We start from the raw sequence: 45,690 nt of genomic DNA on the forward strand, positions 1-45,690 counted from the left end.
ACACGCACCAACGGACCGGACCCGGCTGCCCCGCGCAGCCCACCGGCACCAGGACGTGACGACGATCAGCCCACCCACCACCGGCCACCGGCCACCGGCCACGCGGAGCAGCACTCGGCGCGGGATTCCACCTCCACGCCCATGCCTCCCCACCACGGTGGGAAACGATCCCAGACACCACGTCTGATACAAGATCGCTTAGCTGATCAGAGACGCTAGCGGGCCGTGAACTCGGCCGAGCCGTAGCGGTCGTACGACGGGGCCGCGTCCATGCGTGCCCGCAGCCAGGCCGTCATGTCGTCGGCGGGCATCGGCTCGGCGAACCGCCAGCCCTGGGCGGCGTCGCACCCCATCTCCCGCAGGATACGCGCGACCTCCTCCGACTCCACACCCTCGGCCACCGATCGCAGCCCGAGCGAGCGCACCAGGTCGACGATCGAACGGACGATGCGCTCGTCGTCCACGGACTTGCCGAGTCGCTGCACGAACGAGCCGTCGATCTTCACCTCGGACACCTGGAGGCGCTGAAGCCGGACCAGCGAGGAGTAGCCGGTGCCGAAGTCGTCCAGGGACAGCGGGATCCCGAGCTGGACCAGCGCGTGCACCGAGTCGGAGGTGTAGGCCTGGTCGGTCATCAGGATGCGCTCGGTGACCTCCAGCTGGATCGCGCGCGGCGGAAGCCCGAGACGGTCGAGCCCGGCCTCCAACGTCTCCGGCAGCGCCGAGTCCAGCAGGTCGCGGGCCGAGACGTTGATCGAGATCGGCACCTCCAGCCCGGAGTGCCACCATTCGGCCGCCTGCTCCAGCGCCGCGTCGATCACGTGCGCGGTGATCTGGTGCATCAGGTAGGACTGCTCGGCCAGCGGGATGAAGTCGGCCGGCGAGATCCGGCCGCGCTCGGGGTGCCACCACCGCAGCAAGGCCTCGGCCCCCTCGACCGTACCTGTGGCCAGGCTCACCTTCGGCTGGTAGTGCAGCCGAAGATCGCTGCCGCCGATGGCCCGGCGCAGGTCGCCGAGGAGGTTCAGCCGCTCGGGCGAGTTGCGGTCCCGCTCGGCCACGTACACCTCGACGCCGCTGCGGCCCTCCTTGGCGAAGTACATCGCGACGTCCGACCGCTGCAGGAGCAGCTCGAAGTCCGGCGCGTGGTCGGGGTACAGCGCGATGCCCACCGACGCGTCCATGTCGAAGGTCATCCCCTCCAGCCGCACGGGCTGGGTCAGGGCGGCCCGCAGCCGCGCCGCCACCTCGCGGGCGGCGGCCGCGTCCCGCACCGTCGGCAGGAGCACGGCGAACTCGTCGCCGCCGAGCCGCGCCACCACGTCGCCGGGCCGCACGCTGTGGGTCAGGCGGTGGGCGACGATCTGCAGCAGCCGGTCCCCCACGGGGTGCCCGAGGGTGTCGTTGACCTCCTTGAACCGGTCGAGGTCCAGCAGGAGCAGGCCGACCCGCGCGTCGCCGCGGGACTCCGACAGCGCCTCCTCCGTCCGGAGGATCAGCAGCTTGCGGTTGGGCAGGGACGTCAGGCCGTCGTGCATGGCCTGGTGGTCGCGGCGCACCGACATGGAGGCGGTGAAGTACATGGTGGCCAGCGGGGCCACGAACAGGGGGACCAGCGCGGGCGAGCGGCTCATCACGACCACGACCAGCGGCGCGAGGCCGAGGAGCGCGGCGTAGACGACGCTCTGGTGGCCGATCGTCGTCCGCAGCACGCGCGTCAGCGACCGGCGCTCGTGCAGCGCGACGGCCCCGCACACGAGCAGGCCCCGCATGACGAAGTAGGCCAGCGCCGCCAGCCCGACCGCGATCATGTCGGTGCCCTCCGGCACCCAGGGGAAGGCCGGGCGCGGGTGGTGCCCGAACAGGCCGAGGACGACCGCGGCGGCCGTCGAGGCCAGCGTGACCTGCGCGACGTTGAACGCCACGCGGTGCCAGGCCCTGCGGTAGGACAGCCCGCTGACCACCAGTGCCAGCCCGTGGATCAGCACGGCCACCGACAGGCCGTGGTAGAGCAGTATCGCGAAGGTGAACAGCGTCGAGGTCGCGGTCCCTCCCGCCAGGCGCGAGATGGACACCACGATCGGCCGGAGCTCTCCGAGCACGACCAGCACCACCAGCACCCAGAACAGCGAGGTGCGCCCCAGCTCGGACAGCTCCTCGAGGCCGAGCCGGACTTCGGCGACGACCAGCGCCGCGAAACCGGTGGTCACGACCCCGGCCAGGTACGTCCAGAGCGGGGAGAACGGCCGCGGTGCGGTGTCGCGCGTGTCGGATGGGTCCGTCATAGGCAAGTAAACCCCCAAGAGGTCACTATGGGAGGGTACGGCCTCTGGGCCACTTCGCGAAACCGCTTGCGCACGTTCCGTCACCGGAGATTTCCGCCGCCCCCTTTCCCGCCCCGCAACACCGCCCAAATCCCCTCAAACCCCCACCGTCCGCACCCCCCGAGAGGGGGAAGCCCTCGCAGAACAGCCCCCGCCTTCACCGGCACCCGTGTTCACCGACACGACCGCGGAACGGAAGCCTTAAGGGATGCGGGTCAATCGCCGCGGGGGGTGTTGTGGCGGAGGGCGTCCATGAGGAGGTCGAGCATGCGGCCCGCCTGCTCGCGCTGGGCGGGATCGCCTGCGACGAGGGAGACGCCGCTCAGGCTGGCCAGCACGTCCCCGGGAAGGACGTCGGCGCGCATGACGCCCGCCTCGGCCCCCGCCCGGAGCAGCGCGGTCATCGCGGCGACCAGGCGCCGGCGGCTCTCGGAGAACGGGTCGCCGCCGGAGGCGATCACGGCGCGCAGCGCGTTCGTCATGCCCCGCTTGGTGGTCATGTAGTCGACGAAGTGGTCCATCCAGGCGCGCGCGGCCCGGTCGGGGGGCAGGGTCTCCAGCAGTCCGGGGACGGCGTCGCACAGCCGGGCGAGCTCGTTGCGGTATGCGGCCTCGACCAACGCCTCACGGGTGGGGAAGTGGCGGTACAGCGTGCCGATGCCGACGCCCGCTTCCTTCGCGATCGCGTCGAGCGTCACGTCCGGGCCGTCCTGCGAGAACGCGCGCACGGCGACCTCCAGGAGGCGGTCGCGGTTGCGCCGGGCGTCGGCGCGCAGTGGTCGGGCGCCGCTGGGCTGCACGGTGGTCCTCCTGGGTATTGCGTGAGGCAAATCGTAGTCGCCGATGCCGGCGACGGGCCGGACTCCCTGGCCCGCGCACGATTTGCTAACCGGAGGAAGCTCCGCATAGAGTCGAAGCGTAGTGGAGGTTCCTCCGATTAAATGGTACCGGGACCTCCTTTACCCATCGAGAGGTAGACGGGACAACCATGGCCGCGACCGCACGCATCACCACACCGTTCAACGCCGAGTCCACCGCCGCCGAGGTCGTCGAGGGCATCGACCTCACCGGCCGCCGCGTCATCGTGACCGGCGGGGCGTCCGGCATCGGCGTCGAGACCGCCCGCGCGCTCGCCGGGGCCGGCGCCGAGGTCACCCTGGCCGTACGGGACACCGCCGCCGGCGAGCGCACCGCCGAGGACATCGTCGCGACCACCGGCAACAAGCAGGTGCTCGTCGCGCGCCTCGACCTCGCCGACCAGGCGTCCGTCGCGGCGTTCGCCTCCGGCTGGGAAGGCCCGCTGCACATCCTCGTCAACAACGCCGGCGTCATGGCCGCGCCCGAGACCCGCACACCCGAGGGCTGGGAACTCCAGTTCGCGACCAACCACTACGGCCACTTCGCGCTGGCCAACGGCCTGCACCGGGCGCTCGCGGCGGCCGGGGGCGCCCGCGTCGTCTCGGTCAGTTCCAGCGCACACCTGCGCTCGCCCGTCGTCTTTGAGGACATCCACTTCCGCGAGCGCGCCTACGAACCGTGGAGCGCGTACGGGCAGTCCAAGACGGCGAACGTCCTGTTCGCGGTCGAGGGCACCAAGCGGTGGGCGGACGACGGCATCACCGTCAACGCGCTGATGCCCGGCGGCATCCGCACCCGCCTGCAGCGCCACGTCTCCGAGGAGGATCTGGAGCGCCTGCTCGCCGCGGCCGCGGCGACCGGGGAACAGATGTCCTGGAAGACCCCCGAGCAGGGCGCGGCCACGTCCGTGCTGGTGGCGACGTCGCCGCTGCTGGAAGGCATCGGCGGCCGTTACTTCGAGGACTGCGCGGAGGCCGAGGTCAGGGAACCGGGCGGCCTCAGCCGCAGGGGCGTCGCGGCGTACGCCCTGGACCCCGAGGCCGCCGCCCGCCTGTGGCAGGTGACCATCGAGGCCCTCGCCGCCTGAACCCCGACGCCCGCCGGACACCGGGGCTTCCGATACGACGCCCCTCAGGGTTACGCGGGAGCCTCGGCTCCGGCGGGCACGTCGTCCCCGGTCTTACCGGAGTCCGGCGTTTCCCTGGGGTCCGCGGTCATCTCAGAATCCGCGGTCTTCCCGGAAACAGCGGTGTCCGGGGCGTCCGTGGCCTCGGCGGCGTTCACCGGTACGACGGCGTCGGGGCCGTGGTCCAGCAGAGTGCGGAAGCCCTCCTCGTCCAGGATGGGGACATTGAGCTTGAGCGCCTTGTCGTACTTCGACCCCGCGTTCTCGCCCGCGACCAGGAAGCTGGTCTTCTTGGACACCGAGCCGGTCACCTTGCCGCCCCGGCCCTGGATCGCCTCGCCGGCCTCGTCGCGGGTGAAGCCCTCCAGGGTGCCGGTGACCACAAGGGTCAGGCCCGCCAGGACCTGGGGGCCCACGCCGGTCGGGGGCTCGTCCTCCATGCGGACGCCCGCCGCGCGCCACCGCTCGACGATCTCGCGGTGCCAGTCCTCGGCGTACCACTCGCGGATGGACGCGGCGATCGTCGGGCCGACACCCTCGACGACGGCCAGCTCTTCCTCCGAGGCGCCGAAGATGCGGTCCAAGGACAGGAACGCCGACGCCAGTGCCTGGGCCGCCGTCGGCCCGACGTGGCGGATCGACAGCGCGACGAGCACCCGCCACAACGGCTGCGACTTCTTCTCTTCGAGCTGCGCCATCATGTGCTCGGCGTTCTTGCTGGGCTCGCCGTTCAGGTTGGCGAAGAACGAGACGACCTTCGGCTCGCCGGTCTCCGGGTCGGTCTTCGGCAGGCCGGTGTCCGGGTCGCGGACCACGGATCTGATCGGCAGCAGCCGCTCGATGGTCAGGTCGAACAGGTCCGCCTCGGTGCGCACCGGCGGCTCCTCGGGCGGCAGCGGAGCCGTCAGCGCGGTCGCGGCGACATAGCCGAGGCCCTCGACGTCGAAGGCCCCCCGCCCGGCCGCGAAGAAGATGCGCTCACGAAGCTGCGCGGGGCACGATCGGGCGTTGGGGCAGCGGATGTCGACGTCCGCCTCCTTCATCCGCCGCAGCTCCGTGCCGCACTCGGGGCACGTGGTGGGCATGACGAACTCGCGCTCGCTCCCGTCGCGCAGCGCGGCCACCGGCCCGACGATCTCGGGGATGACGTCGCCCGCCTTGCGCAGCACCACGGTGTCGCCGATGAGGACGCCCTTCCGCTCGACCTCGGAGGCGTTGTGCAGGGTGGCCCGCTCGACCGTGGACCCGGCGACGACGACGGGCTTCATCACGCCGTACGGCGTCACGCGCCCGGTGCGGCCGACGCCGACGTGGATGTCGAGGAGCTTGGTGTTGACCTCCTCCGGCGGGTACTTGAAGGCGATGGCCCACCGGGGCGCGCGAGAGGTCGAGCCGAGCTGCCGCTGGAGCTCGATGCGGTCGAGCTTGACGACGACGCCGTCGATCTCGTACTCGGTGTCGTGGCGGTGCCGGCGGTAGTTCTCGATGAACTCGCCGATCTCCGTCAGGCTGCCGACGACCCGGAACAGGTCGCTGACGGGCAGGCCGAACGCGCGCAGCCGCTCGTAGACGCCCGACTGGGTGGCGGGCGGCGGGGTGCCGCCCTCCCACAGGCCGACGCCGTGGCAGATCATCTTCAGGTCACGCTGGGCGGTGATCCGCGGGTCCTTCTGGCGCAGCGACCCGGCGGCGGAGTTGCGAGGGTTGGCGAACGGCGGCTTGCCGGCCGCGACAAGCTGCTCGTTCAGCTTCACGAAACCGTCGACGGTCAGGTAGATCTCGCCGCGCACCTCGAGAACGTCGGGGACGTCGTCGCCCTCCAGCTTGTGGGGGATGTTGGCGATCGTGCGGACGTTGGCGGTGACGTCGTCGCCGACGCGCCCGTCGCCGCGCGTGGCGCCCCTGACCAGCTTGCCCTTCTCGTACACCAGGGCGATGGCCAGGCCGTCGATCTTCAGCTCGCACAGGTAGGGCGCGGGGTCGCGTTCGAGCAGCCGCTCGGCCCTGGCCTGCCAGGCGGCGAGGTCGGCGTCGTTGAACGCGTTGTCGAGGCTCTCCAGCCTTCGGAGGTGCTGGACGGGGGTGAAGTCGGTGGAGATCGGGGCGCCGACCTTCTGCGTCGGCGAGTCGGGCGTCTTGAGGCTGGGGTGCGCCTCCTCGAGCGCGCGCAGCTCCCGCATCCAGGTGTCGTACTCGGCGTCGCTCACGGTGGGCGCGTCGAGCACGTAGTAACGCCAGTTGGCCTCCTCGGCCAGCTCGGCCAGCTCGGCGTGGCGCTCCAGCGCGGCCACCGGGACGCCTTCCACCTCGGCAGTCATGCCGTCTCCCCTCGTTCATCCGACCCAAGGAGAACGCTACGGGCAACATGCCCCCGCATCGGCGCTCTACCTGGGGAATCGTTACCCCCACCATGCCATTCGGCACCGACATTTCCGCACGGGAGGCATCGGGACGGCAACAGGCGATCCGGGGTTCAGGGGACCCTGGATCGCCTTGACAGCCGTCATCACCGGTAAAGCCCGTCTAATCTGACTTTTGCCGATATTTCGGGTCGGTCAGCCGCCCTGCGACCAGACGCCCTCCCACTGTGAGCACTTGCCGGTGATCCGGGTGGAGGTGCCCCGGCATACCTTGGACGAGGAGGTCAGCATGTAGCCGGCGTTCACCCGGAACGCGCGCGGCGTCGACTGCGAGCAGTTCTTGAACGTCACCGTGTGCCACTTGCCCCGGTCCGACAGCCACTTGATCTTCAGCCAGGAGCACGTACGGGCGCCGCCCCCGTCGTACAGGTTGCCGGTGATCCGCAGTCCCGAGTCGGACGACGTGATCTTGCCGCTCGCCCAGCCCTTGGAGTCCGTGGACCGGGTCGGGCCCCAGTACCAGGTCTCGAAGGGCGCTATCGCGGCCGCTCCAGCGGAACCCGTGGCGCCCGTGGACCCTGTGGACGCTGTGAACGCTGTGGACGCTGCCGAGGCGGCGGCGGGCAGGGCGGCGAGCCCGAGGGTGGCGGCGGCGGCGAGCCCGAGCAGTACACGAAGACCGCTACGCATGACTTTCTCTCCCGATCTGGTGCGTCTTTCAACACACCAAGAGATAGCCCCCAGCGCTTGCAGCGGACTTTGCGCGGGCTTGCAGTGCTCATGGCCGCGCCTCCGGCACGGCGGTTCGGGGCGCTCCTTTAGGCGGCGTTCTTCCGTCGTCACTCGGAAGGGCTCGTCCCTCACCCTTCCTCCCTCCTCCTCCAGAACACCGCCGCGCCCCGAACAGTGCCTATGGCCGCGCCTTCGGTACGGCGGTTCGGGGCGCGTGCCTCTTACTCTTCTTCGGGGTCCTCGCGTAGCACGCGGGCCGCCTCGCGGCACTTGGCCAGCGCGTTCCTGGCGTACGCGGGCGAGGCCCCCGCCAGCCCGCACGACGGAGTGAGCACGACCTGCTCGGCCAGCCGCGACGGCGCGAAGCTCAGCCGGTTCCACAGGTCGACGGCGGGCTTGGCGACGACGCCGATGTCCTGGAGCCGGGCGTCCGTGCCCGGCACGACGCCGAGGAACAGAGCGGTCCCCCGCTCGATCGCCTCGCCGATCGCGTCCTCGTCGCGGCGCCGCAGCAGGCCCGCGTCCAGCGAGACACCGCCCACGCCGGCCTCCCGCAGCACGCCGAAGGGCACGTCCGGCGCGCAGCAGTGCACGAGCGTGAAGGCGTCGGACGGCACGACGGCGCGGAGCCGTTCGGCGGCGACCGGGGCCTCGACGGCGGCGAGCCGTCCGAAGCCGGACGCCGTCGGCACGGTGCCCGCGAGCGCGCCGGGCAGGCCGGGCTCGTCGAGCTGCACGAGCACCTGGGCGCCGGGCACGCGGGTCCGCACGGCGGCGACGTGGGCGGCCAGGCCCTCGGCCAGCGAGTCGGCCAGGTCGCGCACGGCGCCCGGGTCGGCGAGCGTGCGGTCGCCGTGGCGCAGCTCGATCGTGGCGGCGAGCGTCCACGGCCCGCACACCTGGATCTTGAGCGGCCCTTCGTACCCCTGCGCGACCTCCTCCAGCCCGTCCAGGTCGCGGGCGAGATGCTCACGGGCGCGGCGCAGGTCGCGTCCCGGCCGGTCGGTGAAGCGCCAGCCGGACGGCCGCACCTCCACCGGCAGCTCCACGAGCAGCGACGCGGTCCTGCCGATCATGTCGGCGCCGACGCCCCGGGCGGGCAGCTCCGGCAGGTACGGCAGGTCGGGCACCTCGCCGAACACCACCCGCAGCGTCTCCAGATGGTCGGTGCCCGGGTGGGAGCCCACCCCGGTCGCGCTCGCCGTGGTCCACGGAAACTCGCTCACAGGCCGCAAGCTTAGGGACTTCCACCGGCCCGCCGCGCGCCGGGCGGCGCTCGCGGGACGGCGGAATCCCACGCGCGCGATGATGGGAACATGAAGCTCACCAAACACGGCCACGCGTGCGTGCGCCTGGAGAAGGACGGCGCCACCCTGGTCATCGACCCGGGCGGCCTCACCGAGGAGTCCGCCCTCGAAGGGGCCGACGCCATCCTCATCACGCATGAGCATTTCGACCACCTGGAGGTCAAGCGCCTCGGCGGCCTGGGCTCCGGGGTTCAGATCTGGACCTGCGCGGCGGTCGCGGCCCAGTTGGAAGGCCTGAGCGCGAAGGTCAACATCGTCGGCGAGGGCGACTCGTTCACCGCGGCCGGCTTCGAGATCGGCGTGGCCGGCCAGCAGCACGCCAAGGTCTGGCCGGAGATGCCGCCGGTGCAGAACATCGGGTTCCTGATCGACGGGGAGGTCTTCCACCCCGGCGACTCGTTCACCGTGCCCGGCGCCCCGGTGGGCACCCTGCTCACCCCGACGGGAGGGCCGTGGATGAAGGCCGCCGAGATGCTCGACTACCTCAAGGCGGTGAACCCCCGGCGGGCCTTCTCGATCCACGACGGCCTGTACAACGACGTGGGGCTCGGGCTGGTGGACGGGCTGCTCGGCCTCAGCGCCAAGCAGCAGGGCGGCGACTTCCGCCGTCTGAAGCCCGGCGAGAGCTTCGTCATCGAGGGCTGACCACCTGGCGACAGGACCTCAGGAGGACCTCAGGAGGACCTCAGGAGGACGCGGTGATGGTGGCGGAGCCGAGGACGACGTCCCCGCTGTAGAGGACGGCCGCCTGGCCCGCCGCCACCCCCGTCGCGGGCGTGTCGAGCGCGATGTGCAGCACGCCGCCGGAGAGCTGGACGCGGCAGCCGTACACCTCGCCGTGCGCGCGCAACTGGACCTGGCAGGTCAGCGGCTCGTGCGGCTCGGTGATGGGGCCGTTGAAGACGGGGCGCTCGGCGACGATCGAGCTCACCGCCAGCGACTCGCGCGGGCCCACCGTCACCGTGTTGGACACCGGCTCGATCGACAGAACGTACCTCGGGCGGCCGTCGGAGGTCGGGCGGTCGAGGTGGAGGCCCTTGCGCTGGCCGACGGTGTATCCGTACGCCCCGGCGTGGGTGCCGAGGACGGCGCCGGACTCGTCGACGATCGGGCCGCGCTCGGAGCCGAGCCGCTCGGCGAGGAACCCGCGCGTGTCGCCGTCGGCGATGAAGCAGATGTCGTGGCTGTCGGGCTTGTCGGCCACGGCGAGGCCCCGGGCGGCGGCCTCCTCGCGGACCTCGGCCTTGGTGGAGCCGCCCAGCGGGAAGATCGCGTGGGAGAGCTGCTCGCGCGTGAGCACGCCGAGGACGTACGACTGGTCCTTGCCGGCGTCGACGCTCCTGCGCAGCACACCGTCCTCAAGGCGGGCGTGGTGGCCGGTGGCGACGGCGTCGAAGCCGAGGGCCAGCGCACGGTCGAGCACGGCCTCGAACTTGATCTTCTCGTTGCAGCGCAGGCAGGGGTTCGGGGTGCGGCCGGCGGCGTACTCGCTGACGAAGTCCTCGACGACGTCGCGGTGGAAGCGCTCGGCCATGTCCCAGACGTAGAACGGGATGCCGATCACGTCGGCGGCGCGGCGCGCGTCGCGGGAGTCCTCCAGCGTGCAGCAGCCCCGGGCGCCGGTGCGGTAGGACTGCGGATTGGACGACAGCGCGAGGTGCACGCCCGTGACGTCATGGCCGGCCTCGGCGATGCGGGCGGCCGCCACCGCGGAGTCGACGCCGCCCGACATGGCGGCAAGCACACGAAGACTCATAACACTCCCGAGATTACCCCCCCGGCGACCCCCTTGGGGTATCCCCGGCGGGTGACGAGATCACCTACCGCGTTGGCGTTCGGCGGCGGCACCTGGGAGGATCCAGGGCCATGCGAGAGTTCGGGCGGACGGACGAGCCGCAGGACGCGATCCTCGGCTTCTGGGAATGGTGGGCGCGGGCCCGCCCCGAGGTCGACGCCCGCGCGGACGCGGGAGACCTCGACGGGGCCGCCGAGCTGGTCGCCGTGGCGGCCGCCGCCGTGCACCCGGAGCTGGTCGTGGAGGTCACGCCGGGCAGGTCGGCGCGCCGGTCCCTGGTGGTGTCCTCGGCGGGCGACCCCGAGCTGCGGCCGCTCGCCCACCGCTGGGCGCTGGCCGCGCCGCCCTCCGACGGGACATGGGAGTTCCACCCGTCCCGACAGGCCGTCGCGGATCCCGAGGGCCACGTGACGAAGGTGAACGGGCGGGAGTTCGGGCTGGACAAGCTGGTGCTGGGGCTGCGCGTGCCGCAGGGGACTCCCCGCATCGACATCTCCGCCTATCACCCGATTTTTCCTGACCTGGATGACGACACCCGCACCGACGCCACCCTCCTCGCCCTCGACCGGCTGATCGGCGAGGACGAGGTCGCCCGCTGGGTCGGCGACATCACCGCCGCGACCTTCCAGCCCATCGACGCCGTGGCCGCCGTCCACCTGCCCGCCGTCGTCGCCGACGTCGCCTCCGAGTACGCGGTGGAGCAGTGGGTGCTCCTTACAGGAGAGACTGCCGACGGGACGCGCCTGATCGCCGCCGCGCGCCACCCCCTGCGCTCGGTCGACCACCCGCTCTTCGACCTGCGCGTCGGCATCACGCTGCCGTACGCGAACGCGGACGAAGAGGGCCTGCCCGCCGGGGACTCCCCCGAGGCGCTGCGCGCATTCGAGGAACGGCTGGTCGCGCGGCTCGGCGACTCGGCGGTGCTGGCCGTCCACATGAGCAGCGACGGCGCCCGGGTGCTGCACGTCTACGCCGACCCGGATGGGGACGCCGTGGCCGTGGCCGAGGAGCTCACCGCGCAGTGGACCGAGGGCGCGGGGTCGGTCGACATCGCCCGCGACCCCGGCTGGCTCGTGATCTCCCCGTTCCTGAGCTGACCGCGCAGATCCGCGATCTGGCCGCTCTACCCACGTGGCAACCTCGGCGTCGACGGTGCCGCCATGTTGAGCGGGGGCGACCTCCTGACCGGGATCGCCGCCCATGCGCCAACCATCGTGGTAACCGCTTCTGCGCGAGTTTTGTTGGTTACGAGACTTGCTGGATTCGCTCAAATATGTCGGCATCGGTTTGCTTCTGCCACTCTGGAAGGTCGTCCCAGTCGGCCACGTAGGACGGCTTGGGATTATCGATGTGCTTGTAGATCTGCGCAATCCAGCAAGTAGCGACGAAGCGGCCCTTCTGCTCGCGGCTCAGCTTGGCACTACTGCCGGCGCTGATTTCGACAAAGGCCCGAACCTGACTGTAGACCGCTGCCGCAGCCTGGCGCTCCCATTCGGGAGTGTCCTCCCATGGAGTGATGTAGCCGGCCTTGGGCTCGCCTGGGTAATACTTCTTAACTCCCGAGATCCAGGCTTCGCGGAAGATGCGGCCTTGCTCGTCGGTCGCGGTCTGCATAGTGGTCCTTTCGGTCTTATTTATGTGACGATTGGAAGTTGAGCGATCCGGTCGTTCAGCTGAGCCACCCGACTTTCGGTCAACAGGGGCTCGAGCCGATTCTGGAGAGATCGAAGTTTTCGTCCGACGTAGCCGTATGACTGCGTCTTCTCCGCGAGCTCGACGGCGTCTCCTGCGTATCGCAGAAGCTGATCCAGGTCCCGCCGTTGGACGCCAAGCATCGCCAGGTCGGTCAGGAGGCTGCCGCGGCGCCGCAGTGAGACCGTTCCGTCGAGTGCTTCGGTCAGCGAGCTTTCCGCCAGGTCGGCTTTGCCGAGGACGAGATAGCAGCCACCACGTTCTTCGGCAAGGCGGGAGCCATCGAAGCGGAGCCAGCCGCCGGGGTTCACCGGTCCAGTGAGGTCGAGAACGCGATCAGCGGCGTCGAGGGCTCGGTTGCATGTATCCAGCTCGCCAAGTCCCGCAAATGCCTGGGCCTGCACGGCAGCGACCCACTGCCGAGTGGACAGCTGGCTGTCGCCGTTCTGGGCTACCCGCGCGGCGACGGAGAGGATCGAGCTTGCCTGGGTGTACTGCTTGTCGTACATGTTGACGAACGCTTGGCGCGTGAGGGCACATGCCCATTGATCGTGGGAGCCCGCTTCACGGCCCGCACTCGCCGCGAGTGTGTAGCAATAGGCGGCGTCGGTGTACCGATTGCTGTCGAAAAAGATCTCCCCGGCGAGTTGGAACAGCTCACAGGCGAGAACGCAGAGCTGGCGCCGAACTTCGGGAGAGTTAGCCCGATCCATCTGGCTTACCAGCAGCCCAAGCTGGTCGTGGACGAGCGGGTAGACCAGGCGCTTGGACTTGGACAGTGAGAAGACCTGCCACAGGTGGGCATTGAGCAGTGTGTATTGCTGGAGATCCAGGGCCTGCTCTGCCTGGACGATCCAGTGTTGTTCCGGGGCGTCCGCCTCTTGAGGAAGAACCGCGAGCGCGCCCGCGACGCTCAGTAGGCGGAGCATTTCACGGCGGTACATATCGTCAGACTCACCCGTCGGGTCATGCACGGACACGACACGACCGACGATAGCCGGTGCCGGTTGGAGGGCGGGAGTGGGTGCCTCATGTCCGGCGTCGGTTGCGAGCAGAGTTTCCAGCTCGTCAGACGTGACCTGCAGGACCTCGCAGAGTTTCGGGCGCATGAACGGATAGGGATCAGTCTCTCCTCGTTCCCAGCGGCCTACCGTCGTGCGATCGATTCCGAGCTGATCAGCCAGGAATTCCTGACTGTAGCCCATTGCCCTTCTACGTTCTGCAAGGCGTCGCCGTCTTGCCGCCAAGGGGGCACCTCCGCCCATATGTCTCCACCAAGGTCAGCCTACGGGGCGCCTTGGCCCGTAGGCATGATCCGGCATTGATGCCTCACAGATGCATCATGGCCGCCGTGGTCGGGCGGTGGAGGGTCAGGTTGGGTTGGAGACGTCTACAGGAACCCGATGAAGGAGATCAGCAGATCGCCTCATACCTCCGAAATCAAATCGGACGTTGACCACAGAAACCGGAGTAATAGGTGCCGCAGGAAATAAATCGAAATTCTCGGCAGATAACGCCAGACTCACGGATGGGATCCGACGTGGATCTTCTGCTCGGCGGATTCCGGCTGCGGCTCGTGAGTGAGCACTCCAAGCTTCGAGAGCATGTGGCCTCGGTGATGGTGCCGCCCTGCGCGACAAAGCCACACCGCCCGGGTGCGGACTGGACAGTGCTGATGGAGATGGCCGAACCTCCGACGCCGGACGAGGTCGAGGCCGTGTTCTCCGACCGGCCGGTGCTCGCTTTCCCTCGAAGTGGACCCCGGCTTGCCGTCGTAGACGACGGAGGCGGGCGACTGCGAGTGATGGTCAAGTATCGGCCTGGCTTGGCCGCCTGCGTCATGGAGGTCGACGCGGCGGGCCGCACCACCCGTGTCATCCTGCCCGCCGGTGATGAGGTCAGTGTTCGATGCGCGGACTGGCTGGTACGCGTGTTCTTCGCTTCTCGGATGCTGGCGTCTGGCTGGCACATGCTCCACGCTTCGGCTGTTGCCGTGAACGGCTCGGCCGTGTTGTTCCTGGCGGGACAGGGCGGCGGGAAGTCGACGCTCGCCCACAGAGCTTGCGCCGAAATCGGTGCCGCCTTCCTCGCTGACGACCTGATTCTGATCGGCCCCGATCAGACGGTGGTGGGCTGGCCGACTCGTGTGGCATTGCCCGCCGCACTGGTCAGCGGGTCGGGCGAAGGATGTCCCAACAGGCCAAGAGTCATACTCAGCCCATCTCAGCACCGCGTTCTACTGAACCGGGAGCGTTCGTCGCCCGTTCCGCTCGGCGCAGTTGTGAGCATCGTTCCTACCGCAGGCAGCGAGCCTCTGCTGGTGGAGCAGTTGCACTGCCTGCGGTCGGTACAGTCAGCCGCCCTGGACATCCCTGCCCAGCGCCTCCACACGAGCGATGTTCTCGGCCTGACAGGCGGTCCGCGTCCCGCAGGGCGGAACGTTCCCGCTGCGATAGATCGTGTCCTACTCAGCGGGGTGCCTGCCGCCAGCCTGCGGATCGGTGATTTGCGGACGCTGCACCAGGCCCCGGTCTGGGACCTACTGTCCGACCTGCTCCCACTGCCGAAGGCGTCGTGATCGCCTTGCTTCGCCGGGAAGTATTCACCGTGACCAGCGCGGAACGAACTCTTCGCGTGGCCGCCGACAAGACACTGGCAGGGGCCTGGCCGCGTCTCGCCCCTCACGTCCCCGGTACTCGCGCCAATGTGCCGCTCAGGCCAGTGAATGAACAGGCCGATGTCACGCTTCCATATAGCCTGGACGCAGGTGACAGCCGACGATTTATCAACGCACACCTGCACGTGCTCCATCTCGACAACGGGACGCTCTGCCTCCACGCAGTGGCGCTTTACCGAGACGATCACGGTGCGGTACTCCTGCTCGGCGGGCATGGCGCGGGCAAGACTCTCGTCGCAGTCGCGATGCTCATGCGGGGATGGCAGCTGTTGGCCGGCGACATCGCATTGCTTGACGTCGAGGACGTCGCTTTGCGTGGAGGTACATCTGCCTTCGTGGTAAGGCTAGGCCCGGCCCACCGGTGGTTCCCTCACCTTGGCCTCCCGCAGGTAGTCCCCGAAGAGGTCGATCTGGGACATCGGTGGCCTGCCCTGCGAATGGCACCGGTGCAACTGATTGCTGCGGTTTCCGTTCATGTCGCTGAGACCGGCATACCGCCTCGAAAGATCGACTCGCACACCGCTCAGACACTGTGGCTTCGTGCCAGCGGGCATCTCCTCGATCGAATCCTCGACGACCCGGACATCGTCTTGCGGCTCCTGGAGAACGGCTCGGCCGCACGTCGGCGGGTCGCGCTCATCCGAACGCTGGCGGCGCGGCTGGTGATCCACGCGGCGGTGGGTCCTCCGGCGCAGATCGCTGAGCAGGTCGAGAGACTTGTGATGAGGACAGGAGCGCAGTCATGACGGGGCTGCGGGCGCTGGCTCTCGACTTCGGCGGCACTCTGGCCCGCCCCGGCCCAAGCACAGATGGTCGTACTGTCGCGAAAGCCCTCCGAGAGCTTCCAGGCGCCGTCGTCCCGGAGCGCTTCGCTGAGACCTTCGACGCCGTGGCTCGTCGGATGCGCCGAGCCGATCGGGAAGGAAGCCGACAGACGCCGTTCCCGAGGCAACTGGGCCAGACCGCAGACGAATGCCATGCGATCCTGCCTGACCTGGTTCGTGCATGGGAGGCGGTGTTCACAGCTGTTCCGGATGCGGACATCGATCTGGACGCAGCGCGAACGCTCCGTGAGTTGCACGAATCCGGCTGGGTGTGCGTTCTGGCCTGCGATACCCAGCGCCCGGAGATCGTACGTCGCCGCACTCTGCAAGCGGCGGGAATCCTCGACTGCTTCGAGGCACTGGTGCTGTCGAGCGTGGTCGGCGTCCGCAAGCCTCATCCCGCCTTCTTCGCGGCGGTGGCCGAAGCGGCCGGGTGCCTGCCCGGGGAGATCCTTTTCGTCGGGGACACCCGTGCCAAGGACGTCGTCGCGCCGATCGAGTACGGCATGCGGGCGGTGCTCGTCGCCGCCGACCGTCCCACGAACCTCGACCCGTCGATCCTCGTGATCCGACACCTCGCGGAGCTTCCCAGTCAGTTGGAGGCGCTTGATGATCGATGACGGAGCACGAGTCCGGCTGGTGGCGGGCAAGGCCCGTCTGCTTCCCGCAACGCAAACCCCGGACGGCCTCATCCCCGCGAAGTTCAGCGTGCTCAGTCCAGGAACCGAACAGCGCCGTCTTGCTGCCACAGTGAGTGGTCCCGCCAAGACCAGCGGCTATATGACGATCGGCGGAGAGCAGGCTCGAGGTTGGCTCGTGGCTCCGGTGCCACACGGCGCGCCGATCGACCCGCAGCTCAAGGGAACGGTCGTCGCACCTCCAGGCACATCAGTGCACGTCGCCGCGTTGGCCCGGTTCCAGCTGATGGCGGCCTTGGGACTGACCCGTCTATCCCCTGACCGGGACCTGATGAGCGACGCGGTCGTGGTCGGCTCCGGGCCGGTGGCGCTGGGATGTGTGCTGGAACTTCGGCGGCGAGGAGCCCTGCGCGTTCGAGTTCTGACGTCCCGGCGGGATGCGGCGATCGGTCGAGTACCTGGAGTGCAATGCGTCAATGAGGTGGAGATCTTCGCCGCGAGACTCGTCATCGATGCGGTGGGCGCGCCCGAGTCGACTTCCAGACTGCTCGCTCATGGAGGCGTCTTGGGGCTGCTCGGCACCCCTGACGAGAACAGCATGCTGTCGGCGCTGCGCACTCATCGCGGCGGCTGGACGGTGATCGGCATGCACGAACTGGCGGCCTTCGACGTCGGTCGCTACCAGGCCGGCTATGCCGAGGTGGCCGCCTGGCTCAACGTCAAGGTCGATCCAGCTCTGGTGACCTCGTGGTGCCGGACGGTGCCTGCTGATCTGGTACCGCAGGTGTTCGAGTCACTGGGACAGCGCGGAAAAGCGGACGAGCCGATCACCCTGTTCTCATGGGAGGCATGACATGACGAATGTCGGTCTCTACAGCATCTCAGTGCGCGGATTCGACGTTCCGGGCCTGCTCGGCTGGGCTGCAGCCGAGGGCATCCCGTTCATCCACCTGCGTGGAGGTTCTCGCGGGTACCACCTGCGCGCGTGCGCGCCTTCGACCTTGCAGCGCTGGCGTCGGATCGCTGCAGAAACGGTTCCCATCACCGGAGTCACCGCGGACACCGACTTGGCAGATCTTCTTGCCGACGATCCAGTGGTCCGAGCTAGGGCGACGGAGGACGTGGTGCGACTCGCCGAAGCCGCCGCGGAGCTGGGTGCCGCGTGGCTGCGCGTGCTCTCTCGAACTCCTCCGGAGCCTGGATGGGCCTATCACCGTCTACCCACCACAGCGCTACCCCTTCTGGTCGAACCGCATCACCCGGGCTGGCTGTCTTCGGGAGCTTTCCCGTGGCTGCCCGAGATGAGGTTGTTGGCGGATACCAAGCAGCTCGCGGCCCCATCACCCGTCCTCGCCGAAGTGATCAAGAGGACCCGGGTACTGCATCTGTCCGATGACGGGCTGGGGGGCGACGGCTTTGGCGAGGCCGCCGACCTTGCCGCGAGCCGTATTGCAGCCGGACAACGGATCGAAGTCGCAGTGGAGTGGACCGGGGCCGACCGTAGTCCGCCGACATGCCTGACTCGCTACCGGACGGCCGTCACATGGTGGGCCAGCAGAAAGGGAGAGCGTTGAAAGCCGACTCGTGGGTCGTGATCACGGACTATCCGGCTTGGCCCAGCCCGTACTTCGCCGAACTCGAACGGCATGCGCCTGCCTGCCTTCGCCTGGAATTCGCCCCCAGCCTGGAGGGCCTCGATCGGTCGACCCCGGGCGTTGTCAACCTGCACCGGCTAAAGCGCCTCTACCGAGAACAGGATGGCACCCGAACCATCGAAGCAGCCGATGCGATGCTTGCCCGGCTCGCCACTCTCCGCGGGGCCGGATGGCGAGTGGTTTGGACGGTGCACAACCTGCTGCCTATAGACGGCGGCCGGCCGAGCGAGGCGGACCGCCGGGCGGCATACGGCGTGCTCGGTATGGCGGACGGCATCATCACGCACACCTGCGCCGATGCGCGGCACTTGGCCGGGCTGACCCGCGCGCCGATCACAGTCGCCGGATGGGGAGGGCTGACGGCGGGAACCGCTGCGGTGCCTCAGCAGGTTGAAGACCTGGCTCTCCGGCTCTCGGAAGCTCCGACGTCGGTGCTGATCTTGGGCAATCTCACCACCTACAAGGACCTGCCCACAGTCGTGCCCACCTTCCTCTCGCATACCCGGAAGGCTCACCTGTTCATCGTCGGACCTCCTCGCGACGGTGAAATGATCGACCCGGGCGGGACCGGTCGAGTGCATCTTCACCTAGCCCGGATATCTCCCGAACACGTTCATGTGCTGTACAGAGCGGCAGACGTCGCGCTGTGCCCGTACCGGGTGGATGGGCCGTGGGAGTTCTTCTCGCGGGTACTGCATCCCAGTTCGGTAGGAACGGCGGTCTCCTTCGGCACACCCGTGGTGGCCCCAGACCTACCTGCCGTGGCGGAGATGACCACCGGCCACCCTCGATGGCTTTATCCGCCCCGGATAGGCCCTGGGCCGTCACTGGCCAAAGCGGAGACCGCCCAAGTGCCGCATCGTGCGATGGACGGTACACACCGTTGGGAAGCCGTCCTCGCAGCCTACGAACGGCAGGCACAGGAACTGCTCGCTAATGTGGCAAGTCGATCATCGATGGCGACCGTCCCGCCATATCGCATCAGCAGCCGTTCCGACTGACCAAGGAGACCCGTCAGGTGTCCGAAAGCGCCACCGACCGCATTGCCGCCATTCTGACCGACCGGTACGGCTTGGCCGTAAAGGAATTGGTCCAGCTACCCATCGGGCAGGGTACCGTCAACTACCGGGCCACCTGCGCCGACCGGGACGTCTTCATCAAGAACTACCCGCCCGGCACCGACCTTCTTGGCGAAGAGAAGGCAGTGCAGCTGTCCGAGCTGGCCCACAGCCACGGAATCCCTGCTGCGACGGCGCTACGCAACCGCGACGGACAAGTCATCGACGCCACCACATCTGTCGCCCTGTCGGTGTGGGAGTGGATGCCCGGGCAAGTCGTCACCGAGCTGAACAAGGCCCAGTACCAGCAAACCGGACACGTGCTGGGTCGAATCCACGCGGCATTCGCCGACCTGCCCGCCAGCTCCGAACCTTCAACGGAGGCCGAGAGGTGGCGCGACGTCAACGTTGAAGAACTGACTTCGACCGTCGACAAACTCCTGGAGATTATCGCGCAACGCGCTGCGGATGGTGTCGCCGACGCTTTCGACGTCGAGGCGGAACGGACCCTCACCGAGCGCCGCGCGATGCTTTTCAGGATCCCGGAATTGGTAGCCGAGCTGCCACGGGAATTGACTGTGCAGGTGCTGCACGGCGACTACAGCCCGGTGAACCTGCTGTTCACGGGAAATGCGCTGTCGGCCGTTCTGGACTTCCGCCCGCCGGAGCCGTTCCTGCTCGCTTACGACCTGGGCAGAGTTGCCTTCTACCCGAACACGGTGACCGGTGACCCGAACTGGCAGGAGGCCGCCCGAACCCTGATCGTGGCCTACCGCGCCGCCAGTCCGACTGTTCCCGACCACGACATCCGGGCGTGCGGCCGAGTCGCCCTCTTGCAATTGCTCGGCAGCCTCTATGGCGTCAAGCAGCACTACCTCAAGCCCGGTCTGTTTCAGGACGACCTCGACGAGTTCTGGCTGATGCGTCATCGAGCCGTCGACATCATGATGCGCCACCTATCTGAGACGGATCTGCTCCTCAACGACCTGACCACCCGCCCGCCAGACGGGCTCGACCACCAAGGGGAACCATGACCACGGAGATGATTGGGCACCAACGATCGGGCATCGGATGGCAGGTGCTCCGAGGCCCGATCGAACCTGCCGACCTGCGAGCCGAGGTCGCCCTGTTCGCTGCTTCACGACGCCTGGCTTTGGCCGCCTCCGAATCGAACGCTCTGATCCTGACCTCTCCCGATGACGACCGCCTTCTCGTCACCCTCCGCTGGCGCCACTCGGCCTTGGAACGTCCCGACACGCTCAGCCACGTCACTCCGACCGAGCCGTACGTGGAGATCCTTCTCGATCACCAGGAGGAAGGGGCGGACGCCGCGCAGCAGCTCATCACCCGGCTGACCGAGAGGCTCCGTTGTTTCAGTGAAAAGGAGCTGGACAGCATCGTGGCGACCATGCCACTGCTGGACCGATACGCTGCCCCCTCCCCGTCCCTGGCGGGGTGGGCGGTGATCTTCCGTGATCACTATGTCGAGAACACCCTCGGCTTCCTCATCGCACTTGAGCGAACCGGCGTGCCAGCCAAGTGGATCTACGCGCTGGCGAAGGGCGACCGCACTCACAACCGTGACCGGGTCCACGCGACTCTCATGGCTCGCGGTTATGCCAGTGGGCTGCTGGACAACACCGTCATCAACGCGCCGGACACTCACCTCGCCGAGCTGGCCGACGCCATGACCAAGGTCGACGCCTTCATCGACGCCGCCCACGCCGAGGGTCGCCGGGTACTGGTGATCGACGACGGTGGCCTCCTCGCGCAGGGGTACGGCCGTGCTGACGCACCTCGGCGAATCGACGCCGCGTTGGAGCTGACCGTCTCCGGCCTCAAACGGATCGCCACCTCAGAGCTCGGCATTCCAGTGTTCAATCTGGCCCGCTCCGAACTGAAAACCAATCTCGGCTACCCGGAAATCGCCGACTCCTGCCTCCGCCGGCTTCGGGCGCTCCTACCAGCTATCAAGGTCACAGGACGGCCGGTGCTCGTGATCGGCTATGGCACGCTGGGAAGCCGCTTGGCCCAGGCGTTGCGAGGGCAGGGCTGCCAGATCCACGTCGTGGATCCCAACCCGCTCGCGCTCATCGCCGCCGCCGAGATCGGTCATCGCACCTACCGAACCACCGCCGAAGCTCTCAATGCCGTCAGTCCTCTGCTCGTAGTCGGCACAACTGGGGAGGAGGCCCTCAGCGCCGATGAGCTGGGGCTACTACCCGACGGCGTCTTTCTTGCCCCCTTCGCCACCCGAGATTTCAGCCTCCTCGCAGGCCCTGAACATCGGTTCGAGGAGATCCCTGGCATAGGTCGCCGCTACCGGTTGGACTCGAGTAGACAGGTGACCGTCCTCGGAGACGGCAGATCCCTCAACCTTTTCGAGGCCGACGCCATCCCCAACCAGGGGTATGACGCCTACCGGGCCGGGACGCTGATCGCCGCCATGGCGCTCTGCGAGCAGGCAGACCGGTTGCCGGCAGGGGTCCACACCGACCTCGTAGACACGATCGTTCGCAAGGCCGGGCTGTACGACGCCTACTACGACACCTATCTGGCCGCCCCAGTGGAACGCTCCGCCGAAGGCCAGAAGCTCTCAGGAGTCTCGGCCTGCGTCGTCGGGTACGGCGCCGCTGGGCGACTCCACGCGGAGATCCTCGCAGCGGAGGGCGCCGCTCTGACCGTTCTCGACCCCAAGCACCAGGACCTGCCGAAGGCGTATCGAAGCTTCCGGCACGGCGTCACCGAATTGCCGTATGCCGTTGCCACCGATATCGGCCTGTGGTCGATATGCTGCCCCACCGCCGATCACCTTCCGGTCCTGCGCTCGATCCTGCGCCGGGCCCCCGACGCCCGAGTACTGCTCGAGAAGCCGGCCTGCCAAGGCCACGAGATAGACAGCCTCACGGCTCTGCTTTCCAGCCATCGCAACGCCAGGGTCGTGGTCACCGACCAGTACCAGCATGCCTACGTCCTGGACGTGCTGACGGACCTGATCGCGCGCTTCGAGCCGGACGCCGCAGTCGATCACATCGCCGTCGTCTTCAGCAAGGATCGCACTGCCGATATCGCCGACGGGCGATTCGTGGACCGCTCCTATGGCGTCCTCGGCTACGAATGGCTTCACATGCTGGCGGTCCTGCGCCGTCTCCTCCCAGGCGACGCCATGGCGGCCTATCTCGCGACAACACCTCAGCAGGTGGAGCTGTGGGCAACCTATGACAGCCGCCTGTTCCTGTCGGCATTGACGGAACGCGCCAGTGTCAGAAACACCGATGTCCACCTACGCATCGAACTGACCTCTAGCATCACCAACTCCACTTTGGTGCTCGGCCGTACGCCGCGTGCCAGCCTGAATAGGCCAGGTCTGTGGCAGCGCGACCTGCGGTCCCCCGACGACCGTCATCGGCACGTCACCGTGCATGCCGGTCGCACCCTGTTTACCGCGCACCTCGATCCGGTGACCGCCACCGACGGCTGGCAACTGGAACGCAACCACCATCGAGTCACGGTGGAACGAGCCGGGGAAATTCTCCACGACGAGGTGATTCAGGATTCCCCACTCCACACCTCTATCCGGCACGGCGTCACATCCCTACTCGGTCCGGAGCCGGTCCCACCCCTGGACCTGACCGCGCTGCGCCGCATCGCGATGCTCGCGGAGTTCCTCCGAGCCCAACAGTCCTCATCTATGGGAGACTCACAGGCTCTACCGGCATAACGAGCCCATGCAAGCCCGCAACACCTTCCGCCTGGCCTCCGAAAAGGACCGGTCCGCGTTGCAGCGCCAGCCCAAACCGATCTACACCGCCGTCAGCGCCCCGCCCGGACCGCGATGGAGCAGTTCGCCGACCATCCGGCTGTCGTACGACAGCTCCATCGGGTAAGCGCTTGTGGGGGTCACAGGTGGGCTTTAAGGGCCTGGGCGATCCAGCGGTGGGCGATGGTCTGCGGCGGGGGCCAGGGCGTGCCGGTGACGGTCGCCACCAGCTCCCAGTGGCGCTCGGCGCGCGGGTCGTGCTCCTCGTACCCGCGGGCCAGCGCGCGGCGGAACTCGGGACCGTCCTCGGCGCTGTGCACCGTCGCGAGCAGCGCCACCGCCCGGTCCAGGACCGGGCCGGCCTCGGGGGTTCCCGGCTCAACCCCTTCGTCGATCGCCCGCTGGACCAGTTCGGCGACGGCCCGGTTCGCCTCGTCCCAGCCCGCCGAGTCGAGCTGTCCCGCCTTCTCGCGCCGGTCCCAGAACTCGTCGCTCTGGCGGCGCAGAGAGGCGCGGTAGTCGTCGTCCGAGAGCAGCTCGACCAGTTCCAGCCAGGCGTCGAGCTGCTCGATCGCGGGCTCGGCGGGCAGCTCGGGGATCATCGCCTCGCGCAGGCATTCCAGCCACCGCTCACGGGCGACGTTGCCGCCGCCGACCTCCGCCACCAACGAGTCCATCAGGTCCTCGCGCTCGGCCGCCCCGATGCGGCCGAGGGCGTTGAGCCTGCGCAGGTCCTCCTCCGTGGGGTCGCCCCGCTCCAGCGTCGCCCGCAGGACCGCCCGGGTGCGCTGCAGGTTCCTGAGCTGCGTCTCGACCGTACGCAGGTGCAGGTCGAGCACCTGGCGCAGGTCGCGGTCGCCGAGGGAGCGGATGGTCGCGAGGCCCACGCCGATCTCGCGCAACGTGCGGACGAGTTCGAGCCGCGCGACGTCGGCCTCACCGTACAGGCGGTACCCGGCGGACGTGCGCTCCCGCTCGGGCAGAACCCCGGCATCGGAGTAGAACCGAATCGTCTTGACGGGCAGCCCAGACAGGCGGGACAGCTCGCCGATCGTGTAGGTATCGCGGGCCATGCCTCGATTATCCCCTTGAGCCTCCAGTAACTGGATACTTCGGCACCGCCGACGCCTCCGACCTCGCGATCCATGACACGGACTCCATAGTTTCCGCACATCACCGGAAGTAGCGATGCAATCATCGAGAGTGATCACAACTGGTGTCAGGACACAGGTACGGCCCGCGCGTGGCCGTACCTGAGCACGAGCGCGAAGGGGCCGCCGTGACCGTGCAACTGCCTTCGGATCTCGCCGTCACCTATTGCGCTGTCGGTCTTGAGCCTCGGCAGTAAGGACTCTCGCACGCACCATGACAGAGATGCCGGGGAGAGAACGTGCCGGCCGACCCAGTCGGCCGCCTCCACCGCCTCCCGCATGGCCAGGATCGTCCCCAGGTCCCACGACCGGCGGTACCAGGGGCGCCACGATTCGTGGAACTCACACACACGAGCCTTGCCAGAATGTCGGTATCCGATCGATCGCGGAACGCCATTGACGCCCTCCGGGAGAGTACGAGCAGAGCCCATCTTCGTGTTCACGGTTGCGTTCAGGCTCATCGGGGAAGTACTCTCGTTGAGACTTAGGCAGGGGGGCCGTCCGCGAGGACCGCTCCCCATCGCCTTTCCTGGCCTGTTGCGGATTAGTTTCGCCCATCTACGGTCGTACGTCATCTCTTTTGCCTTAGTCGTGACGCTGATCGTAGTCGGCCGCACCTTCTGGCGCGCTACCGCCTGACATCCAGACAAAACGCCGGAAACGCATAAATCCTCGTAACCGCATACCCATATTCCCGCGATCCCGCGCGGCACTGGTCCCGGGCCGGTGGTGGGGGCGAGCGGACCGGTCGCCGGAGCAGGAGGGAGAACGCCTGCATATCCCACGATTTCCCACCACACCACCCTGTGTAGTGATGCGATCGGCACTAGACGCGCTGACGGCCCCAAGCAGTTCGCCGGTGAACCCTGCTCCCACTCGCCAAGCGCTTAGACGGCAGACGCGGCGAAGACAGGGGTACCACAGTTCTCTAACGAGCTGAGAATGTCTGACGCAGAAAGCGCAGCATGCGGCGGCCTACCGGTATCACCACTCTTAGTATTCACTAGCGGGTTTGTCGTACATACCCGCGCTCACAGAGTCCGCGGTCAGCTCTCCCAAGAGCCGACGTCGCTCTGTCCGACGCCTCTCCTTGAAGGCAAGAACATCCTGCAACCGTACTCGACGGTGCGCTCCGGGGCGATCCGTGGCACGCTGGTATGGAATTTCACCATTTTCCAGCAATTTGACCAACGTGGGCCTGGAGATGCCGAGCAGCTCAGCGGCCTCGTAGGTTGACATTGTCATATGCTGCGGGGCGACCGTCACAGCCAGGCCCTTTGCCAGCGCCTCCACAACCTGTACAAGCGCCTGATAAACCTGGGGAGGCAAGGGAAGCCGCGGCGACCCGTCCGGGCCTGTGAGCAGCGCCGGGCGGTTAGCGACCGATCGTCCTCGCCTGTGTAGTTCCTCGACTAGATCAACAATGGCGGCCTGAACACGAGGGTCCTCTTCCGGCAGGAAAGTCCTCGCGTCCGCCGCGGCCAACGACCCATCGCCCATCGAGTCCTCCTCACCTCACGCCTCTGCACTGAGACGGTACCCCAAAACGAAACTAACGAAAACCGGCTTAGGCCAGGAAGCGGCGGCGCCCCACCCAATCTCGCTGAGCGACGACCGGCCTCCGGTGCCGGCACCCTGGACGGTCCGGCCAACGGCGCCACCCGGCCCACGAGGGCGACAGTGGCGTCGCAGATGCGCTACACCAGCGCACACCGGCGCGTCCGGCGGAGGCACCCCGCCCCACACTCGACCGCTTCGCCGACCTGGCGGGATTCCCCGTACGAATTCCACGGATTCCCCGCATCACCCGCAGTAGTGGTGCGATCATCGGGAGTGATCGAAGCTGGTGTCAGGACAGCGGTACGGCCCACGCGTGGCCGTACCTGAGCACGAGCGCGAGGGGGCCGCTGTGACCGCGAACCCGATCGACCCGCACACCTCCGCGTGGCACCTGTTCGGCGCGGTCATGCGCCGCTGCCGTGACGCCAGGCCCAATCTCGGCCTGCGCCAGGCGGCCACACAGATGTACACCGACTTCTCCAACCTGGCGAAATGGGAACGCGGCGAACGCACACCCCCGCCGGACATGATCAGCCGTCTCGACCAGGTGTACGGCGCTCAGGGCATCCTCACCGCGCTGTACGACGTGCTGGTCCGGCTCAACGCCGCCGCCGAATCAGAACGGTTGCGCGCGGGTAGATACGCGGAAAATCCCCCATTTGGCATTGGAGACGACGACATGGAACGTCGGGCCGCCCTCCAGTTCCTCGCCGGACTCGGCACTCTCGGTACCCTCGGCCTCTCCACCGAACCCTTCCGGCAGCTCCTGGATCTATCCTTCGATCACCCCCACCGACCCCTCGAAGACTGGGAACAGGCCTGCGCCGACCATCTGTACGCACTGCGCACCCGGCCTCCCGCCCAGGTCGCCGCCGACCTGTTCATCGACCTGATGGCGGTCCGGCGCCAGTGCCAGGTCTCCACTTCGTCCGAGGTAACAGAGCTTCAGCGCATCACCGCCATGCTCTCTTCGATCCACGCCAATGCGCTGACCCGGCTGGCCGATCACGGCGCGGCCATCCGCTGGTGGTACAGCGCACGCCAAGCGGCCGACGCCTCCGGGGACCTGGCACTCCGACTCCTCGTCCGAGCAGAGGAAGCCGGCCACGGCCTCTACGGCCAGCGGGACCCGGAAACGATATTGCGCATGGTACGCAGCGCCCAGCAGATCACGGACAAGCCTTACCTCAAACTGCTGACCGCTGAAGCGAAGGCTCTCTCAATGCTCGGCAGGCACGACGAAGCACTCAAGACGCTGAGCACCCTCCACAAGGCAGCGGAACAGGGCGGCACCGACCGATACGGCTTCTGGAGTCCTCCAGAGATCTACTTCGCGGGAAGCTGGGTCTACGCCGGAGCGGGCGATGAATCCGCAGCGGACACCGCCCGGGAGAATGTGCTGAGGCTCGCCCGGGATTACCAGTACCCCGTCAACGTCCAACTTCACGGCGCACTCTGCACGGTCACCCGAGGCGGCATCGACGAGGGCCTACGCCAAGCGGCAACGGCGATCGAGGTGGTCACCCCCGCGTACCGCAGCCACCACATGATCGAGACCGCCAACCTGGTCCTCCGCGCCGTCCCCCGCGACCAGCGAACACGCGACTCCGCCATCGAGTTCCGCACGCTCCTGGCCGCCGCACCTCCGCAAAGCGCCTGAAGTCCGGATTCACCCTGCGTGACGTTCCCGATCTCGATACGTCCCTGGATGTCGCTGAACTGGTCGAACAGCAGTCGTGAGCCCATGCCTCCGCAATCCGGTTGAGGTCCTAACCGACGCTGATCTCCAGATCGGCCGCGAGCGCCTGGGCGAGGCCCTGGAGCTGCGGTCGATCAATGATGATCTTTTTGAGCCTGCTGACTCCGCGAAGGCCGGACAGGTCGTTGCCGCGCAGGTCGCAGTCGCGATAGGTGCCACCGTCGAACTCCGTCAGGTGCAGGTCACAGCCATCGAAGGCCACACCGCTCAGGTCAGAACCGACGAACCGCGCTTCCTGCAACGAACAGCCGATGAAGATCACCGAGCCTATGGCGCGGAGGCGGGTGAAGGCCGTGTAGTCCAGCTTGCACCGCTCGAAGACCACGTCACCGAGCGTGACGTTCTCCCACACAGCGCCGAGCAGCTTGCAGCCGGTGAAGATGACGCGAGACAGCTGGCTGTCCACCCAGCGGAGGCCGGACAGATCACAGCCGGAGAACTCAACCGAGTGCAGACTCAGGTCGTCCAGGCGGGCACGCTGAGTAATGAGACCGGTGACGCACCCGTCCACAAGCTGGGTCCCCGACAGGGCCAGCTCGCGCAGACCGGCGTCAACGTATCGGAAATCGCGCAGCTTGCCATGCTCGCCCTCCAGCGAATCGACCTCGTCCAGGTCGTCGTCCAGGTCGGGCAGCGTAACGCGCGTCTCGCGTACGGTGCGCATCTCCATTGTTCTGCCTCGCGGGTCGTCGCGCGCCAAGCCATCGATTATTCCGCTTGAGCCTCCAGTAACTGGACACTTTACCGTTTCGACATGGCCAAGAACAAGATCACCAGAGTCGCGAAGCTCCAGGTCAGGGCCGGTGAGGCGAGTCCGGCGACGGTCGGCAAGGACCTGGGCCCGCTCGGCATCAACCTGATGGACTTCTGCCGCCGGTACAACGCCGCCACCGAGGCGCAGCGGGGGTTCGTGGTCCCCGCCGAGATCACCGTCTACGAGGACCGGTCGTTCGACCTGGTCACCAAGATGCCGACCACGGCGTCGCTGCTGCGCAGGGCGGCCGGGCTGGACGGCGGCAGCCCGCGTCCCGGCCACGTGCCCGCCGGGACGATCAGCCGCGACGCCCTCCGCGAGGTCGCCCGCACCAAGATGCCGGACCTCAACACCACCGACCTGGACCAGGCCGAGAAGATCATCGCAGGCACGGCCCGCTCCATGGGCCTCACCGTTAAAGAGTGACCCCGAGGGCCGCACTAGGACAGGCCGGCGCGGCGGGCGCGTTCGACGGCGGCGGGGAGGACCTCCACCAGGGCGTCGACGTCCTCGCGGGTCGAGGTGTGGCCGAGGGTGAAGCGCAGGGAGCCCCGCGCGCGCAGGGCGTCGGAGCCCATGGCGAGCAGGACGTGGGACGGCTGCGCGACCCCGGCCGAGCACGCCGAGCCCGTGGAGCATTCCACGCCCTTGGCGTCGAGGAGCATCAGCAGCGCGTCGCCCTCGCACCCGGGGAACGAGAAGTGAGCGTTGCCGGGCAGCCGGTCGCGCGGGTCGCCGTTGAGGATCACGTCCGGCACGGCCTCGCGCACCCGGGCGATCAGCTCGTCGCGCAGCGCCCCCAGCCGCGTGGCCTCCTGCTCGCGCCGCTCGACCGCCGCCCGCACGGCCGCCGCGAACCCGGCGATGGCCGGGGTGTCGAGTGTGCCCGAGCGGACGTCGCGCTCCTGGCCGCCGCCGTGCAGCACGGGCACCGGGTCGACCCCCCGGGCCAGCAGCAGCGCCCCGACGCCCATGGGCCCGCCGACCTTGTGCCCGGACATGGTGAGCGCTTGGACGCCCGAGGCGCCGAACGAGACCGGGAGCTGCGCGACGGCCTGGACGGCGTCGGTGTGGAAGGGGATGCCGTGCTCACGGGCCACCGCGGCCAGCTCGGCGACGGGCTGGACGGTGCCGACCTCGTTGTTGGCCCACATCACGCTGACCAGCGCGACACGGCCGGGGTCCTGCTCGACGGCTGCGCGCAGCGTCTCGGGATGGACGCGCCCGTGCTCGTCGACGTCCAGCAGTTCCACCGACGCGTTCTGCCGGTCGGCCAGCCAGTGGGCGGGGTCCAGGGCGGCATGGTGCTCGACGGCGCTGATCAGGACGCGGTCGGCGCCGGTGGCGGCGTGGCGGGCCCAGTACAGGCCCTTGATGGCGAGGTTGTCGGCCTCCGTGCCGCCGGAGGTGAAGACGACCTCGCTGGGCCGCGCGCCGAGGGCGTCGGCGATGGTCTCGCGCGACTCTTCGACGACCCTGCGGCTGCGGCGGCCCGCCGCGTGGAGGGAGGAGGCGTTTCCGACCAGCGCGAGCTGTGCGGTCATCGCCTCGATCGCTTCGTGGAGCATCGGCGTGGTCGCCGCGTGGTCTAGGTAAGCCATGGCTCTCTCAGGGTACCCAGTTTTGCCAACTATACCGTCCGGACGGTATAGTGACGGATGTGAGGAGAGATGAGCTTTTGAACGCGGCGGAAGAGCTGCTGGCCGAGCAGGGGGCCACGTGCCTCACCCTGTCGGCCGTGGCCGACCGCGCCGGCGTCAGCAAAGGCGGTCTCCTCTACCACTTCAACACCAAGGAAGCCCTGATCAAGGGCATGATCGAGCGGTTGGTGGCCGACTTCGACGAGTTGGTCGCCGCCCAGGGCGAAAGCTCCTACACCCGCGCATACCTCGCCGCGACGCTCGCGGCGGTCCGCAGTGGCCGGTTGAGGCGGTGGGCCGTCGTCACCGGCGCGGCCGGCGACCCCCAGTTATTGGCGCCGATGCGCGAGGCGATGGCCCGGTGGCATCGCGAGGGCATGGAGTCCGAGCCCGACCCCGTCGCCGCCCGCATCGTCCGCCTCGCCTGCGAGGGGTTGTGGGACGTGGTGACGCACGACCCGGAGTTCTACGCCGACGCGCAGTACGAGGAACTGCACCGCAGGCTCCTCGCCTTCCTCTCGAGCCCCTGACCGGCTCGACGACCCTGAACTCCCCCGATCCCCTCTGCTCTGACACGCTGACGCCCCCGCCCTTCCCTGTCGTCCCGGGAAGGGCCGCCGCCGCGTGCGCCGGTCCCGGCGCGCCCGGCGATCCCCCGCCCCGGCGTCACGCTTCCCCCTGCCCGGCACTCCCCCCTGATCCGCGCCCGTGTCCGTCCGGGCGCCGACCGGTGTGCCCGGAGCCCATCCCCCACCTCCGAGATCCGCGTGAACCACCTCGAAAGGAACTTCTCATGACGCGCGTCCTGAGGATCGCCCGCACCCGGGCGGCCCTCACCTTCGTCCTGGCCGGCCTGATGTGCGGTACGTTCACCGCGCGCATTCCGGCGCTGACCGACAAACTCGGCCTGTCCGAGGCGTCGGTGGGCGTCGTGCTCCTCGCGTGGGGGCTCGGGGCGCTGGTGACGATGCAGTCCCTGCGCGGTGTGATGGCCCGGGCCGGTAGCCGCGCGGTCCTGCGCGCCGGCGCCCCGCTCAGCGCGGTGTCGCTGGCCGGCATCGCCTTCGCCCCGTCGCTGCCGTGGGCGGTGGCGGCGGCGGCGCTGTTCGGCATGGCGTTCGGCACGGTCGACGTCGCCATGAACGCCCAGGGCTCGACGGTCGAGCGGGCGTACGGGCGTCCGCTGATGAACGGCATGCACGCCGGATGGTGTGTGGGCGCCATATCGGCCGGCGCCCTCGGCACGCTGGCGATCACGGCGGGCGTGTCCTTCGAGGCCAACCTGGTCGCGGTCGCCGTGGTGTCGGCGCCGATGGCCTTCCTGCTCAGCCGGGGCTTCCTGCCCGACCCGGTCGCCCCCGCCGCCTCCCCCGGCGCTCCCCGGCGCGCGATGCCCCCGGTCGTGTACCTGCTCGGCGCCATCGCCTTCGGCGCGTTCATGGTCGAGGGCGCGGTCGCGGACTGGAACGGGCTGTTCCTGCGCGACACGGTCGGCGTGCCCGAGGCGGTGGCCGCGCTCGGCTACCCGATCTTCGAGGCGGGCATGCTGATCGCCCGTCTCGCGGGTGACCGCCTGCGCGCCCGCCTGGGCACCCGCCGCCTGATCATCGCCTCGGGGCTCGGCACGTCCGCGTCGTTCGCCCTCGTGATCGTCACCGCGTCCCCGCTGGTCGCCATACCCGGCATGCTGCTCATCGGGCTCACCGTGGCCACCGTCTCGCCGATGGCCATGTCCCTGGCGGGCACGGCCACCGCCACCCCCGGCCCCGCCATCGCCCAGACCGGCGCGATGGGCTACGCGGGCCTGCTCCTCGGCCCCGTGGTGATCGGCTTCCTCAGCCACGCCGCGACGCTGCGGACCGCACTCGGCGTGGCCGTCGTTCTCGGCGCCCTCATCGCGGCGGCCGCCCGCTTCCTACCCCGCGAGCCCGCAGCCGTGACCGGCGTCCAGCCGCTACGCGAGCGAGCCGCCGAGCCAGAGCCGGAGCCCGTCTCGCTGGCCGCCTGACGGCCCGCACGACCGGCCCTGACCGCCCCTGTGACCCGCGCGGTCACAGGGGCGCGAGGAAGTGGCCGTCAGCGCGGATCAGCTCGCCGGTGACGTTGCCGTTGGCCTCCGAGCAGAGGAAGACGATCACCCGGGCGACCTCGGCGGCGGCAGCCGACGTCCTGACGATCACCTTCGGGCACGTCGCGCTCGTCCACCACGAACCCGGCCATCACCAGGTTGGTGAGGATGCCCGCCCCCACCAGCTCGCGGGACATCGTGCGCGTCAACCCGTGCAGGCCCGACTTCGCCGTGACGTACGGCGAGCCGCCCGGCAGGCCGTCCTGCACCAGCCCGGTGGAGACGTGGACGATCCTTCCCCACTTGCGCTCCCGCATCGACTAACGATGTCAACGGGGCCGTCGCGGCACGAAGTCTCGGCGGAAAAAAGGACGGCGCCGCGCCCCGGGTCGTGGGCGCGGCGCCGTCTTCGGACGCCTTGGGGGCGGTTACTTGCGCTTCTCCACCTCTTCGGTGAGCTGTGGCACGACCTGGTGCAGGTCGCCCACGACACCGAAGTCGGCCAGCTCGAAGATCGGGGCCTCGGAGTCCTTGTTGATCGCGATGATCGTCTTGGCGGTCTGCATGCCGGCCCGGTGCTGGATCGCGCCGGAGATGCCCGCCGCGATGTAGAGCTGCGGCGAGACGGTCTTGCCGGTCTGCCCGACCTGGAACTGGTGGGGGTACCACCCGGCGTCGGTGGCGGCCCGCGAGGCGCCCACGGCGGCTCCGAGCGCGTCGGCCAGCTTCTCGATGACCGCGAAGTTCTCGGCGGAGCCGACGCCGCGCCCGCCGGAGACCACGATCGCGGCCTCGGTGAGCTCGGGACGGGCGCCCTTCTCCTGCTTGACCCGCTCGACCACCCGCGCGCCCTTGGCTGCGTCCGACAGCGCGACCGTCACCTGCTCCTCGGCCGCGGCCCCCGCCGACGGCTCGGGAGCGGTGGAGTTGGGACGGACGGCGATGATCGGGGTGCCCTTGGCGGCCCGGGACCTGACGTTGACGCCGCCGCCGAAGATGGACTGCTCGGCGACGAAGCCGTCGCCGAGGCCCACGGCGTCGGTGATCACGCCGGAGTCGGTCTTGATCGCGAGGCGGCCGGCGACCTCCTTGCCCTCGGCGGTCGCGGCGACGAGCACCGCGGCGGGCGAGGCGGAGGCGACGAGCTGGGCGAGCAGCTCGGCCTTCGGCGCGACGACGTAGTCGACGATCTCGTCGGAGCCGGCGACGTAGATCTTGTCGGCGCCGTACTCGGCCAGCCGGGCCTTGGCGGCCTCGGAGTAGCCGGGACCCGCCCACACGGCCGACGCGCCGCCCAGCGAGCGGGCCAGCGTCAGCAGCTCCAGGGTGACCTTCTTGACCTCTCCGTCGACGTGCTCGACGAGAACCAGAATCTCAGCCATTGGTGGTCGCCCCTCAGATGAACTTCTTCGACGCGAGGAACTCGGCGGCCTTGGACCCGCCGTCGCCCTCGTCCTTGACGATGGTGCCGGCCGCGCGCGGGGGCGCGACGGCGAACTCGACGACCTCGCTCCGGGCGCCGCCGAGGCCGACCTGCGCGGCGTCGATCTCGGCGTCGGCGACGCCGAGGGTCTCCACCGGCTTCTTCTTGGCGGCCATGATGCCCTTGAACGAGGGGTAGCGCGGCTCGTTGATCTTCTCGACGACGGAGACCACGGCGGGCAGCGAGGCCTCGACCTTGTCGAAGCCGTAGTCGGTGACCCGCTGGATCGCGATCGCGGAGCCGTCGATGTCGACCTTGCCCGCGAGCGTGAGCTGCGGGACGCCGAGGCGCTCGGCCAGCATGGCGGCGAGCACGCCGGTGCGCGCGTCGGTGGACTCCGAGCCGAGGACGACCAGGTCGAAGCCGATCTTCTTCAGCGTCTGGGCCAGCGCGTACGAGGTGGAGAGTGCATCGGAGCCGTGGAGGGCGTCGTCGACCAGGTGGACGGCCTTGTCGGCGCCCATCGCCAGGGCCTTGCGGATCGTGTCCGTGGCCTTGCCCGGCCCCATGGTGAGCACGGTCACCTCGCCGCCGTGGGCTTCCTTGATCTTGAGCGCCTCTTCGACGGCGTATTCGCACAGCTCGTTGATGACGCCGTCGGCGGCGTCACGGTCGAGCGTGTTGTCCTTGGCATTCAGCTTGCGCTCGGTCGCCGTGTCGGGGACCTGCTTCACGCAGACGACGATGTTCATGGCCGGTGGCCGACCTCCCGTTTCACAGGCGCCACCACATCGCTGGGATGGCGCCGATTCCTCGGCACGTGCGCGCGGGGCACGCGCACGTCGTACGAGCCGCCCCGGCGATCGGCACCGGAGGCCGCTTTCAGATTGTCATGGGCCCGGGAGCGTGGTGACAGCGGGTGCCCTGGGGCGATCATCCGTTCCGGGCACATCGCCCCTTTCCCTATGTTACCCGCGGGTAGCTTAGCGGCGAACCCGCAGCTACCCGGCCCGCGCGAGCCCCGGGGGCTACTTTTCCCCACCATACCGAACTTCATTCCAGAACTATGCTCGGGATAGCGTCCGCCCTCAGCTCGCGAACGCGATCGTCACGAGGACGACCATCACGGTGCCGAGCGCCAGAACGAGCGTGAACGGGCTGAACAGCGCCGTGAGCAGGGCGTACAGCCCGACCGTACCCGCCCCGCCGACCAGGTCGAACACCACGCGCGCCCTGGCCTTGGCCACGACGCCGAAACCCGCGTCCACGAGCACGCCCACCCCGTACGCCGCCAGCACCAGCAGCGACAGCTCCGGAACGTACCCGTGGGCCGCCGCCGCCACCAGCCCCGACACCACGCCCGCGCCCACCACCCAGCGCTTCCTGACCTTCTCGCGGTGCCGCGCGAGGGTCGCGTCCACGGATCCCGCGGGCTCACGCTTGTCGGCCGGGCGCCACTCCTCGGTCGGCGGCTCGGTGCTCGCCACGCGCCTGCGCGGCGGCGGCACCAGCACCGGCGGCACCGACGCGCCCAGCCGCGCGCACAGGTCGGCCGCCGTCGGCCGGGACGCCGCGTCGGCCCGCAGGCACTCGGCCAGCAGCGGAGCCAGCCACGACGGCACGTCCGCCAGGTCGGGCTCGTGGTGGACGACACGGTAGGCGACCGCCGGCGCCGGGCCCGTGCCGTACGGCTGGCGTCCCGAGGACGCGTACGCGACCGTCGCCCCGAACGCGAAGACGTCGGCCGCCGGGCCCGCCTCGCGGCCCTCCAGCACCTCGGGCGCGAGGTAGCCGGGCGTGCCCAGCACGGCACCGGAGGCCGTCACCGAGGACGCGTCCAGCGCGTCCGCGATGCCGAAGTCGATGACGTGCGGCTCGCCGTCGGCGATGATCACGTTCGCCGGTTTGAGGTCGCGGTGGACGACGCCCGCCGCGTGGATGGCCGCCAGCGCCTCGGCGAGCCCCGCGGCCAGCCGCTGCAGGTCGTCGCCGCGCACGGGACCGCCCGCCGCGACGAGGGCGCCGAGCGAGCGCCCCTGGACGTACCGGGTGACCAGGTAGGGCCGGGGGCCGGTCATCGAGGCGTCCAGCACCTCGGCGATGTGCGGGCCCCGGACCCGCCGCATGGTCTCGACCTCACGCCCGAGCCGGGCGAGCGCGACCTCGTCCGAGGCGACATGCGGATGCAGCACCTTGACGGCAACGGTGTGCCCCTCGGGATCCAGTGCGAGATGGACCTCGCCGAACCCGCCCGCCCCCAGCCTCGACAACAGGCGGTAGGGCCCGAGCTGATCCGCCGCCGGCACGCTCATGCGACTCCTTTCGGGGCCAGCCCCGTTCCATCGTGCGCGCTCTGCGGGCTCATTTCCACACTGACACTGGGGGAAACGATGACCGTCTCGGGTCACTTCCCCCAGAAGGCCAGAAAACTAAGGCCCAGATTCTTCAAGAGATCTTTGACCAGCCCGCTGACGAGCCCCGTCGCGCTGCTGCGCGCCGACGCGCTGAGCGAGTTGATCACCTGCGAGGGCGCCTCCCAGGGCGTCCACGACGGCTCGGCCGTGACGGCGGTCATCACCGCGAAGAACGCGAGCGTGCCGAAGAGGATCGTCACCACCATGCCCGCCCCCGGACTGCGGATCACCGCCGTCAGCGTGCGGGCCACGGCCTTGCGCGGCTTGCCGCCCCCGGGCAGCACGAACAGCCCGGCGACGAACGCCGACGCCCCCCACGCCGCCGCCGAGTCGCCGTCCATCTGCGCCAAGTAGTGCAGCCCGCCCCAGGCGCAGACGCCGAACATCGCCGCCAGCGGCGTGATCACGAGCGTCGCCAGCGCGGACTTGATCAGCGCCCACGGGGTGCCGAGCACGGCGAGCAGAGGGTCGCTCGCGCTGCTGCCCCGCACCGAGCGGCGCTCGGCCAGATCGCCCCACAGGTGCTCCCCGACGCGCAGGCACAGCACCACGACCACCATGAACACGCACGCCAGCACGGGCACCATGCGCGCGAACGCGACCACCACGACCAGCAGCACCGCGGCCAGCAGCGGATGCCCGGCGCGGTACCGCGGGCGGTCCTGCCGGGGCTCGGGCCCGTGCCCCTGGTCCGGCTGGTACGGCCGCGCACCCACCGGCGGCGGCGCCGAACCCGGGGCGGCGCCGGGCGCGGGAGGCGGCGCGGGCGGGTAGACGGCCCGCTGGTCCGGATGCGGCGGCGGGGGCGCGTAGCCGGGCGGGGCCGCGTGGCCGGGCGGCGGCCCGTACGGGGCGGGCGGGTACGCGGGCTGCGGCGCGTATCCCGCCGGGGGCGGCGCGTACGCGGGCGGCGAGTACGGGGGCGGCGCGGCGGGAGGCGGGCTCGTGCTCGGCGGGGACACTGCGGGGGGCGCGGAGGCCGCGACGGCCTTGCGCCTGCGCTCGGGCTCGGCGTACTTCACGGGCGGCAGCAGGTCGGAGAAGCTGTCCTCCCGGGCGAGCTTCTCGCGCGTGGTGCGTGCCTCGCCGGGCTCGGCGCCCTCCGCCCCCGAACCCGCCAGCACGCGACTGCCGTCGGTCAGGACCCGCGTGCCGTCCCCCAGGACACGGGTACCGTCGCTCAGGACCCGCGTGCCATCGTCCAGGACACGGGTACCGTCATTAAGAACCCGGGTGCCATCGTCCAGAACGCGGGCACCGTCATTAAGAACCCGGGTGCCATCGTCCAGAACGCGGGCACCGTCGTCCAGGACACGCGTGCCGTCGTCGGCGCCGGAGACGCCGGGCACACCGGGAATTCTCGCGGCGCCGGAGACGCCCGAAGTCCCGGGGGCCATGGTGCCCCGGAGCCTGCTCGCACCCTCGCCGTTGCCGCCCGAGCCGCCAACCCTGCGCGTGTCTCCCGCCCGTACCGGGCTCTCCTGGAACGCGGTCAGGCTCGGGTCCAGCGCCCGCGACATCGCCAGCAGGCGGCGCGCGTCCGGCCGGACGGAGGCGTCGACGGCGAACGCCGCGCGCAGCCAGCCCCGCAGCCAGACGGGGGCCTGGTCGATGTTCGCCCGGCCCTCCATGATGTTGTAGCAGACCGACTCGAAGGTGCCCGTGCCGAACGGCGGCTTGCCCGTCGCGCCGAAGAAGACGGTGGCGGCCAGCGCGTGCACGTCCGCCGCCTGCGTGATCTCCTCGTCCCTGATGATCTCGGGCGCGAGGTATCCGGGCGTGCCGACGAACATGCCGGTCTGCGTCAGCCGGGTCGCGTTGACCAGGTGGGCGATGCCGAAGTCGATCACCAGCGGGTCGCCGTCGACGAGCATGACGTTCGCCGGCTTGAAGTCGCGGTGGATCACGTCCGCCGCGTGGATCGCGATCAGCGCCTCGCACAGCCCGCGCGCCAGCCGGATCACGCCCTCGGCGGACAGCGGCCCGTCCGACAGCACCGTCTCCTCAAGCGTGCGGCCGGGGGCGAACCGCGTCACGATGAACGGCGTACGGCCGGTGAGCTCGGCGTCGATCACCGCCGCGACGCGCGGGCTGCGCACCCGGCGCATGGTCTCGACCTCGCGCGTCAGGCGGTCACGGGCCTTGAGGTCGGCGGCCACGTGCGGGTGGAGCACCTTGACGGCGACCTGCCTGCCCTCGTCGTCCAGGCTGAGGTGGACGACGCCCATGCCGCCCTCGCCCAGGCGGCGCAGCAGCTTGTATGGGCCGAGCCTGTCCATCGTCTCGCGCATCGCCTCACCCGTCATGCCCCCGTCAACCTGCCTTCGCTCGAAGCCGGCTGAGACTCTTCAGCCACTCCGTCATCTCCACAGGACTCCAGACTGCCTCTCCCGACGGCCTGATGAGCGTGGTCACCGCGTAGAAAGCCGCCGCGGCGGCCAGAACCCCGAGTACGCAGGTGACGGCGATGGCCGCCCCCTTCGAGGGGAAGACGGCCGCCAGCGTGCGGTTCATCTGCCGGCCCGGGCCCACGACGCCGGGACCGGCGCAGATGATCCACAGCGACACCGCGACCCCGCAGCTCAGGACGAGGCTGGACGACAGAGACCTGACCAAGAAGGCCAGGACCAGCGCCACCGGAACGCCGAGGATCAGCGCGTACGGTACCAGCGCGATCGTCAGCCCGATCGATTTCAGCAGCGCGCCGGGACGGGCCAATACGCCGAGCACGCCGGGCCCGCTCGACGGGCGCCCGGCGTCGTGCGCGGGCTGGGCGATGTCGGCGGCGCGCAGCAGCACGGCGCCGAGAACGACCACCACCGTCACCACCACGGGCGCCAGCACCGCGGCGGCGATCACGAGGACCAGCGCCAGCACGCTCGCCGCGCCGTACACGGGCGAACCGGCGTGCAGACCGGGCGTCCGGGCCGCGCCGGGGTCCGGCGTCGCGTCCGAGGGCAGGTGCATCGTGGGAACGTACGACGGGCCCTGCTGCCGACGGACGTGCGGCGTCCTCTCGAAGATGTCCGGCGGCTGCTCGAACAGCGCCTGCGGATACGGATGCCCGCCCGCCCCACCGGCCCGCCCCTGCTGGCCCGCTCCCTGCGCGGCCCCTTGACCGGAAACGGCCCCTTGCCCGGAAGCCGCCCCCTGCGCGGGGACCGCCCCCTGCGGAGGGCTCGCCCCGAGCCCGCGAGAGGCCCCGGCGCCGTGAGCGGGGTTCGGCCCTGTGCCCCGAACGGGCGGCGCGCCCTGCGCGGCCGAGGAGGTCATCCCGAGCCCATGAGAAGGGCCCCCCTGACCGTGAGCCCCCGTACCCTGACCGTGGGCCCCCGTACCTTGGCCGTACGGTGCGACGCCTTGCCCGTGCGTCCCCGCGCCCTGGCCGTGCGGCGACGATCCCTGGCCGTGCGGCGGCGATCCCTGCGGACGGGACCCCATCCCCTGGCCGGGCTGGTACGCCATTCCCCGGCCGGGCTGGGCCCCCGTGCCCTGTGCCGGCTGTGACCCCGTGCCCTGCGCGGGCTGGGATCCGGTGCCGGGCCCCTGGTAGGGCCCCGTACCCGGCCGCGCGGGCGCACCCGTGGCCCCGGTGGCGGGCCCGGTCCCCAGGTGGTGGCCTGACCGGGCGTCGGCCTCCTTCAGCTCCTCCGGGCGTACCCGCCGGGTGGGCACCTCGCCCTGGTCTAACGCCCCGGGCCGGGCATCCCACGGACGGGACTGCCCCGGCGGGGCGAACCGCGTCGGCATCTCTCCCTCGGCGACGGGCCCGGGCTGGGAGTCCCCGGCGCGCGGACGTACTGCGGGCGTGTCCCACTCCACCCCGACCTCGCGCAGTTCCTCCCCGGTCACGCGCCGGGTCGGCCACGGATCTCCCGGGCCCGCGCCCTGCGGGACGTCGCCCAGCAGCGACACGTACTCGTCGGCGGAACCGCCCGCAGGCCGTCCCGGACCCGCCGCACCGGTCACGGACGCCCCGGGAACGGAAAGTCCGGGCACCGCCGCGCCGGGCACCGCCGCGCCGGGAACGGACGCGCCCGGGGCCGCCGGGCCGCCCGTGACCGATTCGGGTAGCAGGGAATGGCCCGTGCGGGGCGGCTCGACGGGGGAGGCGCCGGTACGGGAAGCGCCGGTCCGAACGGGCCGGGTGCCCGGAGGCGGGCCCGTCAGCGGCTGGTCGTCCGGCGGCATCTCCGGAAGCGTGATCACCTCGTCGGGTATGCTCGCCCGCCCCTGCCCCCCACGCGGGGGGACCATCCGCGAGAGCTGCGCGGCGAGTTCGGCCGCCGTGGGCCGCCTGGCCGGGTCGCGGTGGAAGGCGGCGCGCAGCAGCGGGCGCAGCAGCGCCGGAGCGGCCTCGACGTTGGCCCGCCCGGCGGTGATGTTGTAGAAGATCATCTCCAGCGTGCCCTTGCCGAAGGGCGGCTGGCCGCTCGCGGAGTACAGCATCGTGCCCGCCCAGGCGTGCACGTCGACCTCGGGCCCCGCCTCGTGCCCCTCGATGATCTCGGGGGCGAGATAGCCGGGGGTACCGATGAACATGCCGGTCTGTGTGAGCCGGGTGGCGTCGACGGCCTGCGCGATGCCGAAGTCGATGAGGACGGGGTCGCCGTCCAGCAGCAGGACGTTGCCCGGCTTCAGGTCGCGGTGGATGACCCCCGCCGCGTGCACCGCCGCCAGCGCCTCGGCCACGCCGTGCGCCACCCGCAGCAGCGCGCCGACCGCCAGGGCGCCGTCGCGTTTGACCGTGTCGTCCAGTGGCATTCCCGGGACGTACCTGGTCACGATGTAGGGACGGCTGCCGGTCACGTCGGCGTCGAGCACCTCCGCGATGTAGCGGTTCCGCACCCGCCGCATGGTCTCGACCTCGCGCGCGAGCCTGCGGCGCGCGACGTCGTCCCCGGTCACCTCGGCGCGCAGCGCCTTGACGGCGACCTGCCGCCCCTGGGAGTCGAGCGCGAGGTGGACCACGCCCATGCCACCCTCACCGAGCCGCCGGAGCAGCCGGTAGGGGCCCAATCGGTCGTCATGATTCATCTGATCTCCGGCGGTGCCCCGGTTTCGTGTCCGGAGGAAGGTGCCTTGCTCCAATTGTCACATCTTGCTTACCGTGCGCAATGCCCATGGACATCGGCCTTCGATCGACGGCATGGCCTGCCGCCACCACGTGCACACGCGGCAGGCGCCCCTCAACGCCCGCCGGCAGGCAGCCGGACCCCCGCCGCCGACCGCCGGTTCGCCCTCCCGGCCTCACCCGGCCACGAGAGCACCCCGCGGACGTCGGCCCACGGTCTTTGACGGCACGTAGCACCATACCGGCTTAAACCCCACACATTAGTGAACCATGAGGCCACATTCCCGGTAGTACAACGGTCCACGGGGTGGCATCGGTTTCCCAAGCCGGGAAAGTCATCGTCAAGTCGCCGCTCGCGCGGGGCCGTATGCATGCGCGGGTGCGACGGGACCCTCGGGGTCACTGCGCGAGCGCGACCACCTCAGCGGTCTTCAGCCGCGCGAGCGCCTCGCCCGCGATGGCCAGCTTCGAGGCCCGGATGCCACTGCCGATCACGACCTCCGGTCGCCGCGCCACCTCGGCGTCGACCAGCACGGGCCACTCCTCCGGCAGCCCCAGAGGCGTGATGCCGCCGTACTCCATGCCGGACATCTCGACCGCGTCCGCCTGCGGCGCGAAGGACGTCTTGCGCGCGTCCAGATGGCGGCGGATCGCCCCGTTGACGTCGGCGCGCATCGTCGCGAGCACCATGACCGCCGCGTACCGCGTCTCACCTCCCCGCTTGGCGGCGACGATCACGCAGTTCGCCGAGTCCTCCAGCGCGACCCCGTACCGCTCGCAGAAGGCGGCGGTGTCGGCCAGCGCGGGGTCGATCGGCGCCACCGCGACATCGTCGGCCAGGTTCTCCAGGGCGCGGGCGACCGGATCGGCGAGCAGGTCGCGCCGGTCGCGCGCGGGCACCCATTCGAGCGTGCCCAGTGCCATGGGTCATCTCTCCTTCAGTACGCGGTGATGAAGCTCGGTCACCACCTTACGGGCGGATTCGAAGGCCCCCGCCTGCCAGGCGATGAGGTGCGTGAGCCAGTCGCCGGCGAAGTAGACCCGCCCGGCGGGGCGCTGGAGCAGCGAGAAGCCGCTCATCGACGGCCAGCGCACCCAGGCCCCCTCGATGTGCGGCTGCCGCCGCCAGGCCACCGACACCGACGCGAGGATTCCCTTGGCGTACGCGCGACCGTGGACCTTCGCGCCCTGGACCAACGCGCGGCGCAGGCGCTCGCGGTGGCGCAGCCGGTCGTACGCCTCGGCGTCCTGGGCGGTGTTGTAGTAGCCCACGACCAGGCCGCGCTCGCCGTGGAACCCGTAGGACGGATACCAGATGTGCCCGATGTCCAGGTCCGTCTCGGTGGCGCCGCCGTAGATGCGGTCCTCGACCTCCCACCAGCGGCGGCCGTACTCCAGGCCCAGCTTCCCCGCCGACAGCGGCACCGGCGTGGCCAGCGCGGACTGCACGTCGGCGCCGAGGTTGCCGGGGATCTTGGCGAGCAGGTGCGGCGGCAGCGCGGCGACGCAGTAGTCCGCCCGCAGGGAGGACCCGCCCTCGACGGTCACCTCGACCCCGCCCGGCCGGTTCATGATCTTCGTGACGCGGGTGCCCGTACGGATGCGGGCCGCGCCGACCCGCGCCGCGAGCGCGCGCACGATCGCGTCCATGCCGCCGACCGGCTGGAACATCGGCATCGCCTGCTCGTACCCGGCGTCCATGGTCAGCACCCGGCCGAGCCGCGCGCTCAGCACGTCGGCCAGCGGCGGCGGCGGGCCCAGATCCGTCCCCGTCCCCACTCCCGGATTGACCCGGTACCCCCGGCGCTCGCCGCCCGCGTACGAGTGCGAGGCGCCGATATCCCCGAAATGGGAGAGGAAGTCCAGAAGGCGTTCCTTGTCGCCCTCGGTGAGGCGCGTGTCCAGCGCCCCGGCGTCGGTGGCCTTGGCCAGCAGCTCGGAGATGTACCCGTAGGCGTCCGCGCGGGCCGTGCGGACGCGGGCGGGGCCGCGCATTCCGGCGGTGAGCACATACGCGGCGGCGTTGCCGTTGACGAACACCTCCAGGGGGACGCCCAGCTCACGGCAATAGTCGAGCGTCACCATCCACTGCGCGATCCGCGCCGGACCGGCGTTGAAGTACGTCCCCTCGCCGAAGCCGACCCGCTGCGTCTCCCCGCGCTCCCCCGGGGACAGAGCCGTCGGAGACATGTTCGGGGACATGTTCGGGGACATGTTCGGGGACATGTTCGGGGACATGTTCGGGGACATGTTCGGGGACATGTTCGGGGACATGTTCGGGGACATGTGCGCCGTCGGCGCCCCGGATGCCCCAGGCGACGCGCCGCCTGCCAGACGCCCGGCGGCCGCGCTCCCCGCGCCTCTCTCCGCCACGTGGGGCAACTCGGTGACGATGTCCCCACCGCGCAGGGTCAGGCTGCGCCCTCCTATGCGGTCGCGGGCCTCCAGCACCGTGCAGTCGTACCCGGCCTTGCCCAGCTCGTACGCGCACGCCAGCCCCGCCACGCCCGCGCCCAGCACGAGCACCTTCGCGGCCGAACCACCGCGCAACGAGAAGTCGGACCGCTGCGGCGGGACGTACGGCGCCGGCGCCGGCCCTCCCCCCGTCGGGGGCACCGGGGTCGTCGTCTCGGTGGGGGCCAGGCCGAGCACGCCCATCGCGGCGTACATCGCGCCCGCGCCGCCCGCCGCGCCGATGCCCACCAGCAGCGAGCGCCGCGTCAGCCCGTCCGCGACGGCGCGCCGCGGTAACCCCTCGTCCTCCACGAGGGTCAGCCGTAGATGCCGCTGCCGCAGGCCACCTGGCCCGCGATCGACGCGTACAGGCCGAGCAGGCCCATGATGTCGCGGAAGTCGTCGGTGGTGAACTCGGTGTGCCGGGGGCCGGCCTGCCGGGTGCCGGGCACCAGCGAGCAGGCGGCGGCGATGGCCGTCGAGTTCCACTCCACGCCGAGTGTGACCGGCAGCGGGACGACGTACGGGCGGAAGTCACCGAGGCGGTTCAGCGCCCGCGCCGCGGCCTCCCGGATCAGCGCCTGCGCGACGCTCGGCGTCAGCAGTTCGGCGGCGAACCGGTCGACGCCCCTCTTCACCGCGACCGTCTCAACGTCCCCGAGCAGCGACCGGGCCTCCTCACAGACCGCCTCGTCCCCCGTGACCAGCGCCACCGGCACCCCGAAGAACCCGGCGAACCCGGCGACCAGCGCGGTCTCGCCGACGACCTCGCCATTCAGGTAGACGTTCTGGATCTCCTTGCCCATCCAGGTGTGGTTCAGCACGCCGTGCCGGACGCCGGCGCGGGCGTGGTACCCGGTGAAGCACGCGGCCTGGAAGTCGCCCGTCAGCCCCTGCGCCATGCGCATCGGCTTGCCGGGGCCGCGGATCAGCGAGGCGCGCGGGTCGAGCAGGTCCACCCGCAGGTTCTTCGTCGAGCCGTGCGCGTCGTTGACGACCACCGCCGTCGCCCCCGCCTCGCACACCCCCGCGACCACCGCGTTGGCGTCGGCGGTCATCAACTCACAGCCACGCTCGTAGCCACGACCTCCGGCGTGCATCTCCTCGGGGTCGGTAAGCCCCGTCACGCCCTCCATATCAACCGACACATAAACCTTCATCGCGATACCCAGTTTCCCACCCCTCCACCACCACCGCCGCCCACACACCCACACTCGCCCGCCCAAAGCGCCCCAACGGCCACGACCAAGCCGATCACTACGGCCACCGTCCCGACCTCCCGCTCAAGCCACGCACCTCCCCGAGGCCACCCCGGAGAACCGCTCACCCCGGTGAATTACAGTCAGCCCGTGAACCGCTGTCACCCCGGTGAACCGCTTGACCACGGTCGCGCCCACCACGCCTCTTCACACAGCCACGCCCCCACTCGGCAGCGACCACCACAAGAGCGGACAAAAGGGCGGGAATCACACCTCTCACCAACCCAGCCCCCCACGACTGGTGATCACCGAAGACGGCGTTACCCACCGCCCCCACGTACACAAGCCCACAGCAACCGACGACGAAACCCCATCGTCTGGCCCATGCCCGGTACCTCATCTCCATAGGTCACCCCGAACTGAAATCGTGCATGCCGAAACTCAGCTCCAGAGGCGTCCGGGACCGACAGCGGAACGCACCAGTTCGATGTCCGGCGCCCGTACCAGGAATTCGGCCCGCTCACCGCCGACGACACCATGGAACACCCTGTTCCGTCTGCGCGTCACGCCGTAGACGCCAGGGGACGACATGTCGACGATGTCCACAACCGAGTCCGCCGAGAACCGCCACCGGAACGAGGAGCCTTGGAGTATCAGCCTCCCCCGCTCCCAACGCCTGCCGGAACGGTCCACGAAACGCATTTGCAGGGGAGCCTCACCTCCACCCCTGACTGATACTCCGCCCTGATATTGGCGGACCGCAACTCCACCCACAGGGCAGCGACGAACTCAAGGAAAATCTCGAAAACGAATTCGGCCAACAACCTGAAGCCCCTCAAAAGTCCAAGGCCGAGGCCACGCCCAGCCCAGCGATCGCCTACTCAACGCACAGTGAACGCACGTGGCGGGTGTCCACCTGACGGCGGTCACCACGTTACGGCGTCGGAGGCGATGCTCACGCTGGGACCGGTGGAATCGATCTGGGCGACCACCTTGGTCGCTCCGGTCGCGGATATTTGCGTAACGTCGGACTTGCCCTCACACCACAGTCCGACGCCGTGCCGAGTGGGCTCCACCAGGATGCATGACCGGTCCACCTTCGTGAGCGCCCTGGCCGGTGGCCGAGTCGTCCCCTCCCCTGTGGGGACGAGGTACAACTCCGTGGCGCGCTGGACGATCAGAGCCGACTCATCCGGCAGCCAGGCCAGATATTGGATCGACCCCTTGAACGGGATCTCGGAGTGCCGGCCGGTCTCGCGGTTCTCCACGCCGATCTGGTAACCGCCTCTGCCCCAGGGCCCCGGCGTTCTTGAGTTCTGATGCGGTATGGCGCGGTTGAGGTTTCGGCAGGTGGCATACGAAAGAGCGCGACTTCTGGTGATCTTTCA

General features: G+C 69.8%; 40 protein-coding genes and 2 pseudogenes. 17 read left to right on the plus strand and 25 right to left on the minus strand.

Features of this window, described 5'->3' with window-relative positions; genetic code table 11:
• Window positions 1-215: 215 nt before the first annotated feature.
• Together AB0M95_RS34180 and AB0M95_RS34185 are read right to left on the minus strand one after the other, a co-directional pair.
• Window positions 216-2,285, minus strand: a complete 2,070-nt coding sequence (locus AB0M95_RS34180) for an EAL domain-containing protein (protein WP_363773746.1) — start codon at window positions 2,283-2,285, stop codon at window positions 216-218.
• Between the two features lie 254 nt (window positions 2,286-2,539).
• A complete protein-coding gene (locus AB0M95_RS34185) occupies window positions 2,540-3,124 on the minus strand; it encodes a TetR family transcriptional regulator (protein ID WP_363773749.1) in 585 nt (194 codons plus the stop codon).
• A gap of 188 nt (window positions 3,125-3,312) precedes the next feature.
• Between AB0M95_RS34185 and AB0M95_RS34190 the strand changes: the two genes are divergently transcribed.
• Window positions 3,313-4,269 (plus strand): SDR family NAD(P)-dependent oxidoreductase, encoded by a 957-nt coding sequence (locus AB0M95_RS34190; RefSeq protein WP_363773752.1) that lies wholly within the window; start codon window positions 3,313-3,315, stop codon window positions 4,267-4,269.
• A 50-nt stretch (window positions 4,270-4,319) separates the two neighbouring features.
• Here AB0M95_RS34190 and ligA read toward each other — a convergent pair whose 3' ends face one another.
• The 3 genes from ligA to AB0M95_RS34205 form a co-directional block, all read right to left on the minus strand.
• On the minus strand, window positions 4,320-6,626 hold the full coding sequence (ligA, locus tag AB0M95_RS34195) for an NAD-dependent DNA ligase LigA (protein ID WP_363773755.1): 2,307 nt from the start codon (window positions 6,624-6,626) through the stop codon (window positions 4,320-4,322).
• Between the two features lie 237 nt (window positions 6,627-6,863).
• Window positions 6,864-7,358 (minus strand): hypothetical protein, encoded by a 495-nt coding sequence (locus tag AB0M95_RS34200; protein WP_363773758.1) that lies wholly within the window; start codon window positions 7,356-7,358, stop codon window positions 6,864-6,866.
• A 263-nt stretch (window positions 7,359-7,621) separates the two neighbouring features.
• Entirely contained in the window at window positions 7,622-8,626 is a 1,005-nt protein-coding gene (locus AB0M95_RS34205) for a methionine synthase (RefSeq protein WP_363773761.1), read from the minus strand.
• Window positions 8,627-8,716: 90 nt separating this feature from the next.
• Here AB0M95_RS34205 and AB0M95_RS34210 point away from each other — a divergent pair, with 90 nt between their 5' ends.
• Window positions 8,717-9,352, plus strand: coding sequence for an MBL fold metallo-hydrolase (locus AB0M95_RS34210; protein ID WP_358511754.1), 636 nt, complete (start codon window positions 8,717-8,719; stop codon window positions 9,350-9,352).
• A 40-nt stretch (window positions 9,353-9,392) separates the two neighbouring features.
• Here the strand turns inward: AB0M95_RS34210 and mnmA are convergent, their stop codons facing one another.
• A complete protein-coding gene (mnmA, locus tag AB0M95_RS34215) occupies window positions 9,393-10,463 on the minus strand; it encodes a tRNA 2-thiouridine(34) synthase MnmA (RefSeq protein WP_358511751.1) in 1,071 nt (356 codons plus the stop codon).
• A 110-nt stretch (window positions 10,464-10,573) separates the two neighbouring features.
• On the opposite strand from mnmA, the gene AB0M95_RS34220 reads away from it, so the two are divergent.
• Window positions 10,574-11,599 (plus strand): DUF695 domain-containing protein, encoded by a 1,026-nt coding sequence (locus AB0M95_RS34220; protein WP_363773765.1) that lies wholly within the window; start codon window positions 10,574-10,576, stop codon window positions 11,597-11,599.
• Between the two features lie 148 nt (window positions 11,600-11,747).
• On the opposite strand, the gene AB0M95_RS34225 is transcribed toward AB0M95_RS34220, so the two are convergent.
• Both AB0M95_RS34225 and AB0M95_RS34230 read right to left on the minus strand, forming a co-directional pair.
• Window positions 11,748-12,116, minus strand: coding sequence for a hypothetical protein (locus tag AB0M95_RS34225; protein ID WP_363773768.1), 369 nt, complete (start codon window positions 12,114-12,116; stop codon window positions 11,748-11,750).
• A gap of 20 nt (window positions 12,117-12,136) precedes the next feature.
• Window positions 12,137-13,459: a helix-turn-helix transcriptional regulator gene (locus tag AB0M95_RS34230; protein ID WP_363773771.1), complete on the minus strand. Its 1,323-nt coding sequence runs from the start codon at window positions 13,457-13,459 to the stop codon at window positions 12,137-12,139.
• Between the two features lie 275 nt (window positions 13,460-13,734).
• Between AB0M95_RS34230 and AB0M95_RS34235 the strand changes: the two genes are divergently transcribed.
• The 9 genes from AB0M95_RS34235 to AB0M95_RS34275 all read left to right on the plus strand — a co-directional run bounded on the left by AB0M95_RS34235 (window position 13,735) and on the right by AB0M95_RS34275 (window position 22,933).
• Window positions 13,735-14,772: a hypothetical protein gene (locus AB0M95_RS34235; protein ID WP_363773774.1), complete on the plus strand. Its 1,038-nt coding sequence runs from the start codon at window positions 13,735-13,737 to the stop codon at window positions 14,770-14,772.
• Window positions 14,773-14,915: 143 nt separating this feature from the next.
• On the plus strand, window positions 14,916-15,617 hold the full coding sequence (locus AB0M95_RS34240; protein WP_363773777.1) for a hypothetical protein: 702 nt from the start codon (window positions 14,916-14,918) through the stop codon (window positions 15,615-15,617).
• A complete protein-coding gene (locus tag AB0M95_RS34245; protein WP_363773780.1) occupies window positions 15,614-16,315 on the plus strand; it encodes an HAD family hydrolase in 702 nt (233 codons plus the stop codon). Before AB0M95_RS34240 ends, AB0M95_RS34245 begins: the two co-directional genes overlap by 4 nt.
• Window positions 16,305-17,186 carry a hypothetical protein gene (locus tag AB0M95_RS34250; RefSeq protein ID WP_363773783.1) on the plus strand — a complete coding sequence of 294 codons (882 nt, stop codon included), beginning with the start codon at window positions 16,305-16,307 and terminating at the stop codon, window positions 17,184-17,186. Before AB0M95_RS34245 ends, AB0M95_RS34250 begins: the two co-directional genes overlap by 11 nt.
• Before the next feature lies 1 nt (window position 17,187).
• On the plus strand, window positions 17,188-17,907 hold the full coding sequence (locus tag AB0M95_RS34255; protein ID WP_363773786.1) for a hypothetical protein: 720 nt from the start codon (window positions 17,188-17,190) through the stop codon (window positions 17,905-17,907).
• Window positions 17,877-18,989, plus strand: coding sequence for a glycosyltransferase (locus AB0M95_RS34260; RefSeq protein ID WP_363773789.1), 1,113 nt, complete (start codon window positions 17,877-17,879; stop codon window positions 18,987-18,989). Before AB0M95_RS34255 ends, AB0M95_RS34260 begins: the two co-directional genes overlap by 31 nt.
• Window positions 18,990-19,006: 17 nt before the next feature.
• Complete coding sequence (locus AB0M95_RS34265; protein WP_363773792.1) at window positions 19,007-20,080, plus strand: phosphotransferase; 1,074 nt, start codon at window positions 19,007-19,009, stop codon at window positions 20,078-20,080.
• Window positions 20,077-22,767, plus strand: a complete 2,691-nt coding sequence (locus AB0M95_RS34270; RefSeq protein WP_363773795.1) for an NAD(P)-dependent oxidoreductase — start codon at window positions 20,077-20,079, stop codon at window positions 22,765-22,767. The genes AB0M95_RS34265 and AB0M95_RS34270 overlap by 4 nt, the downstream gene beginning before the upstream one ends.
• Before the next feature lie 7 nt (window positions 22,768-22,774).
• Window positions 22,775-22,933, plus strand: a complete 159-nt coding sequence (locus tag AB0M95_RS34275) for a hypothetical protein (RefSeq protein WP_363773798.1) — start codon at window positions 22,775-22,777, stop codon at window positions 22,931-22,933.
• A gap of 13 nt (window positions 22,934-22,946) precedes the next feature.
• Here AB0M95_RS34275 and AB0M95_RS34280 read toward each other — a convergent pair whose 3' ends face one another.
• The 3 genes from AB0M95_RS34280 to AB0M95_RS34290 all read right to left on the minus strand — a co-directional run bounded on the left by AB0M95_RS34280 (window position 22,947) and on the right by AB0M95_RS34290 (window position 25,457).
• Window positions 22,947-23,879 carry a MerR family transcriptional regulator gene (locus tag AB0M95_RS34280; protein WP_363773801.1) on the minus strand — a complete coding sequence of 311 codons (933 nt, stop codon included), beginning with the start codon at window positions 23,877-23,879 and terminating at the stop codon, window positions 22,947-22,949.
• A gap of 146 nt (window positions 23,880-24,025) precedes the next feature.
• A complete protein-coding gene (locus AB0M95_RS34285) occupies window positions 24,026-24,238 on the minus strand; it encodes a hypothetical protein (protein WP_363773803.1) in 213 nt (70 codons plus the stop codon).
• A gap of 712 nt (window positions 24,239-24,950) precedes the next feature.
• Window positions 24,951-25,457: an excisionase family DNA-binding protein gene (locus tag AB0M95_RS34290; protein ID WP_363773806.1), complete on the minus strand. Its 507-nt coding sequence runs from the start codon at window positions 25,455-25,457 to the stop codon at window positions 24,951-24,953.
• A 373-nt stretch (window positions 25,458-25,830) separates the two neighbouring features.
• Between AB0M95_RS34290 and AB0M95_RS34295 the strand changes: the two genes are divergently transcribed.
• Window positions 25,831-27,177: a helix-turn-helix transcriptional regulator gene (locus tag AB0M95_RS34295; protein WP_363773809.1), complete on the plus strand. Its 1,347-nt coding sequence runs from the start codon at window positions 25,831-25,833 to the stop codon at window positions 27,175-27,177.
• Window positions 27,178-27,286: 109 nt separating this feature from the next.
• Here the strand turns inward: AB0M95_RS34295 and AB0M95_RS34300 are convergent, their stop codons facing one another.
• Window positions 27,287-27,976 carry a pentapeptide repeat-containing protein gene (locus tag AB0M95_RS34300; protein WP_363773812.1) on the minus strand — a complete coding sequence of 230 codons (690 nt, stop codon included), beginning with the start codon at window positions 27,974-27,976 and terminating at the stop codon, window positions 27,287-27,289.
• Between the two features lie 54 nt (window positions 27,977-28,030).
• On the opposite strand from AB0M95_RS34300, the gene rplK reads away from it, so the two are divergent.
• Entirely contained in the window at window positions 28,031-28,456 is a 426-nt protein-coding gene (rplK, locus tag AB0M95_RS34305) for a 50S ribosomal protein L11 (RefSeq protein ID WP_363773815.1), read from the plus strand.
• 14 nt (window positions 28,457-28,470) lie between these two features.
• On the opposite strand, the gene AB0M95_RS34310 is transcribed toward rplK, so the two are convergent.
• Complete coding sequence (locus tag AB0M95_RS34310) at window positions 28,471-29,631, minus strand: cysteine desulfurase family protein (RefSeq protein ID WP_358511708.1); 1,161 nt, start codon at window positions 29,629-29,631, stop codon at window positions 28,471-28,473.
• Window positions 29,632-29,690: 59 nt separating this feature from the next.
• On the opposite strand from AB0M95_RS34310, the gene AB0M95_RS34315 reads away from it, so the two are divergent.
• Together AB0M95_RS34315 and AB0M95_RS34320 are read left to right on the plus strand one after the other, a co-directional pair.
• Window positions 29,691-30,200: a TetR/AcrR family transcriptional regulator gene (locus tag AB0M95_RS34315; RefSeq protein WP_363773818.1), complete on the plus strand. Its 510-nt coding sequence runs from the start codon at window positions 29,691-29,693 to the stop codon at window positions 30,198-30,200.
• Window positions 30,201-30,463: 263 nt separating this feature from the next.
• Entirely contained in the window at window positions 30,464-31,678 is a 1,215-nt protein-coding gene (locus AB0M95_RS34320) for an MFS transporter (protein WP_363773820.1), read from the plus strand.
• Window positions 31,679-31,746: 68 nt separating this feature from the next.
• Here AB0M95_RS34320 and AB0M95_RS34325 read toward each other — a convergent pair whose 3' ends face one another.
• From AB0M95_RS34325 to AB0M95_RS34360, 8 genes are all read right to left on the minus strand, one after another.
• Entirely contained in the window at window positions 31,747-32,055 is a 309-nt protein-coding gene (locus AB0M95_RS34325) for an SDR family oxidoreductase (RefSeq protein WP_363773823.1), read from the minus strand.
• A 111-nt stretch (window positions 32,056-32,166) separates the two neighbouring features.
• Window positions 32,167-33,120 carry an electron transfer flavoprotein subunit alpha/FixB family protein gene (locus AB0M95_RS34330; RefSeq protein ID WP_363773825.1) on the minus strand — a complete coding sequence of 318 codons (954 nt, stop codon included), beginning with the start codon at window positions 33,118-33,120 and terminating at the stop codon, window positions 32,167-32,169.
• 13 nt (window positions 33,121-33,133) lie between these two features.
• Window positions 33,134-33,913 (minus strand): electron transfer flavoprotein subunit beta/FixA family protein, encoded by a 780-nt coding sequence (locus AB0M95_RS34335; RefSeq protein WP_363773828.1) that lies wholly within the window; start codon window positions 33,911-33,913, stop codon window positions 33,134-33,136.
• Window positions 33,914-34,249: 336 nt separating this feature from the next.
• Window positions 34,250-35,473 carry a serine/threonine-protein kinase gene (locus AB0M95_RS34340; RefSeq protein ID WP_363773831.1) on the minus strand — a complete coding sequence of 408 codons (1,224 nt, stop codon included), beginning with the start codon at window positions 35,471-35,473 and terminating at the stop codon, window positions 34,250-34,252.
• Between the two features lie 92 nt (window positions 35,474-35,565).
• Entirely contained in the window at window positions 35,566-37,881 is a 2,316-nt protein-coding gene (locus tag AB0M95_RS34345) for a serine/threonine-protein kinase (RefSeq protein ID WP_363773834.1), read from the minus strand.
• Between the two features lie 7 nt (window positions 37,882-37,888).
• Entirely contained in the window at window positions 37,889-40,612 is a 2,724-nt protein-coding gene (locus tag AB0M95_RS34350; RefSeq protein ID WP_363773837.1) for a protein kinase, read from the minus strand.
• A gap of 436 nt (window positions 40,613-41,048) precedes the next feature.
• Window positions 41,049-41,573, minus strand: a complete 525-nt coding sequence (locus tag AB0M95_RS34355) for a YbaK/EbsC family protein (protein ID WP_363773840.1) — start codon at window positions 41,571-41,573, stop codon at window positions 41,049-41,051.
• 3 nt (window positions 41,574-41,576) lie between these two features.
• Window positions 41,577-42,935, minus strand: a complete 1,359-nt coding sequence (locus AB0M95_RS34360; protein WP_363773852.1) for an FAD-dependent oxidoreductase — start codon at window positions 42,933-42,935, stop codon at window positions 41,577-41,579.
• On the opposite strand from AB0M95_RS34360, the pseudogene AB0M95_RS34365 reads away from it, so the two are divergent.
• Window positions 42,860-43,039: pseudogene (locus tag AB0M95_RS34365) on the plus strand (hypothetical protein); the annotation flags it as partial. The gene AB0M95_RS34360 and the pseudogene AB0M95_RS34365 overlap by 76 nt on opposite strands.
• A gap of 4 nt (window positions 43,040-43,043) precedes the next feature.
• On the opposite strand, the pseudogene AB0M95_RS34370 reads toward AB0M95_RS34365, so the two are convergent.
• The 4 genes and pseudogenes from AB0M95_RS34370 to AB0M95_RS34385 form a co-directional block, all read right to left on the minus strand.
• Window positions 43,044-43,319 (minus strand): annotated as a pseudogene (locus AB0M95_RS34370) (FAD-dependent oxidoreductase); the annotation flags it as partial.
• 101 nt (window positions 43,320-43,420) lie between these two features.
• Window positions 43,421-44,251: a M55 family metallopeptidase gene (locus AB0M95_RS34375; protein ID WP_363773843.1), complete on the minus strand. Its 831-nt coding sequence runs from the start codon at window positions 44,249-44,251 to the stop codon at window positions 43,421-43,423.
• Window positions 44,252-44,743: 492 nt separating this feature from the next.
• The gene (locus AB0M95_RS34380; protein ID WP_363773846.1) at window positions 44,744-44,908 is read right to left on the minus strand and encodes a hypothetical protein; all 165 of its coding nucleotides are present in this window, start codon (window positions 44,906-44,908) and stop codon (window positions 44,744-44,746) included.
• Between the two features lie 320 nt (window positions 44,909-45,228).
• Window positions 45,229-45,570: a hypothetical protein gene (locus AB0M95_RS34385; RefSeq protein WP_363773849.1), complete on the minus strand. Its 342-nt coding sequence runs from the start codon at window positions 45,568-45,570 to the stop codon at window positions 45,229-45,231.
• Window positions 45,571-45,690: the final 120 nt, after the last annotated feature.

The sequence above is a fragment of the Sphaerisporangium sp. NPDC051017 genome (genome assembly GCF_040683095.1).
GTDB lineage: Bacteria > Actinomycetota > Actinomycetes > Streptosporangiales > Streptosporangiaceae > Sphaerisporangium.

Coding starts and splice junctions, on each gene's coding strand:
- AB0M95_RS34180 (WP_363773746.1), bottom strand. CDS start 2,285: ATGACGGACCCATCCGACACGCGCGACACCGCACCGCGGCCGTTCTCC.
- AB0M95_RS34190 (WP_363773752.1), top strand. CDS start 3,313: ATGGCCGCGACCGCACGCATCACCACACCGTTCAACGCCGAGTCCACC.
- ligA (WP_363773755.1), bottom strand. CDS start 6,626: ATGACTGCCGAGGTGGAAGGCGTCCCGGTGGCCGCGCTGGAGCGCCAC.
- AB0M95_RS34200 (WP_363773758.1), bottom strand. CDS start 7,358: ATGCGTAGCGGTCTTCGTGTACTGCTCGGGCTCGCCGCCGCCGCCACC.
- AB0M95_RS34210 (WP_358511754.1), top strand. CDS start 8,717: ATGAAGCTCACCAAACACGGCCACGCGTGCGTGCGCCTGGAGAAGGAC.
- mnmA (WP_358511751.1), bottom strand. CDS start 10,463: ATGAGTCTTCGTGTGCTTGCCGCCATGTCGGGCGGCGTCGACTCCGCG.
- AB0M95_RS34220 (WP_363773765.1), top strand. CDS start 10,574: ATGCGAGAGTTCGGGCGGACGGACGAGCCGCAGGACGCGATCCTCGGC.
- AB0M95_RS34225 (WP_363773768.1), bottom strand. CDS start 12,116: ATGCAGACCGCGACCGACGAGCAAGGCCGCATCTTCCGCGAAGCCTGG.
- AB0M95_RS34230 (WP_363773771.1), bottom strand. CDS start 13,459: ATGGGCGGAGGTGCCCCCTTGGCGGCAAGACGGCGACGCCTTGCAGAA.
- AB0M95_RS34245 (WP_363773780.1), top strand. CDS start 15,614: ATGACGGGGCTGCGGGCGCTGGCTCTCGACTTCGGCGGCACTCTGGCC.
- AB0M95_RS34250 (WP_363773783.1), top strand. CDS start 16,305: ATGATCGATGACGGAGCACGAGTCCGGCTGGTGGCGGGCAAGGCCCGT.
- AB0M95_RS34255 (WP_363773786.1), top strand. CDS start 17,188: ATGACGAATGTCGGTCTCTACAGCATCTCAGTGCGCGGATTCGACGTT.
- AB0M95_RS34260 (WP_363773789.1), top strand. CDS start 17,877: ATGGTGGGCCAGCAGAAAGGGAGAGCGTTGAAAGCCGACTCGTGGGTC.
- AB0M95_RS34270 (WP_363773795.1), top strand. CDS start 20,077: ATGACCACGGAGATGATTGGGCACCAACGATCGGGCATCGGATGGCAG.
- AB0M95_RS34275 (WP_363773798.1), top strand. CDS start 22,775: ATGCAAGCCCGCAACACCTTCCGCCTGGCCTCCGAAAAGGACCGGTCC.
- AB0M95_RS34280 (WP_363773801.1), bottom strand. CDS start 23,879: ATGGCCCGCGATACCTACACGATCGGCGAGCTGTCCCGCCTGTCTGGG.
- AB0M95_RS34285 (WP_363773803.1), bottom strand. CDS start 24,238: ATGCGGGAGGCGGTGGAGGCGGCCGACTGGGTCGGCCGGCACGTTCTC.
- AB0M95_RS34290 (WP_363773806.1), bottom strand. CDS start 25,457: ATGGGCGATGGGTCGTTGGCCGCGGCGGACGCGAGGACTTTCCTGCCG.
- rplK (WP_363773815.1), top strand. CDS start 28,031: ATGGCCAAGAACAAGATCACCAGAGTCGCGAAGCTCCAGGTCAGGGCC.
- AB0M95_RS34310 (WP_358511708.1), bottom strand. CDS start 29,631: ATGGCTTACCTAGACCACGCGGCGACCACGCCGATGCTCCACGAAGCG.
- AB0M95_RS34320 (WP_363773820.1), top strand. CDS start 30,464: ATGACGCGCGTCCTGAGGATCGCCCGCACCCGGGCGGCCCTCACCTTC.
- AB0M95_RS34325 (WP_363773823.1), bottom strand. CDS start 32,055: ATGCGGGAGCGCAAGTGGGGAAGGATCGTCCACGTCTCCACCGGGCTG.
- AB0M95_RS34330 (WP_363773825.1), bottom strand. CDS start 33,120: ATGGCTGAGATTCTGGTTCTCGTCGAGCACGTCGACGGAGAGGTCAAG.
- AB0M95_RS34335 (WP_363773828.1), bottom strand. CDS start 33,913: ATGAACATCGTCGTCTGCGTGAAGCAGGTCCCCGACACGGCGACCGAG.
- AB0M95_RS34340 (WP_363773831.1), bottom strand. CDS start 35,473: ATGAGCGTGCCGGCGGCGGATCAGCTCGGGCCCTACCGCCTGTTGTCG.
- AB0M95_RS34345 (WP_363773834.1), bottom strand. CDS start 37,881: ATGACGGGTGAGGCGATGCGCGAGACGATGGACAGGCTCGGCCCATAC.
- AB0M95_RS34350 (WP_363773837.1), bottom strand. CDS start 40,612: ATGAATCATGACGACCGATTGGGCCCCTACCGGCTGCTCCGGCGGCTC.
- AB0M95_RS34355 (WP_363773840.1), bottom strand. CDS start 41,573: ATGGCACTGGGCACGCTCGAATGGGTGCCCGCGCGCGACCGGCGCGAC.
- AB0M95_RS34360 (WP_363773852.1), bottom strand. CDS start 42,935: ATGTCCCCGAACATGTCCCCGAACATGTCCCCGAACATGTCCCCGAAC.